The 50,293-nt window shown below is 48.7% G+C and carries 47 protein-coding genes; 23 read left to right on the forward strand and 24 right to left on the reverse strand.

The annotated features are described in order from the left end of the window. Positions 1–33 precede the first annotated feature (33 nt). The 7 genes from AB2U10_RS11910 to AB2U10_RS11940 all read left to right on the forward strand — a co-directional run bounded on the left by AB2U10_RS11910 (position 34) and on the right by AB2U10_RS11940 (position 9,734). Positions 34–1,305, forward strand: a complete 1,272-nt coding sequence (locus AB2U10_RS11910) for an endonuclease Q family protein (protein WP_367914763.1) — start codon at positions 34–36, stop codon at positions 1,303–1,305. Between the two features lie 164 nt (positions 1,306–1,469). Beyond that, positions 1,470–2,882 carry an ABC transporter permease gene (locus tag AB2U10_RS11915; RefSeq protein WP_367914762.1) on the forward strand — a complete coding sequence of 471 codons (1,413 nt, stop codon included), beginning with the start codon at positions 1,470–1,472 and terminating at the stop codon, positions 2,880–2,882. Next, positions 2,879–4,270 carry an ABC transporter permease gene (locus AB2U10_RS11920; protein ID WP_367914761.1) on the forward strand — a complete coding sequence of 464 codons (1,392 nt, stop codon included), beginning with the start codon at positions 2,879–2,881 and terminating at the stop codon, positions 4,268–4,270. The genes AB2U10_RS11915 and AB2U10_RS11920 overlap by 4 nt, the downstream gene beginning before the upstream one ends. Positions 4,271–4,292: 22 nt before the next feature. Then, entirely contained in the window at positions 4,293–4,991 is a 699-nt protein-coding gene (locus AB2U10_RS11925; RefSeq protein ID WP_367914760.1) for an ABC transporter ATP-binding protein, read from the forward strand. Then, positions 4,988–7,198: a carbohydrate binding family 9 domain-containing protein gene (locus AB2U10_RS11930; RefSeq protein ID WP_367914759.1), complete on the forward strand. Its 2,211-nt coding sequence runs from the start codon at positions 4,988–4,990 to the stop codon at positions 7,196–7,198. The genes AB2U10_RS11925 and AB2U10_RS11930 overlap by 4 nt, the downstream gene beginning before the upstream one ends. Positions 7,199–7,389: 191 nt before the next feature. After that, positions 7,390–8,232: a hypothetical protein gene (locus AB2U10_RS11935; RefSeq protein WP_367914758.1), complete on the forward strand. Its 843-nt coding sequence runs from the start codon at positions 7,390–7,392 to the stop codon at positions 8,230–8,232. 95 nt (positions 8,233–8,327) lie between these two features. Next, entirely contained in the window at positions 8,328–9,734 is a 1,407-nt protein-coding gene (locus tag AB2U10_RS11940; protein ID WP_367914757.1) for an alkaline phosphatase, read from the forward strand. Positions 9,735–9,752: 18 nt separating this feature from the next. Here the strand turns inward: AB2U10_RS11940 and AB2U10_RS11945 are convergent, their stop codons facing one another. After that, entirely contained in the window at positions 9,753–10,100 is a 348-nt protein-coding gene (locus AB2U10_RS11945; RefSeq protein ID WP_367914756.1) for a winged helix-turn-helix transcriptional regulator, read from the reverse strand. A gap of 85 nt (positions 10,101–10,185) precedes the next feature. On the opposite strand from AB2U10_RS11945, the gene AB2U10_RS11950 reads away from it, so the two are divergent. The 3 genes from AB2U10_RS11950 to AB2U10_RS11960 all read left to right on the forward strand — a co-directional run bounded on the left by AB2U10_RS11950 (position 10,186) and on the right by AB2U10_RS11960 (position 12,663). Then, on the forward strand, positions 10,186–10,554 hold the full coding sequence (locus AB2U10_RS11950; RefSeq protein ID WP_367914755.1) for a DoxX family protein: 369 nt from the start codon (positions 10,186–10,188) through the stop codon (positions 10,552–10,554). A gap of 254 nt (positions 10,555–10,808) precedes the next feature. Further along, complete coding sequence (locus tag AB2U10_RS11955; RefSeq protein ID WP_367914754.1) at positions 10,809–11,366, forward strand: cupin domain-containing protein; 558 nt, start codon at positions 10,809–10,811, stop codon at positions 11,364–11,366. A 184-nt stretch (positions 11,367–11,550) separates the two neighbouring features. Then, a complete protein-coding gene (locus AB2U10_RS11960) occupies positions 11,551–12,663 on the forward strand; it encodes an aldo/keto reductase (RefSeq protein WP_367914753.1) in 1,113 nt (370 codons plus the stop codon). Between the two features lie 43 nt (positions 12,664–12,706). Here the strand turns inward: AB2U10_RS11960 and AB2U10_RS11965 are convergent, their stop codons facing one another. Then, a complete protein-coding gene (locus AB2U10_RS11965; RefSeq protein WP_367914752.1) occupies positions 12,707–14,050 on the reverse strand; it encodes a dienelactone hydrolase family protein in 1,344 nt (447 codons plus the stop codon). Between the two features lie 391 nt (positions 14,051–14,441). Here AB2U10_RS11965 and AB2U10_RS11970 point away from each other — a divergent pair, with 391 nt between their 5' ends. Continuing rightward, a complete protein-coding gene (locus AB2U10_RS11970) occupies positions 14,442–14,975 on the forward strand; it encodes a hypothetical protein (RefSeq protein WP_367914751.1) in 534 nt (177 codons plus the stop codon). Between the two features lie 115 nt (positions 14,976–15,090). Here AB2U10_RS11970 and AB2U10_RS11975 read toward each other — a convergent pair whose 3' ends face one another. Together AB2U10_RS11975 and AB2U10_RS11980 are read right to left on the reverse strand one after the other, a co-directional pair. Further along, positions 15,091–16,284: a dioxygenase family protein gene (locus AB2U10_RS11975; RefSeq protein WP_367914750.1), complete on the reverse strand. Its 1,194-nt coding sequence runs from the start codon at positions 16,282–16,284 to the stop codon at positions 15,091–15,093. Between the two features lie 67 nt (positions 16,285–16,351). Then, positions 16,352–17,221 (reverse strand): LytTR family DNA-binding domain-containing protein, encoded by an 870-nt coding sequence (locus AB2U10_RS11980; RefSeq protein WP_367914749.1) that lies wholly within the window; start codon positions 17,219–17,221, stop codon positions 16,352–16,354. A gap of 170 nt (positions 17,222–17,391) precedes the next feature. Here AB2U10_RS11980 and AB2U10_RS11985 point away from each other — a divergent pair, with 170 nt between their 5' ends. The 4 genes from AB2U10_RS11985 (at position 17,392) to pafA (ending at position 23,823) form a co-directional block, all read left to right on the forward strand. Beyond that, positions 17,392–17,967 carry an RNA polymerase sigma factor gene (locus AB2U10_RS11985; RefSeq protein WP_367914748.1) on the forward strand — a complete coding sequence of 192 codons (576 nt, stop codon included), beginning with the start codon at positions 17,392–17,394 and terminating at the stop codon, positions 17,965–17,967. Between the two features lie 77 nt (positions 17,968–18,044). Continuing rightward, positions 18,045–19,094 carry a FecR family protein gene (locus tag AB2U10_RS11990; RefSeq protein ID WP_367914747.1) on the forward strand — a complete coding sequence of 350 codons (1,050 nt, stop codon included), beginning with the start codon at positions 18,045–18,047 and terminating at the stop codon, positions 19,092–19,094. A gap of 188 nt (positions 19,095–19,282) precedes the next feature. Further along, positions 19,283–22,129, forward strand: a complete 2,847-nt coding sequence (locus AB2U10_RS11995) for a TonB-dependent receptor (RefSeq protein ID WP_367914746.1) — start codon at positions 19,283–19,285, stop codon at positions 22,127–22,129. Positions 22,130–22,212: 83 nt separating this feature from the next. Beyond that, positions 22,213–23,823, forward strand: a complete 1,611-nt coding sequence (gene pafA / locus AB2U10_RS12000; RefSeq protein ID WP_367914745.1) for an alkaline phosphatase PafA — start codon at positions 22,213–22,215, stop codon at positions 23,821–23,823. Between the two features lie 100 nt (positions 23,824–23,923). On the opposite strand, the gene AB2U10_RS12005 is transcribed toward pafA, so the two are convergent. Beyond that, positions 23,924–25,072, reverse strand: a complete 1,149-nt coding sequence (locus AB2U10_RS12005) for a peroxiredoxin family protein (RefSeq protein ID WP_367914744.1) — start codon at positions 25,070–25,072, stop codon at positions 23,924–23,926. Positions 25,073–25,180: 108 nt separating this feature from the next. Between AB2U10_RS12005 and AB2U10_RS12010 the strand changes: the two genes are divergently transcribed. Further along, a complete protein-coding gene (locus AB2U10_RS12010) occupies positions 25,181–25,621 on the forward strand; it encodes a hypothetical protein (protein ID WP_367914743.1) in 441 nt (146 codons plus the stop codon). 127 nt (positions 25,622–25,748) lie between these two features. On the opposite strand, the gene AB2U10_RS12015 is transcribed toward AB2U10_RS12010, so the two are convergent. The 6 genes from AB2U10_RS12015 to AB2U10_RS12040 form a co-directional block, all read right to left on the reverse strand. Beyond that, positions 25,749–27,854 carry a catalase gene (locus AB2U10_RS12015; RefSeq protein WP_367914742.1) on the reverse strand — a complete coding sequence of 702 codons (2,106 nt, stop codon included), beginning with the start codon at positions 27,852–27,854 and terminating at the stop codon, positions 25,749–25,751. 131 nt (positions 27,855–27,985) lie between these two features. Then, entirely contained in the window at positions 27,986–28,492 is a 507-nt protein-coding gene (locus tag AB2U10_RS12020) for a pyridoxamine 5'-phosphate oxidase family protein (protein ID WP_367914741.1), read from the reverse strand. A 142-nt stretch (positions 28,493–28,634) separates the two neighbouring features. Continuing rightward, complete coding sequence (locus AB2U10_RS12025) at positions 28,635–29,309, reverse strand: response regulator transcription factor (protein WP_367914740.1); 675 nt, start codon at positions 29,307–29,309, stop codon at positions 28,635–28,637. Beyond that, the gene (locus tag AB2U10_RS12030; RefSeq protein ID WP_367914739.1) at positions 29,278–30,048 is read right to left on the reverse strand and encodes a sensor histidine kinase; all 771 of its coding nucleotides are present in this window, start codon (positions 30,046–30,048) and stop codon (positions 29,278–29,280) included. Before AB2U10_RS12030 ends, AB2U10_RS12025 begins: the two co-directional genes overlap by 32 nt. After that, a complete protein-coding gene (locus tag AB2U10_RS12035) occupies positions 30,038–30,676 on the reverse strand; it encodes a hypothetical protein (RefSeq protein ID WP_367914738.1) in 639 nt (212 codons plus the stop codon). The genes AB2U10_RS12030 and AB2U10_RS12035 overlap by 11 nt, the downstream gene beginning before the upstream one ends. Before the next feature lie 12 nt (positions 30,677–30,688). Further along, positions 30,689–31,168 carry a hypothetical protein gene (locus AB2U10_RS12040; RefSeq protein ID WP_367914737.1) on the reverse strand — a complete coding sequence of 160 codons (480 nt, stop codon included), beginning with the start codon at positions 31,166–31,168 and terminating at the stop codon, positions 30,689–30,691. 312 nt (positions 31,169–31,480) lie between these two features. Here AB2U10_RS12040 and AB2U10_RS12045 point away from each other — a divergent pair, with 312 nt between their 5' ends. Next, the gene (locus AB2U10_RS12045) at positions 31,481–31,927 is read left to right on the forward strand and encodes a hypothetical protein (protein ID WP_367914736.1); all 447 of its coding nucleotides are present in this window, start codon (positions 31,481–31,483) and stop codon (positions 31,925–31,927) included. A 35-nt stretch (positions 31,928–31,962) separates the two neighbouring features. Here the strand turns inward: AB2U10_RS12045 and AB2U10_RS12050 are convergent, their stop codons facing one another. Continuing rightward, positions 31,963–32,379: an EamA family transporter gene (locus AB2U10_RS12050; protein ID WP_367914735.1), complete on the reverse strand. Its 417-nt coding sequence runs from the start codon at positions 32,377–32,379 to the stop codon at positions 31,963–31,965. A 142-nt stretch (positions 32,380–32,521) separates the two neighbouring features. Further along, positions 32,522–33,391, reverse strand: a complete 870-nt coding sequence (locus AB2U10_RS12055; protein ID WP_367914734.1) for a TonB-dependent receptor — start codon at positions 33,389–33,391, stop codon at positions 32,522–32,524. Between the two features lie 89 nt (positions 33,392–33,480). Between AB2U10_RS12055 and AB2U10_RS12060 the strand changes: the two genes are divergently transcribed. Both AB2U10_RS12060 and AB2U10_RS12065 read left to right on the forward strand, forming a co-directional pair. Further along, complete coding sequence (locus AB2U10_RS12060) at positions 33,481–33,639, forward strand: hypothetical protein (RefSeq protein ID WP_367914733.1); 159 nt, start codon at positions 33,481–33,483, stop codon at positions 33,637–33,639. Beyond that, complete coding sequence (locus AB2U10_RS12065) at positions 33,636–33,944, forward strand: hypothetical protein (RefSeq protein ID WP_367914732.1); 309 nt, start codon at positions 33,636–33,638, stop codon at positions 33,942–33,944. Before AB2U10_RS12060 ends, AB2U10_RS12065 begins: the two co-directional genes overlap by 4 nt. 138 nt (positions 33,945–34,082) lie before the next feature. On the opposite strand, the gene AB2U10_RS12070 is transcribed toward AB2U10_RS12065, so the two are convergent. The 4 genes from AB2U10_RS12070 to AB2U10_RS12085 form a co-directional block, all read right to left on the reverse strand. Further along, on the reverse strand, positions 34,083–35,042 hold the full coding sequence (locus tag AB2U10_RS12070) for an FAD:protein FMN transferase (protein WP_367914731.1): 960 nt from the start codon (positions 35,040–35,042) through the stop codon (positions 34,083–34,085). A 103-nt stretch (positions 35,043–35,145) separates the two neighbouring features. Continuing rightward, on the reverse strand, positions 35,146–37,341 hold the full coding sequence (locus AB2U10_RS12075) for a PepSY domain-containing protein (protein ID WP_367914730.1): 2,196 nt from the start codon (positions 37,339–37,341) through the stop codon (positions 35,146–35,148). Beyond that, positions 37,338–37,808, reverse strand: coding sequence for a DUF2271 domain-containing protein (locus tag AB2U10_RS12080; protein WP_367914729.1), 471 nt, complete (start codon positions 37,806–37,808; stop codon positions 37,338–37,340). Before AB2U10_RS12080 ends, AB2U10_RS12075 begins: the two co-directional genes overlap by 4 nt. A gap of 86 nt (positions 37,809–37,894) precedes the next feature. Further along, positions 37,895–39,379, reverse strand: a complete 1,485-nt coding sequence (locus tag AB2U10_RS12085) for an ankyrin repeat domain-containing protein (RefSeq protein ID WP_367914728.1) — start codon at positions 39,377–39,379, stop codon at positions 37,895–37,897. Positions 39,380–39,630: 251 nt separating this feature from the next. Between AB2U10_RS12085 and AB2U10_RS12090 the strand changes: the two genes are divergently transcribed. The 4 genes from AB2U10_RS12090 to AB2U10_RS12105 all read left to right on the forward strand — a co-directional run bounded on the left by AB2U10_RS12090 (position 39,631) and on the right by AB2U10_RS12105 (position 45,621). After that, positions 39,631–40,341 carry a siderophore-interacting protein gene (locus tag AB2U10_RS12090; RefSeq protein ID WP_367914727.1) on the forward strand — a complete coding sequence of 237 codons (711 nt, stop codon included), beginning with the start codon at positions 39,631–39,633 and terminating at the stop codon, positions 40,339–40,341. 123 nt (positions 40,342–40,464) lie between these two features. Then, a complete protein-coding gene (locus tag AB2U10_RS12095) occupies positions 40,465–41,430 on the forward strand; it encodes a sugar phosphate isomerase/epimerase family protein (protein WP_367914726.1) in 966 nt (321 codons plus the stop codon). Positions 41,431–41,433: 3 nt separating this feature from the next. Further along, the gene (locus AB2U10_RS12100; RefSeq protein ID WP_367914725.1) at positions 41,434–43,704 is read left to right on the forward strand and encodes a glycoside hydrolase family 3 protein; all 2,271 of its coding nucleotides are present in this window, start codon (positions 41,434–41,436) and stop codon (positions 43,702–43,704) included. A gap of 30 nt (positions 43,705–43,734) precedes the next feature. Then, complete coding sequence (locus AB2U10_RS12105) at positions 43,735–45,621, forward strand: Nramp family divalent metal transporter (protein ID WP_367914724.1); 1,887 nt, start codon at positions 43,735–43,737, stop codon at positions 45,619–45,621. Positions 45,622–45,753: 132 nt separating this feature from the next. On the opposite strand, the gene AB2U10_RS12110 is transcribed toward AB2U10_RS12105, so the two are convergent. The 7 genes from AB2U10_RS12110 to AB2U10_RS12140 form a co-directional block, all read right to left on the reverse strand. Further along, entirely contained in the window at positions 45,754–46,296 is a 543-nt protein-coding gene (locus AB2U10_RS12110) for a hypothetical protein (protein WP_367914723.1), read from the reverse strand. Continuing rightward, on the reverse strand, positions 46,250–46,615 hold the full coding sequence (locus AB2U10_RS12115) for a hypothetical protein (protein WP_367914722.1): 366 nt from the start codon (positions 46,613–46,615) through the stop codon (positions 46,250–46,252). Before AB2U10_RS12115 ends, AB2U10_RS12110 begins: the two co-directional genes overlap by 47 nt. 183 nt (positions 46,616–46,798) lie before the next feature. Further along, positions 46,799–47,269 (reverse strand): hypothetical protein, encoded by a 471-nt coding sequence (locus tag AB2U10_RS12120; protein WP_367914721.1) that lies wholly within the window; start codon positions 47,267–47,269, stop codon positions 46,799–46,801. After that, positions 47,269–47,601 carry a hypothetical protein gene (locus AB2U10_RS12125; RefSeq protein ID WP_367914720.1) on the reverse strand — a complete coding sequence of 111 codons (333 nt, stop codon included), beginning with the start codon at positions 47,599–47,601 and terminating at the stop codon, positions 47,269–47,271. Before AB2U10_RS12125 ends, AB2U10_RS12120 begins: the two co-directional genes overlap by 1 nt. A 210-nt stretch (positions 47,602–47,811) precedes the next feature. Then, positions 47,812–48,018 (reverse strand): hypothetical protein, encoded by a 207-nt coding sequence (locus AB2U10_RS12130; protein ID WP_367914719.1) that lies wholly within the window; start codon positions 48,016–48,018, stop codon positions 47,812–47,814. 87 nt (positions 48,019–48,105) lie between these two features. Beyond that, a complete protein-coding gene (locus tag AB2U10_RS12135) occupies positions 48,106–48,957 on the reverse strand; it encodes a hypothetical protein (protein ID WP_367914718.1) in 852 nt (283 codons plus the stop codon). Positions 48,958–49,087: 130 nt separating this feature from the next. Further along, positions 49,088–49,486, reverse strand: a complete 399-nt coding sequence (locus AB2U10_RS12140) for a hypothetical protein (protein WP_367914717.1) — start codon at positions 49,484–49,486, stop codon at positions 49,088–49,090. Positions 49,487–50,293 lie beyond the last annotated feature (807 nt).

Consider the following 50,293-nt stretch of genomic DNA (forward strand, 5'->3'; position numbering starts at 1 on the left):
AGATTACATTTATCCCCAAACTGCCTCAGCACCATGTTTTACATTGCCGATCTCCATCTTCACTCGCATTATGCACGCGCTACCAGCAAAGATCTGAACCTGGAATCGCTGTACAGATGGGCGCGTATTAAGGGTATTAATGTGATCGGTACGGGTGATTTTACTCATCCGCTATGGTTTAAAGAATTGAAGGAGAAACTGGAACCGGATGGCGCCGGTTTTTTCCGGTTGAAGAATCCGCCTGAGGACGTACCCGGGTTTAAGTGCGCCGATATTGATGTGCGATTTTGCCTGACATCTGAGATAAGTTGCGAATATATGTACAATGGTAAGATGCGTAAAAGCCATAACTGCGTTTATGCTCCTGATTTTGAAACCGTGGCCCGGATCAATGCGAAGCTGGGGCGGATCGGGAACCTGGAAGCTGACGGGCGACCAACTTTAAGCCTATCTTCCCGTGATCTTCTGGAAATCGTGCTGGAAACATCGGATCATGCGCATTTAATCCCTGCTCATATCTGGACGCCCTGGTTTTCCATGTTTGGGTCAAGGTCAGGTTATGATAGTGTAAAGGAATGCTTCCGCGACCTGGCCGACCATATTTTTGCCTTGGAAACAGGACTTTCTTCTGACCCGGAAATGAACTGGCGGCTGAGCATGCTGGATAAATATACGCTGGTCTCCAACTCCGATGCGCACTCTCCGCAGAAGCTGGGAAGGGAGGCCAACCTGTTCGATACGGAACGAAGCTACTATGCCCTGTTTGAGGCCCTAAAGACTCAAAAAGGATTTTTGGGAACGTACGAGTTCTTCCCGGAAGAAGGCAAGTACCACATGGACGGGCACCGGAAATGTGACGTATGTTTTGAACCGGAAGAAAGCATCCGGCGAAAAAATATCTGCCCTAAATGCGGACAGCCGCTGACCATCGGTGTGCTACACCGGGTGACGGAACTGTCGGATCGGAAACAGCCCCAACGGCCCGAGGGTGCAGCTGGTTTTCATTATATCATTCCTTTGCCGGAAATACTTTCAGAAATCAAAAATATGTCACCTTCCAGCAAAGCGGTGGATCAGTGGTTTAAACAGACCATTTCTTTGTTTGGGAATGAATTTACCCTGCTCCGGGAAACTCCTATAGAGGATATCGAAAGGAAATCAGGTTTTGTTTTAGCCGAAGCCATCCGGCGGATGCGTGCCGGGGAAGTCAGCCCTCAGGGCGGCTATGACGGCAAATACGGGGTGGTCAAAATCTTCAAAGAGGGAGAACCGGCACAACTGACGGGGCAAATTAGCCTTTTCTGAGTGGCAATTCGTATTTTTTCAAACCTGATTCTGCCTGCTGTTTACTGTTTGAACCAACCGGCGGGTCATTTATTATACATTCGGTATAAAATTTATTGCAACATCGTTGCATAAAACATTTTCACTTCATTAATTTGCAACAGTGTTGCAAATTAATGAAGCCTATGACTCAGATTATTAAAAACGAATGGACTAACCTGGTCCGTAACCGGACTGCCCTGTGGCTGCTGGGCATCCTGGTGGTGCTGTCAGGTTTTACGATCGGACAGGCCGCCGGCCGGTTTAAGAAAACCCTGGAGCACCGCAACGAGGCTACAGAATTGATGCGGAGCCGTTTTACCGGCCAGGGAGAGGTAAACCCGCATTCTGCTGCCCACTACGGGCATTTTGTGTATAAGCCGCTGACCTTTCTGAGTGTTCTGGATGAAGGAGTGAATCCTTTTTCCGGGGTATCGCTGTACCTGGAGGGGCACAGGCAGAATGAAGCCCTGTTCTCCCCATCGCAGCAGAGCAGCTCGTCTGTCCGTTTCGGGCTGCTGCGGCTGAACCTGATCCTGCAGATGTTGCTTCCACTCTTTATCCTCTTTGTTTGTCATAACGCCATCAGTCGTGAACGGGAAGAACAAACCCTGAGCATGAACCTGGCGCAGGGCATCACCCTGCGTGATCTGGTCTGGGCCAAGATTATGGCTTATTCGCTGGTGTGGTGGGTGCTGCTGGCATTGATTCTGGGCGGGGTATGGCTGATCACCCCGGCAGAGAATGCTGCCGTTACCGGTGCGCGCATTGCCGGGCTGTTCCTGACTTACGGCATTTATTATTTTGTGATCACGGGGGTAGCGGTGTACCTGTCGGCCCGGAGCAAAAGCTCTGGAAATGCGCTGCTGACCTTGCTGGCCCTGTGGGTGCTCACCACGGTGATTCTGCCTAAAGCCACGGCCAATATCGGGGATAACAGCCACTCGCTCATCTCCCGCCTAGAGCTGGAAGAAAGGATCAGTGAGGATAATAAAAACGGCCTTGACGGGCACGATCCGCGGAATGAGCGTACCGTGAGGTTCCGCGACAGCCTGATGACCCATTACGGGGTGGATACGGTGAGTAAGTTGCCCGTGAACATCGACGGCCTCACCATGCAGGCCGATGAAGAATACCACAATATTGTCTACGACAAGCATTTTGAGGGCGTACGTCAGACCGTTCGCCAACAAAACAGCGTGACGGCCTGGAGCAGCTGGATCAATCCCTTCGCTGCCCTGCGTAACCTCAGCATGAGCCTGGCCGGCACAGACGTTTACCATCATTTTGATTTTGTGACGCAGGCGGAAGATTATCGCCGGGTGATTATTAAGAAAATGAATGATGAACAGGCGTATGGTGGCAGTAAAACCGGGGAGTGGGACTGGACGGTGAAGGCGGATTTCTGGGAAAAGATAGCCGACTTTACGTATGTGCCCCTGTCGTTTGGCCAGGCCCTGAAAAATAACCTGCCGGAAGCCGGTGGATTGCTGTTCTGGCTTTTGCTGGTGTGTGCTCTCATTCATTTTACTGTCAACAAAATCAAAACTGCCGGATGATGAAAAATATACTCTCTTTTGAATGGAAGCTCTTTGTAAGGAGCAAAACGGAAGTACTGGTGTGGCTGTTTATGCTGGCATCGGGACTGTATGCCGTTTTTTACGGGGCGTCGTTTCAGCAGCGGCAGCAGGAAGTGGTGAGCCGGCTGGATAGCAGCTATACCGCCCGCATACAGAAGCAACTGGACGGGTTTTCCGCCGATACTACTACGAAGGAGGGAAAGACCGCCTACCGCTACTCCACAGATCCTTTTCTGAACGAAAACCGGGTAGGAACTACCGTATGGAAAACGCCGGAGCCCCTGCAGGCGCTGAGCATCGGGCAGAGTGATAACCAGCCGTTTTACTACAACCTCTGGGTTTACCGGAATGTGTACCTGTCCGGCCACGGCGAATTGCGGAACCCCGATAAGCTGCTGGCCGGAAATTTTGACCTGGCCTTTGTTTTCCTGTACCTCTTTCCGTTGCTGATCATTGTTTACACCTATTCGGCGGTGAGTAAGGACAAAGAAGCAGGGATTGCGCCGTTGCTGCTGGCGCAGGGACTGTCGTTCCGCAGGTTCCTGGCGGGACGCCTCCTGTTTCGTTTCCTGGTGGTATTTGCACTGGTGATCCTGCTGTCGCTGGCCGGGTATAGCATTAACCGGGTACCTTTTGATACGTTTTTGCCCTGGCTGCTTATCGTGATCGTGTACCTGCTGTTCTGGTTTGCAGTGGTGTATCTCGTGCTTTCTTTCCGGAAGAGCAGCGCGGTTTCGGCCCTCATCCTGGTCAGCATCTGGGTGCTTTTCCTCTTTTTTATCCCGTCGGCGCTAAATAATCAGTACGATCCCGAAGATCCGGAAAACGTGCACCTCAGTGATCTAAGCCGGGAGTACAGCGGCAGTCTCTGGGAAATGGACAAAGTCCGGCTCATAGACACCCTTTTCCGTATAAAGCCGGAATGGGCCAGGTACCCTGTAAAAGATACGAATGTAGTTAGAAGCGTGGCTTATTCTTACCTCAATATGCTGAAGCTGAACGAAGAAGGTAGCAGGGTAGACAGCGCTTTGATGGCGGAGCAGAAAAGGCTCCGGAAGCTGGATATCATCAATCCTGCTTTTTCGGTGCAGCGTGCCCTGAATAACCTGGCTGGTACGGAAACCGATTTTTATGCTTCTTTCCGGAAAGAAGCCAGCGATTACCAGGAAGAACGGCTGGCCATCATCAATGATTACCGATTATCCGGCAGGAAGTTTACGAAGGAAGATTTCACAGGTTTGCCGGAGTTCCGGGAGAAGAAAGGCTGCCGGGGACTAAATGCACTTTTACCCGTGCTTGTGCTCACGGCAGTGCTGGGAATCCTGGGGATGATCCGATGGAAAAGAGTAAATCCTACCGCTTTGTAACCCTTAAATTTAAAACAAACCCATGGCAATAGCATTACAAACGGTGAATCTCACCAAAAAATACGACAATCAGGTAGCCTTAAATGCCTTAAACCTTTCCGTGGAAAAGGGCGAAATATTTTGCCTGCTGGGCCAGAACGGGGCCGGGAAAACCACCACCCTCCACCTGGTGCTGGGTTTCACAGCACCTGACTCGGGCAGTATCTTCATTAACGGTTCAGAGGCTAATACCACTACGCGGAAGCAACTGGCCTACATTCCGGAGGTGGTGCAGCTGTATCCCCACCTGGATGCGTTGGAAAACCTGGCCTTTTTCAGCCGGCTGGCCGGCTATAAATATTCCAAAGAAGCGCTGGCCGGTTTCCTGGACAAAGCCGGCCTGGAGAAAGCAGCCCATAACCAGCGGCTTTCCGGCTACTCCAAAGGCATGCGCCAGAAAGTGGGCATCGCTATAGCGCTGGCTAAAAACGCCGACCTGATCCTGATGGATGAACCCACCAGCGGACTGGATCCCCGTTCTACTGCTGAATTTGCTGAAATATGCAAAGAGCTGGCCAGCCAGGGAAAGACCCTGGTCATGGCCACGCACGATATTTTCAGCGCGGTAAACACCGGCTCCCGGATCGGGATTATGAAGCGGGGCAGCATGGTGCATACTGTTGCGGCAGGAAGCATCACGGCAGATGAGCTGCAGAAACTCTACCTGGAAATCCTGGAATGAACCGGATAGCGCTCATATTTTTATTTCTCCCTGCTCTGGCCTTCGCGCAGAAAGACAGCACCGGTAATTTTCCGCCGCCGGCCCTGGCGCCTGTCATTTCCGCCGTAGAAGCCACGGAGCCCATTACCGTAGATGGCCGGTTAAATGAGACCTCCTGGCAGCAGGCACCGGTGATCAAAGATTTTTTCAGGATAGAGCCCAGGCAGGGCGGACATTACCGGTATGAAACTTTTGTGCGGGTCATTTACGACAAGAAGAACCTGTACTTTGGTGTTTTCTGCAAAGACAGCCTGGGCCGGAAAGGCGTACGGGTACAGGACCTGCGGCGGGATTTTTTATTCGGACAAAATGATGTGTTTTTCGTCCAGCTGGATCCGCAAAACCTTAAACGGTACTGTGTTTCTTTTCAGACCACACCTTACGGTAACCAGCGCGACGCCCAGATTTTTGATGACACCTTCACCGATAACGACTGGGATGCCCCCTGGAAAGTACGTACCACCCTCGCTGCTGACGGTTACTATGCCGAGTTTGCCATCCCTTTTTCTTCTTTGAGGTATGAACGCCCGCAGGAAGACGAGCCGGTTTCGTGGGGCGTAACTTTCTCCCGCCTGGCCCGGCGAGATTATGAGCAAACCGTTTTTCCGGCCGTGCCGCAGGCATTTTCACCCTACAGGATGAGCTATGCAGCGCAGTTAAAGGGCTTGAATCTTCCGCCTCCGTCTATCAATCTCCGCGTGCAGCCGTATGCCCTGTACCAGTATAGCCGGTCGGTGAATGCCCGGGAGGAGGCCAGCGTTAAGTCGGTGTTTAAGGCCGGCGGAGAAGTCAAATGGGCGGTGAACCCCAGAAGCGTGCTGGATTTTACGTTCAATACCGACTTCGCCCAGGCCGATGCCGACCAGGCCGTGAATAATCTTTCGCGGTTCAATGTGCTTTTCCCGGAAAGAAGACAGTTTTTCCTGGAAAATAACGGGGTGTATGCAGGCGCTTCGCTCTCCGGGGTGAAGCCTTTTTTCAGTCGCACCATCGGCCTCTCGGATACCCAGTATAACGCCGATCCCGTACCCATCGACGCCGGCATACGCTATACCGACCGCGACCAGAAACGTACCCTGGCCGGCCTGTACGTGCATCAGCGCGGCACGGGGTTGCAGCCGGCGGCCAATTTCGGGGTATTGCGCTACCTGAAAAATTACGGGCAGCAGAATAATGTGGGGCTCATGCTTACCCAGCGAACCGACGAAGCCGACGCCGCCAAAGGCTTTGTTCAGAAAAACAATACCACCCTGACTACCGACGGTTTCCTGCGGATAGCTCACAATTTTAGCGTGAACTACCTGGTATCGGCTTCCCGCAATAATACCAATGACAGTATTGGGCTGGCCGGAAACCTGTCGGCCCGGCTCAGCCTGCAGAACTGGTATGCCTTTTACGATATGAAATTTACCGACAGGAAATACACCCCGGGCATGGGCTTTATTTTCGGAAGCAATACCCTGCATCATAACCCCGGCGGGTTTTATATCTGGCGCCCTAAAAAAGGAGTGCTGAGCCGGTGGATAAGGCGCTGGGACCCGGGCGTATTTGCAGATGTATTTCAGAATACGCATAACCTGAACGTACAGGAGGTGAGCTTATACCTTTTCCCGGTGTATATCATCACCCGGTCTAACGGCACCCTGGAATATGCCTTGTACCCTTACTGGCAAAACTTTGACAGCCCGTTCCCCATTTTGGGCAGGGTCATCCCGGCGGCCCGCTATCGGACCTTCCGGCAGATGGCCCGTTGGGAAACGGACGCTTCGCGGAAAATCTCCGGTGCGGCAAAACACGAGTGGGGTGGTTATTATAACGGCAGCCTGGTCACCACTGTTCTTTCCCTGCGTATGGCGCCATCGCCTTACTTTGGAGCTACGGCCAGTTACCAGCATAACGGCTTTAAAAATATAGGTGCTGACGGGGATCAGCTTGAAACGCACCTTTACACGGCCGGCGTGCGGTGTGCCTACAATCCGCGGATCCAGTTGTCGGCCTTTTACCAGTACAATTCCTTCGATAAGCAGGGCCGGTGGAACGTGCGGGGCAGTTGGGAATTTGCGCCTCTGAGCTTTTTATACATCGTTTTTAATGAAAACAGCTTCCAGGATTCGCCGGTAAGCAACCAGTCGCTTATTTCAAAACTCACTTATCTTAAACAGTTTTAGCTATGAGCATTGAGCTGTCAGCTATCAGCTTTCAAGAGCGACGCCATCATACGAGGCATTACGGCCACTCGCGTTTTAGCTTATCTGGTTACTTCGTAAGGATCGGCTCCCTGTCGGTGTATAAAGTGAATGTCGTCTGGCGAAGCGTCACGCGGCTGACTGCTGATAGCTGAAAGCTAAAATTAATACAAATGAAAACATCACATAAGACATTTTCCCGGCTGGGGCTGTTCCTGCTGATCAGTCTGCTACCGGCCTGCCGGTCCCCGAAAAGTACGGTCAGCAAAGCGTATAAAAAAATGAGTGCCGTGCAAAAACAGACTGCTGATTCCCTCCTGGCTTACGGCCTGGATCACGAGGCATTGTATACGTTGCTGGACACGCTAAAACCTGTAAGCAGCCTGAAACTGTACCGGCTGCCGCTGTTTAGTTCGCAGCCCGCCCAGAGAGATTCAGCCTTAAACGCCCTTCAAAACGTACAAAAGGTAGCTTCCGGGCTAAGCCGGGGCGACTTTGAGTTCCTGTTAACGCCCTTTGAAAGACGGGACAGCATTTATAAGAATATCCAACTGTATGCAGTACGGAAAAGCCGCCTGAAAAGCATGATCCGCAGCCACCGCGACTTTTACGCCCGATTGGGCATTGCAGAAGACACTCCGCCCGCCACGGTACTGGCCGTTACGGAATATGAAAATCCCTATGACCGCTGGCGAAGCTACGGTTACCTGTTCGGCTACCCGGACTATGCAGTGGATTTCTTTGTGGAAGCCGGCAAAACCCAGGACAGTACTTCGCAATTCGTGAAACGTGATTTCTTCCAGATACCGGTATTTGCCGCAGAGAAGGGCTACTTCACGTACGCCATGCCCCAGGGACATACCCCCGGAATCACCGATTCGCTTATCCATCAAAAAGCCGGCAGGGTATTGCAGGATTATAAAACAAGACGGCCAAAATACCGGGACGGCTCCGGCTTAAAGGCCACTAAACTCTGGTACAAAAAACTAAACAAATCATCCAGCTATGAGCAGTGAGCTAAGAGCCAGGAGAAATTGACGACCCATGAATAAAGCAAGGCGTCGCCCGGTGGCTCATAGCTCACTACTCAAAGCCCAAACCTAAATTGTATATGAAAAGAAGAGATTTTTTCCGTAACGGTTCTTTTGCCTTTCTGGGCACCTCCTTGTTGAACGGTTCCTCTGCCTGGGCGGCAGGGCCTGTTTCCAAGACGCCGGCCCGTACCGCAAAGAACATTATTTTTATGGTCAGCGACGGCATGAGCACGGGAACGCTCAATATGGCCAGTCTTCTGTTAAGGCGGAAAGAGGGGCGCCAAAGCCACTGGCTGAGCCTCTACGAGGAGCAGAAAGTGAGCCGGGCGCTGATGGATACGGCTTCGGCCAGCTCGCTGGTGACCGACTCGGCCGCTGCCAGCTCCTCCTGGGGCGGTGGGGTGAGGGTGAATAACGGCTCGCTTAACGTGGGGCCTGACGGTACGTTCCATAAGCCCATCCTGCAGAAATTCAAGGCGGCAGGCAAGGCCGTGGGCTGCGTGACCACCGTGCCCATCACCCATGCCACCCCGGCCGGTTTCAGTGTAAACAGTGCCAAACGGAACGATATGGACGAGATAGCCACGCTCTACCTGCCGCTTCGGTTCGATGTGATGATGGGCGGTGGCCGCGAACATTTTATAGCGGAAAGCCGGAAGGATAAACAGGACGTGGTGGCCGCATTCCGTAAAAATAATTACCTGGTGATCACCGGGCGCCCGGAGCTGATGAGCAGTTCACCGGAGGAAGATAAGCCTCTGCTGGGAATCTTCAACGAGGGCGGCCTGCCGTATGCGCTGGACCATGCCCAGGATAAAACGGCCCGGGAAAATATCCCCACGCTGGTTGAGATGACCCAAAAAGCGATTGAGCGCTTAAGCCGGAACAAAAACGGTTTCGTGATGCAGGTGGAAGGCGGGAAGGTGGATTGGGCCGCTCATGCCAATGACGCCGCCGCACTGCTTTACGATCAGATCGCGTTTGACGAAGCCGCTAAAGTAGCCCTTGATTTTGCAGCAAAAGACAAAGAGACCCTGGTGGTGCTGACCACCGACCATGGCAATGCGAATCCGGGCCTATTTTACGGCAGTGATGCCAATAAGAACTTTGATACGCTTCAGCATTACCGGCATACGAACGACTGGCTGCTGAACGGCATCAACCGGAATTTTACACCCAAACAGGTAATAGAAAGGATAGAGTATGCCCAGGGGTGGGTAGCCAAAGAGGAAGAAGCCACCGAGCTGCTGAGGCACTATAACCAGCTGGATGAAAGCGGTCTTTATAATCCGCGAAAGCTGCCCTTCCGTTACCTGGCCCAGATTCAGGAACGGCGCACCTCGGTGGGCTGGGGGGCTATGGATCATTCGGCCGACTTCGTGGAGCTCGCCATGTACGGCCCGGGGAGTGAGCTGCTAAAGCCTTTTGTGAAAAACACCGACCTGCATAATTTTATGCTGACGGTGACGGGTGTGGCAGGCTAAACCAAACGCCCCGCCCGCTCACGAATGCCCCAAACCCTTTTTCCGGTGATTAATACCCCAGTCCCGGAGTTCGGCCATCACCTTTTTCAGTGTTTGGGAATATTCAGTGGCGGTATATTCGGTGCGTACCGGGAAACCGTTAATGACGGTTCGCGTGATGAGGTGGTTTTCTTCCATTAGCTTCAACTCATTGGCCAGAACTTTGGTGGTGAGCCGGGGGATGCTGCGCTCTATTTCCCGGAAATGCTTATTTCCTTCCCAGATGGAAATCAGGATCAGGAGCTTCCATTTTCCGCTGACCACGTCCAGGGCATCCTTTACCGGAAGCAGGGCCGACATGCAATTTTTGTGTTCACTTTTTTTCATATTCTGAAGCATTGATTACCTAAAGGTAACTGATTACAATAAGAAACCAAATGTAAATAATTTTGCAGCATCAAATTTAAAAAAGATGAAAAAAGACAAAATTATTTATTGGTCCATTACAGGCGTTTTCTCCCTGTTTATGCTGTTTAGCGCTTACAATTACCTTACAGCCCCTGAAATGCGCCTGGCCTTTGAACACTTAGGATTTCCGGATTATTTCAGAATAGAACTGGCCGTGGCCAAGATCCTGGGGGTATTGATCCTGCTGATCCCTTTTGTGTCGCGTGACTTTAAGCTGATCGCTTATGCGGGCTTTGCCCTGAATTTAATTTCAGCAACTATTGCCCATGGGGCGTCTGCTGATCCTACGCAGGCCGTGGTTATGCCCCTGGTGTTTTTAGCTGTACTGGCTACTTCTTACCTGTATTACCGGAGAACATATAAGGTAGCTTAAAACCGTCCCGGCATTTTATCCGGAATACGTTTCCTGTGTAAATCCGCGCGATTCTAAATGGAGGTTCATTTCCGGGCAGATAAGTTTGCCCGGAAATTTAACCCGGGACTGAACATTAAACGTTAATCGGGCCCCAAGCCTGAGTAAAAAGCTAAATCTCACCGACCAGTATCTCTTATCTACAGGAAATTTTGTTACTTTTGTTTACATCCCACACGCAATAGAATCATTTTCAAACCCTAAGTAAAAATAAAATGCCAACCCAAGGACAGATCATCACGAACCCTGCCACCGGAGACTCCTATGAATTTCTCGAAACTGCCCAGGACACCGGGGGAGTATCGGTAAGCATGAAAGCTACCCTGAAAAGCAAAGGCCCGGTAGTGCCGAATCATTTTCACGCTTTCCAGGACGAAACCTTCGAAGTAATCTCAGGGGAGCTAACGTTGTTACAAAATGGGAAGACTTCCCTCCTGACTGCCGGAGAAAAAGTAACCCTGCCTAAGAATGTCCCTCATAATCATTACAATAATGGCAATACAGAGGTGGTTTATATACACTCCGTAGAGCCGGCTTTAGACTTCGAGTACCTGATTGAAAACCTGGTTGGACTTCTTGCCGATGGGAAAGGGAAAAACGGGAAGACCGGCCTGGTCCAGGAGCTGGTATTCATGAAATACCTGGATAGTAAATCTTACCTGGCCGATATCCCTCTCGGCATACAGAAACTTTTGATGCATATAGTTGCCCCCGTAGGGCGGCTTTTCGGTTACCGGGCGATTTACAGGAAATACTCGGGCATAGAAAAATAGCAATTGCAGCTCCTTAAGCTACAGTTAAGGTGTTGACAAATGTCAGAGTGGAGCCTTTTCGACTGAATTAAAAGGGCACCATGGAAATATCCCATCAGTAATATTGGTAGTAAAAGCAGTAATCTGTATACGGGTATCCTGGTTTCTGCTCCCGAAATTTGTGCATGGAATCAACAGAATACCCATGAAGAATCGCAGAAATTTTGTAAAAGCAGGAGCCATGCTGGGAACAACCTTGTTTACTACGTCCGTATGGGGAGCAACCACCAAAGAACAGGATAGAGAAAACGGAACCCCGCAAAAGCTGAAAACCCGCCGGCTGGGTTCAGGAAACCACAGCATAGAGGTATCTCCCCTGGGCCTGGGCTGTATGGGCATGAGCTATCATCGGAGCTTTATCCCGGACCGGAAAACCATGATCGCCTTCCTGCGCAAAGCCCCTGAGCTGGGCGTAAATCTCTTTGATACAGCAGAAGCCTACGGGCCACTGGTGAACGAGGAGCTGGTAGGGGAGGCCCTGGCTCCGATCCGGAAAGAAGTGATGATCGCTACCAAATTCGGGTTTAAGGAGGGAAAGCCTGCGCTGGGACTCGACAGTCGCCCTGAAAGAATAAAGCAGGTGGTGGATCACTCCTTAAAAAGCCTGAGAACCGACTATATCGACCTGCTCTATCAGCATCGGGTAGATCCGAACGTGCCCATGGAGGATGTGGCCGGAACGGTAAAGGATCTGATAAAAGCCGGTAAAGTGAAGCACTTCGGGCTGAGCGAAGCCGGGGTAGAGAATATCCGGAAAGCGTACGCCGTACAGCCGGTAACCGCTCTGCAAAGCGAATATTCCCTGATGACCCGCCAGCCGGAAAATGATGTCATCAAGGTCTGTGAAGAGCTGGGGATAGGTTTTGTGCCCTACAGTCCGCTCAGCAGGGGCCTGATCACCGGGTATATCAATGAACGTACCCAATACATCGCTTCCAACGATAACCGGGCATCGCTTCCCCGCTATCAGCCGGAAGCGCTTATTGCCAACTGGCCGCTGATCGATATCCTGAAAGAGTTCGGCGACCACAGAGGCCTGACCGTGGCGCAGGTGGCGCTGGCCTGGCTGCTGGCTCAGAAGCCTTTTATCGTGCCTGTTCCCGGAACCACAAAGCTGGCTCACCTGCAGGAGAATATGGGTGCGGCGGAGTATGAATTTACAGGGGATGAGCTCAGCAAACTGACCGCCGATCTGAATAAAGTGAAGATCGTGGGCGAACGGTATACGGGGCAGTCGGCAGAGCAGACCCGGAAGTAAGAATGAGCCTGTAGGATATATGAGCGATTTAATGCCTTCATTTTTAATCCGGTGTCGATACGGTGATCTGATTAACAAAGATCATGTCCCGGTCAAAATTCTGCAGGAAATGTGCAGCCATAAAAGATTTGGAAGCTAAAACTTTTTCTTCAAACCGGGTTTTCCCGTTTATAATCACCTTGACGGGGCGATCCAGGTCTACCATAAGCGGTGAAATGTAAAGCGTAACCGAATCTGTCTGGGAGGTGATAAGGGTAAATGTGTTATCAAAGAAGGCAGCTCTGACCTGGCCGGTTTTTTCTCCGTAGTAGCGGACAGATTCCTCACCATCTGCGGAATAGGTTCTGACGGTATCGCTGAAATGATAGGGAGTAGTAGGCTTTTGGGTGTTAACGGAGATTTGTAGCCAGTCCACTCCTTTAAAATCATCGTCGTTGAATGACCGGTCGTACGTAACCCTGAGCGGCAGAGGATCCCGGTTAGTCACCTTTATGTGCTCAAACAGCAGGGGCAGCACTTCCTTTTCATACGGTTTATAGAAATGGGCTTTCCCCGGCATAAACCGGAAATTCCACTTCCCGCCGATTCTGTTCACATATTCAGCTTTGGTTTTGATGCTTCTCCAGTCCGTGATAGCATCCTTCTCGGCCGTAAAAGAAAAAACCGGGCGGTTGATGAGGTTCGGGTAAGCAGGCGATGAAGGAGGGAAACTATTGATCGGGTAAAAACAGGCAAACGGTGTCTGTACAAAAGAAGCGGCGTTGTAAACGCTTTTTCCGCCATCTGAAAATCCGGCAAGAAATACCTTGTTATCGTCTGTATTGAATATTTTCTTGGTTTCCGCTACCATTTTTTGCAAATGGGCGTAACCGTATTTTCCGTATATGGCCAGGTCATTTTTCAGGGCCGGAAATATTTCTATAACGTTATAGCCGTCAAGATAAGAAAAAGTGGGGTTGTCTGTAATGATCTCCTGCTCATACCTGGCCGGGTACTGGCTCCGGTTGAGCCAGCCGCCTTTGTAATAAACCAGTAAGGCGGTTTTATGCCGCGGATTATAGCCTTCCGGAATATAAACGAAGTAAGGAACGCGGTATTCGTCAGAAAGCTGCACCCAATACCTGCAGATAATTCCTGTTTTCTCCGGTTTCGGGTAAGCATTCCAGTGGCTTAATAAATAAAACAGGCTGTCAGCACTGATACGACTGTTATCTGCCCATTCCTTTATCCTTGATAAATAAGGATTGGATCCTACCCCTGACTTTTCAGGGATTAACAACCCGCTGAAGGCTGCACTGTCTGATTTCTGGACCAAAGCTTCCCACTTTTCCGATTGTGCATAGCTCTTGCTTACGAAAAGCGCGAGCAAAATAATCCAACGTACCATATACTTTTTTGCAAGGTTTCAAGAATATTCTCCATCTTAATACACTATAAACCGTGCTCCGGACAAAAGGTTACAACCAAACGGGCTGACTTGTTATTTTTTCAGCTTCTGCATCACCATTTCCGGCCAGGTAAGCCTTTGCACTTAGTTCTCTTTCTCCGTTACAAAAGGGAGGGTTATTGATCAAGCCAAACAAGGAACCCTGGCAAATAAATTCCCAGAATTAAATTTCTATATTTGCGCCAATAAACCATTGGAACCATTATTTGTGCAATGTTTTTTATTTCCTGCGGCAGCATGCCCTGTTAGTATCTGGTCAATGATCCACATTCCGGCCGTTGTTATTCAGTTAGTTTTATCAAATCTCAAGTCAAATAAAAGAACCCAAAAAATGAAAAAAATTCTTGTGCTCTTAACCGGTTTAGCTATTTGCTATCCTTTGTATTATTTTGTTGCCCATAACAATGGAATTCTATCGAAAATCCCCTTTGCAATAGTGGCGTTAGTCACCTGGTATCTTTTTATTACGGGCATAATGAGTTTTCTTAGAGAAAAATCCTATTATAGTGCACTAACCAAATTATTCTTGGCCTTAACAATTGCCTTAAGTATAATTACTTATGGGATTTTTGACCGAATTACTTTTGGAAGTATTGAAGAACAAGAGCAAAAACTTGAGGTATCGGGGAGTTTTGCTAATGCCAGAATTGTAGAAATCGACCATTTTGATCCTGTTACAATTAAAAGAAAAGAGTTTCCGGAACATTGGGAGGTCAAATATGAATTTGAAGATTCCCTCAGAAAAAGTTATTCTGGCACATTCAATCTCTTAGCTTTACCTGCTTTTAGTATTGGAGACATTGTTTTGGTCAAATATGTAAAAGATGCTCCTGAAATTAACAAAAGAGTAGCTATCGGGGATTAAACGGAAATGTCTCAGAAGCAGGAACAAGTCAGAGTGCTGGGAAGCCCAGACGTGTTCCCGCTTTCAAATAGGCCCTATTCTACTTGTAGAACTTTTTCTATTTTAGACACTTTCCTCACCGGTGCTCCGGCTCCGGCAAACCGAAATAATCTCCCCGGGTCCTGTCGAGGCTTTGGGAGATCAGCCTGAAATTCTCCGCTGTAGCTTTCAGGTTCACGTATTTATCTACGATGCCCCGGTGCTTGTAGATGATGAATGTATTATCCGCTTCCGGGTTTACCCGGTTCAGATGGGCTTCGGTGACCGTGTCAGCGAAAGAAGGTACAAAGGTTAGGGCGGTGTTTTGAATGCGGAGTTCTCTGCCCAGTTGCTCCAGCTCGCTTTCACGGGCTTTCCGGCTGTAAGACCGTTCGTTGCCATAAACAAAATAGACTTTCAGGTACTTTTCCCGTTTCCGGCTTTCCTGCTCCAGGTAGGAGAGCCATTTCTTTATCTCCGGCCAGTCAGGATGATTCCCTACGAAATAGATAATTCCGTGGAAACGGCCGTATTGGCAGACGGGGCAGGTCTGGGTTCCCTTATCCGGGCCATAAGCGTGAAAGGGAATAAACGAGGGCTGGTCTTCCCCGATGTTCAGGCCGGACGATACGATGGCTTTTTCGGGGTAGTTCGGAATATTCAGACCCAGGATGATATCGTGCTCGGCAATCTGCAGGCTGTCCTGCAGCAAGACCCGCACCACACCGCTTCCGCCCCGGTTCTCCTGCGGGTACCTCTTAAAATGCGGGATCAGCAATTTATCGTCGTCGAAGTTGATCTCATCTGTATAGTATTCGTTGGGTAGCTGAGGCTCTTTTACCGAAAGGTGAATATGGGCCGGCAGGGCCTCACCCGGGTAAGGGGCGGGACGAATGGTCCGGAGGGTGTATTGTCCGCGCGTATCCGTCTTTACCCAGCCGCGGATATGACCGTGACGTTTTACACGTTCGTCCATTCCTTCCCGGGGACTGTAATAACCGTCATTATCGGTCTGCCAGTAGTAAATGATGACACCGGGTGCCGGCGTTTTACCGTCTAAGCGGTATACTGTGCCCGTGACCACCAGCTTCTGCCCCTGCTCGTACCATCCTGCGCTGGTATCGGTAGCACGGATCACATCCGGCATACCGATATACATTAATTCACAACCGTCACAGCCGCCACCAATGATTTTTTGGGAATGTTTTTCATGTGAGGTAGTTTGCTGTGTCTGACCATGGCATCCTGTGGCCAGATACACCGTCAGGAAGGCAATAAATAGATTTTTCATTTGCTTTTTTGCAGCAAATATCTATCTCTCAATGCCTGACTATCAAACGGAATAAGGTAAGAGGTGGTTAATCTGGTGTATAACGATGAAACCGGGCCCTGAAGCCGGCCGTATAATTCCGGCTCAGGCGGAGCGGGGTGCCGTCAGACAGCTCCAGGTCATAGTCGCCGTTTAAACGGGAGCGGCACGAAACCACTTTTTCCACGTTGACGATGCAGGACTTGTGAATACGCACAAACTGGTTCGTCGATAGCCTGGTTTCCAAAGATCTTAACGTTTCGGTAAGCAGGTATTTTTTTACGGGGTGATAAACGTTGATATAAGGGGAATTGGCCGTAAAGTACAGGATATCTGTGGTTTGGATAAGGGTTTTCGTGTTATTTGTGTCAGGAACAAGCAGGGAACGGGGAAAACAGGTGCGCTCCGCCGGTTCTTCCCGGGGTACCGGCAATGTTTTATGCCCGGAAGTCCCGGCCGGCAGATCATCACTTTTTAACGCCAGCGACGATGCCCGTATGAGGGCAATAACAGGTACCGACAGGCCGTAAATAAGAAAAGTTTTAATGAAATAAGTGGTAAGGCCGTACTCAAAGGTCTGCCGGTAAGCAAATGTATGCCCGTAAAAGCATCCGGATATCAGCCACACCAGGGCGGGGTAAGAAAGCAGGTGAATGGCCGTGGCCAGAGCGGCATATAAAAATCCCTTCAAAGGCCTCCTGGCCGCCATCTTCCATTGAATATTCAGCAGGGGTAAAAAAAGCAGCCAGTAAGAACTGAACAGGAGCGACTCTGAAAGATAAAAGGAGGTACTCTGGACTTCGGAGAAGAAATAATCTATCCAGACGGTTATAAAAACCAACAAAACAAGCGCCTTCAACAGGAAAGCGTTACGCTTCTGCTGGCTTTGGCTGAAAATAATAACCTGCTGTAATGTCATGCTGAACCGTTGAATATCACCGGCTAAATTAGCAAAAAAAGCGCAGCTGAGGTGTAGCGCGTCGTGCAAATTCATGCAACAAGAATCTGCAGAATATTAGTTATGTAATATATAATGGTTATTTTTAGCCCGGTAATCGCTTTGGCACCCCGTTGGCAAAGCTCAGGGCTATGGATAAAGAGTTATTTAAAGAGGATCAGGCTTTATGGGAAGCCTTTAAAGCCGGAAGTGAGCCGGCTTTCGGGCAGATATACCGGCGTGAGATCCAGGCCCTGATCCACTACGGGAAGAAGCTGACCTCCGATACCGTGCTTATCCAGGATGCCGTACAGGACCTTTTCCTGGAAGTCTGGAACAGCCGTTTGCGCCTGGCCGATACCGATAATATACGCTTTTACCTGCTAAGAGCCCTTAGGAACAAGCTGAGCAAAAATATACCGGGTACCGTTACTACAGAGCCGAAGGAAGAGGATATTTCAGAACCTTCCATCGAATTTGTCCTGTTAGAAAATGAAGATCGGGATTCCCGCCTGGCCCGGCTGGAAAAAGCGCTGCAAAAACTCTCCAAACGCCAGCAGGAGGCCATTAACCTGCGGTATTACCACGATCTTTCCAATGAAGAAGTAGCCCGGATCATGGGTGTGAACTACCAGTCGGCCTGTAAATTCATCTATTCCGGCCTGAAGATCCTGAAAGATTGTATCATTTTCCTGTTTTGTAACTTGTTTATAAACAGCATTTTGTGAATTCATTGTAAAATTTCTCTAAAAAAATGGATTAAAAGGAGAGTATTTCTCCATTTACTAATAAACCGTTGTAAAGAATGGATCCCTCGAAATATCACCTGTCTGACTTCCTGGAAGACGACTCTTTCCGAAAATGGGCCCTGGAGGTGCCTTCGGCAGAGTATGATCAGTGGCAAAAGCATTTTGCCGCATCTCCGGGTATGCAAAAGAATATGCTGGAGGCCCGGCAGCTTATCCGGGACCTGAAGGATGCGCAGGCGATACCGGCAGATAAAGAGCTGGAAGAAAAAATATGGCGGTCTGTTCAGCCGCGGAAAGCCCGGATCAGTATCCTGACCGTCTTTAAAGTGGCGGCATCTGTGACGATATTGGCAGGTTTGTTTGGGTATTATTGGTATACAAAATCGCCTTTTGGCCCGAACGTTTCGCTGCTTGCCGTTGAAATTGTGCAAAGCAATGATTCTCAGCAAACCCGGACGGTGGCGTTAGAAGACGGTACACAGGTGCAATTGTCGCCGGGAAGCAGTATTCATTACGGGGAGACCTTTAACCGGTCAGACCGCAGGGTCGTCCTGGAGGGAGAGGCCTTTTTTGATGTGGCCAGAAACCCGGAGAAGCCCTTCCTGGTGATTGCTAACGGACTGGTCACCCGGGTGCTCGGTACCAGCTTTACCGTATCTTCCAATGAGCGGGAAGTGAGCGTTTCCGTAAAAACGGGCAGGGTAGAGGTGATATCCCAGGAAAATTATGAACGCCTGAAAGATGCCGATAAGCGGCAGTCGGCCACCATGGTGCTTAAGCCGAACCAGATGGCTGTATTTTCAAAAAAAGAGGCCAGTCTCACCCGGGCGCTGGTAGCAGAACCGCTGATTGTGAACCCGTCTGCCCGGCCGGCTACGCTGAGCTTTGACAATACCCCTGCCACTGAGGTTTTTGACCGGCTGGCTGACGCGTACAACATCGAGATCATTTATGACCCCGATACGTTCAGCCAGTGCCGGCTGACCGTAAGCCTCGAAGACGATCAGCTGTTTGAAAAGCTGGATGTGATCTGCAGGACATTTAATGCAGAATACCGGCTTTCTGACGCCAAAATACTTATTGAAGGAAAAGGATGTAAATTTTAATTATTTGCCTATGATCAGAACCGTCAATTAAAAAGCCGGATATGCTGCAACATAACCGGCTTAAGAAGTGCCCTTGATCCTGTCTCTGCAAAGAAGGCAAGGGCGAGCATGTCAACCCTAATTTTTAACAAAACTCAGTCAAAACTATGGAAAAAAATCGACAATTCGTCAAAGTCGCCCTGACTATTATGAAAATTACTTTCCCTCCTTTATTTATTCTTTTGGTGTCATTTGGTTTGACCATGGCCGGTGAAAGCAAAGGACAGGAAATGCTGGAAAAACGCCTTACGGTTGAGGCGGCCAATATTGAGCTTAAGCAACTGCTGCACAAGATTGAAAAACAGGCTGATGTGAGATTCAGCTTCATGTCTCACCAGGTGCCGGCAGATGAAAAAATAACGTTTCATGCTGAAAATGAAACGCTGGGAAGCATCCTGAGCGAGGTTTTGTTTCCCCTGAATTTACGTTACGAGGTGGCCGGAAAGTACATTGTGCTGAAAAGAGATCTCAATACCATAGATATCCGGCAGACCAGGGTGGCGCTTCAGCAATATACGGTGAGCGGTAAGGTGACCGATAACCGGGGTGAAGCGCTGGTAGGAACTACCGTTACCCTTAGCTATATGAAGAAGAGCCTGATGGTGGGTAACGACGGCAGCTTCAGCTTCCCTAACGTACCCAACGGTAATTATACCTTAACTTTTACAAGTGTAGGATACAAAGAAATCAAAAGAGAAGTAGCTGTTAACGGTAGCGATGTTTCGGTGAATGTTTCCCTGCAGGAAGATAACCTGCAGCTTGATCAGCTGATTGTTACTTCCAGCGGTTCAGCCAAGAAGAAGATCGAGTCGAGCGTAGCCATTACTACGGTGAGCTCCAAGCAGCTGGAGCAAAGACCCCCGCTGAACAGCACCGATATGCTGAAAGCTGTGCCCGGCCTTTCAGTAGAAAGTAGTGGTGGTGACGGCCCGGGAAGTGTACGGGTGAGAGGGCTTGCCAGTGGTGGAGGTTATGTTTTCCTGGGTGTAATGGAAGACGGCCTGCCTGTTCTGCCTACGGGCTACAGCACCAACCCCTCAGCAGACCAGTATTACAAAGTAGATCTGACGGTGAAGACCGTAGAAGCGGTTCGGGGTGGAAACGCCGCCATCATTATGGCCAATACGCCCGGAGCCCTGATCAATATCCTGTCGCAGACCGGCGGAGATAAATTCTCGGGCAAAGCCAAGTATACAAGAGGATTAACGCAGAATGCCAACCGTTTTGACCTGAACCTGGGTGGTCCGCTGAGTGAAAAGCTGAGATACAATATAGGCGGCTTTTACCGGGTAGATGACGGTGCCCGGCCCCCTTCGTTCAGGGCCAATGAAGGCGGTCAGCTCAAAGCTAACCTGACATACTTATACAAGAACAAGTCGCACATTCGGTTGTACGGTAAATACCTGAACGATAAGACAACCTGGCTGGTTCCTTCGTATTATGCCTACGACGGCAGCGGACAAGGCCTTGCCTTACCTGATTTTGACCTGCTGAAAGAAATACTGGTTCCCAGGGATACGAAATTTACCCTTACCAGCCCCGATGGCAGTGTCAGGAACTATGATTTTGCTGACGGAGTCAGAATGAACCTGTTTTCTGCAGGAGCAGAGATAAAACATACGACAGACGGAGAGTGGAATATTAAAAACAGCATACGGTACCAGAAAGCAAAAGGAGGGTTTACAGGATCAGTGGTTACGGCAGCTACGGCGTATAACCCTGCAGTAAGCTATTATTATCTTGACGGGCAGCAACTGGTAAACCCCTCGGGTTTTTATACAGGACAGTCACTCATAGGTTCAGATACCAAAGACTGGCAACTGGCGGATAATTTTGACGTGACAAAACAATTGGGAAAACACTTTATCTCGTTTGGCCTGGGTTTGCACCTCTATAATTCGCATGCTTATACGCTGGCAGGGACTTTCTATACCGAAATTAAGAACCAGCCCCGTATTTTACGGATTGCCAATAATGCAGGCAACGGCTTCTCAGGGGTAAATATTTCCAATTATGTGGACGGGCTCACCGCTATCAAATCAGCCAGTTTGGCCGATGAGATCAACTTCGGTAACCTGACGCTGGACCTGGGCGTAAGGGTGGATAATTTCAGAGTAAAAGGAGACCGCCTGAAGAACACGGCCCCCTTCACCAATACTACCGCCTACGATGAAAAGAATACATATATGAGCGCTTCAGCCGGTGTGAACTATAAGATCAACCGGGAGAATGCTCTTTTTGCCCGGGCTACCCGTACCTATAGTGCCATCAATATTGCCAATTATTCGGCCTTTAATTTTGATCCGTCAAGCTTTAAAGACCGGCATATATTTATGGCGGAAGCCGGTTATAAAGCCAACCTGGAGAAATTCTCTCTGTTCAGCTCCCTGATTTATGCCAGTCTGAACAATATCTCGTACTCCATGTCTATTCCGAATAAGACGGGTAGCTTCCTCAGCGTTCCTACTTTTGCTTCCAGCCGGAATATCAGCGCAGAGATCGAAGCCATTTACAGCCCGGTTAAAAACCTGGATTTCCGGCTTACTACTACCATCCAGGATAGCAAGTTTACCGATTATGGGGTGATTGCTCCGGATAACGCCCGCGATGACCTGGCCGGTAAGCCGTATATCTGGACCGGTAACCGGGCAGAGCGGATTCCGAACTATATGGCAGAACTCTCTATGGCCTATACGTATAAGATATTTGACCTTTTTGTAGGCTACCGCCAGATTGGTAAACGGTGGACGTCTCCCAGTAACGTATACCGCCTGAACGGGTATAATGAAATTTCAGCCGGGTTAGACATCCATATTCTTAAGAACCTGGGATTACGCGTATGGGGAGATAACCTGGGCAACAGCCGGGGTCTGACAGAAGGGAACATTCGTGGAGATCAGTTCCTGGCCAACGGCAATTTTGAAAAAGGCTCCCTGCAGATCGGGCGGATCATTCTTCCCCGAAGCTTCTGGAGCTCACTTACTTTCTCCTTCTGATATATAAAAACCTGTCGGTCGGCATTGCCGGGTTGCGGAGCCCGTGCAGGCCGGCCTGACGGTTTTTCTTAAACCTTATTTTTATGATGAGAGCCATTTTATGGGCCCTTTTGCTGGCTGTGGGTACAGCACAGGCACAGGAGCGCCCCAAGCTTGTGGTAGGAGTAATTGTTGACCAGATGCGGGCCGATTATTTTTACCGGTACTACGATCAATATTCAGAGGGCGGATTCAAACGCCTGCTCCGGGAAGGGTACAACTGCCGGAACCATCATTACCACTATGCGCTTACCGTAACGGCGGCCGGGCATGCATCGGTCTATACCGGCTCGTCGCCGTCCATCCACGGAATTATCGGAAACGACTGGTACGACCCCCGCGCTAACCGCCGGGTATATTGCGTGGGCGACAGCACCGTGGAAACCGTAGGAAGCACGAATCCTGTTGTCGGGAAAATGTCGCCCCGGAATCTCCAGGTGAGCACCATCACCGACCAGCTGAGGGTCACCACCCAGTTCCGGTCAAAAGTGATCGGCATTGCGCTCAAAGACCGGGGCGCCATCCTGCCGGCGGGGCACGCGGCCAATGCAGCTTACTGGTTCGACACCAAAACGGGCAACTGGGTAAGCAGTACTTACTACCAGCAGGAGCTACCCTCTTGGGTACAGGCCTACAATAACCGGAAAAGGCCCTCGGAGCTGCTGCTGAAAAAATGGGAAACCCTGCTGCCGGCAGACCGGTATACGGCCAGCACGGCCGATGACCAACCCTATGAAATGAAGTTTACCCACGAGAAGAAGTCGGCGTTTCCTTACGACCTGGCCGGTACTCCCGGAGACGCTTTCAGCCAGCTGGCCTTTACGCCCCACGGCAATACCCTGACCAAAGAGATGGCCCTGGAAGCCCTGAAGCACGAAAACCTGGGAAAAGGACCGGCTACCGATTTCCTGGCCATCAGCTTTTCTTCGCCCGATTATGCCGGTCATGGCTTCGGGCCTAATTCGGTAGAAGTGCAGGACGTTTACCTGCGCCTCGACAAAGACATAGCGGAGATCCTGGGCCGCCTCGATGAAAGCGTGGGGAAAGGAAATTACCTCTTCTTTATTTCAGCCGATCACGGTGTTATGGATACGCCCGAGTTCTGGACCGGCCATCACCTGCCCGCCGGCCGTATCGATTACGTAAGCATGAATACGCAGCTGAAAAGTATGCTGAAGGAGCGTTTCGGTGACGAAAACCTGCTCAAAGCTTCAGAAAACTTCCAGCTGTACCTGGATGCCGACCGTATAGAAAGTAAGAAGATCGATGAAGCGGAGCTGTTCAAAGCAATACGCAAAGTGCTGCTGTCGTTTGATGGAGTGAAAGAGGTAATTGACCTGAAAAACGTCAGTAAAGCACCTTTAAACGCCAGCCTGATTGACCTTTACCGGAATGTTTACCACTCCAAAAGATCGGGAGACATCCAGATCGTACCGGAGCCGGGATGGATCGCCGGGCCTATTGCGGCCAATCACGGCACCCCTTATGCCTATGACACGCACATCCCGCTTTTGTTCTTCGGCTGGAAGATCAAACCCGGTGAAACTTACCGCAAAACCAGCGTAGCAGATACGGCGCCCACTTTAGCCGCTCTCCTGAGCATTCTGGAGCCCAGTGGGAATGTGGGTGCGGTGATTGAGGAGCTGTTCCGGTAAAGCTTCCTGGAAATGCAGGTTCAGGGTGGCAGCCTATGTCACCCTGAACCCTTTGTTTGCCGGGTTCCGCACCGGTTTGTAAAGCCGGTTTGCTCCAGGCTTACTGTCTGCCGAGAAGCCCCTCCAATTGCTCAGTGAGCTGTTTTTCGATATCTGCAGAATACCCGCCGGCATAATAGGCGATCTTGCCGTTTGGATCAATAATATAAAAATTGGGGTATCCTTCAGAATGATATTTCTGAGCCAGGCTGTCGCCGTTAAGAACGGCACTGACATAATCCATCCGGAAGGTTTCGAGCATGTGCCGTACCTTATCTTCCGGGCTGGATGTATCGTCGTAGATGCTAATGATCTTCAGATTCTTATCCCTGAATTTTTCTTCGATCCGCCTCAGACCTCCCATTGAGCTGTAGGCATGAGGACATACCACCGAAGTGAAATTCAGAAGAACTACACGATTCCGGAAGTCATCGAGCCGGAGCTCTTCTCCGCTGATGGCCTTCAGCGCAAAGTCAGGTGCAGGGGTGCCCGCCTTCAGCGGAACAAGCACCGGCTTCCCGGTAACGGGCTTGGTATTCATATCCTGGTAATGCCCGGGTATCTGTATGGAGCTAAGGGCAGGAAAATCAGCAGGGTTTAAGTCATAATTCTGATAAGAATACACCGAAGTGACCCTTGAGGGAAGCTCATTGTACATCAGTTGCATATCACTGATGATCTGTGCAGGCAAAAGGCTGGCCTTATCGATGTAAATATCATGGCGGTTATAGGTGAGGTAGTCGCCGATCAGGGAGTCTTTTTTCTGGGAATAACGAAGGTGATAGCTCTCCTTTCCGTCTATCAGCGTATCCGGAAAGTTCTTGAGCCGGTCGGGATAGGAGAGGAACTTTTCAAACTGCCCTGCCCAGTATTGGGTTAATGACCGGATATATTGATTTCCTCTTGGTTTTTCGGTCTTGTATGTACTGTCTTTCGGGTACAGCACCGTCAGCTGATCTCCGGCGTACAGGGAAGTGGAAGACCGTTCTTTCATCATGAAATACGACCCGGTGAACGGGTCATTCCGTACCACCTGCTCATTATTGCGGAGCGTATCGGTCTCCTGGTTTTCAAAGATCAGGTGCCGGGTGATGACAGAATAGCTCAGGCGGTCGAGGCTACGGAGCTTGCCGGCCGACATCTGTAACGGGTTTTGAGCAATTGCCTGACCCAGGGGTAAACATAAAATGAGGAAAAAGAAGGATTTCATAGAATTTTATCACTAAGTTTTTAGTAGTTCCTTCAAATTAACGTGAATATATTTTAAAAGGTATATGAAAATATCTTTATCTTCGTACCACAACTTAAATACAGAAATATGAAAAGGAATTTATTGGCCGTTCTGATTCTGACGGCATTTTTTTCAGTGAAAGCCTGGGCTCAGCAGCCGGCACCCGTTTCCAAAGAAGAAAAGGAAATCGCCAAGCTTCAGTTGAAGCTGACCGAAGACCGGGACAAGCTTTCCAAACTGTACCAGGACAAGGACAAGCAGGAAGCTGCCCGCGACAAAAAGCAGACCGATGCCCTCTCGGCAGCGGACAAAAACGCTGAAATGGCCAAGAAGCTGAGCAATGATTCAGGTAACAAAAGCAAGGCTAAAAAAGCGAAGAAAAGTGCTAAAAAAGCGGAATCCAAAGCCAAATCGGCCCGGAAAGCAGATTCCCGCGTGAAGCAAACCGAGAAAAAGATCAGGAAGCTGGAAAAGAGCATTCCGAAAGACGAAGCTAGGCTGAAAAAGCTGCAGGCGAAAGTTGGTTAATGGAGTAACTTCACCTGGTTCCCGACTACGCTCGGTTCTCGACTACGCTCGAGGTGACAAGTAGCAGCCGCCCCCTGTCAGCTCGAGCGTAGTCGGGAACCGAGCGCGAAGTCTAGAACCAACTATCTTACGCAGGTACCTTCCTCGCCTTTTCCCTCTCCCAGATGCGGTGTTGCTTCATAGCGCCGGTAAAGTCTTTTACGAGATCATCCGCACTTTCAAAAATTACTCCCTTATCTTTTTTAATAAACGATTTTTGCGCCAGCATCTCGGCTCCTTTGGCAAATGCAAGCGCTTTGCAGTGCCGGTAGCCTTCGTTGATAAACTGCAGGTAATCGGGATTGGCCTCCAGCTTTTTCACCGAGTCACCGTCAGGCGTATAAAAAGCGTCGTAGCATACCGATGCTTCGGTGAGGTACGAATGGGCCACCTCCGTTTCTCCGCCTTCCCTGTATTTTATTTTGCCCACATGTGACGCGATCAGCACGGCCCGGGCACCCTCCTGCTCCAGCTGATTTTTCAGGAGGTCAACAGACGCTTTGCTCACGCCGTCGTCTACCAGGAAGGCCACTTTCCGGGTTTGGATCGTGCCTCCTCCCGGTTTTACCTTCATGCTCAGCGCCGCTGATTTTTCTACTTCAGGCCTGGGCGCCGGGATGGGGTAATCGGGGTGGTTATTCCGGGCAAATTTCAGCGTGAGGGCATCCAGCTCCCGGGGCGGAACCAGCCCCAGGTTATCCCCGACCTTTTGGGCCAGGCGCGGGTCTATCTGGTTCAGTATGGCCAGCTCGCGCCTGCGGATGTCAGCATTTCCTACTTTTGACAGCTCAAAACTCAGCGCGCTGATGATGTGCTCCTGCTCTTCCAGGCTTTGCGAGTTAAAGAACAGCCGGGCCTGGGTGAAATGGTCGGCAAAAGAAACGGAGCGGGCCCTTACTTTTTGCCCGTTTACAGGCTGGCGGTGCGACTGGAAGCCCGTTTCACCGTTCAGCATGGCATGGTAAGGGCACCCGCCGGCTTTGCTGTTCGGAAAATAGCTGACGCCGCCTTTCGGGATATCCGTACGCGCAAAACCGTCTTTCTGGTTGTTGTGCTTGCCGTTTACCGGGCGGTTAATGGGCAGCTCGTGGAAATTAGGACCGCCCAGCCGGTAATTCTGCGTGTCCATGTAAGAGAAAATCCGGCCCTGCAGCAGCGGGTCGTCTGATAAATCAATGCCGGGCACCACCCTGCCCGGGTCAAAGGCGGCCTGCTCGGTTTCGGCAAAGAAGTTATCCGGGTTACGGTTCAGCGTCATGGTTCCGATGATTTGTACCGGCACCAGCTCTTCGGGCACGATCTTGGTGGCGTCGAGGATATCGAACGAAAATTTCATTTCGTCTTCTTCCGGTATAAGCTGCACGCCCAGGTCCCACTGGGGGAAATCACCGCTTTCAATGGCTTCCCACAGATCTTTGCGGTGAAAATCGGAGTCAAAGCCGGAGATCTTCTGTGCTTCGTTCCAGGCTACCGAATGCACTCCCAGGCGCGGTTTCCAGTGGAATTTCACAAAAGTGCCTTTCCCTTTCCCATTGACCAATTTAAAGGTATGTACACCGAAACCTTCCATCATTCTCAGGCTCCTCGGAATGGCCCGGTCAGACATCACCCACATGGTCATGTGCGCGGCTTCGGGCATCAATGAAATAAAATCCCAGAAAGTATCGTGTGCCGATGCCGCCTGGGGCATTTCCCTATCGGGCTCGGGTTTTACGGCGTGTACGAGGTCAGGGAAATTCATAGCATCCTGGATGAAAAACACCGGGATGTTGTTGCCCACCAGGTCATAATTGCCTTCTTCAGTATAAAATTTCACCGAAAAGCCGCGAACATCCCGGGCCAGGTCGGTAGAGCCTTTAAAGCCCGCTACGGTAGAAAACCGGGTGAATACCGGTGTAACGGTGCCTTTTTTCAGGAAGGCCGCCGTAGTGTATGCCGACAGGTCAGCCGTGGCTTCGAATATGCCGTGCGCGCCGGAGCCCCGGGCATGTACCACTCTTTCCGGGATACGCTCCCGGTCAAAATGCATCAGCTTGTCAAAGAAAATATGGTCCTGCTGAAGCGAAGGCCCGCGTTCGCCGGCTTTCAGTGTATTGTTGTTGTCGTACACCGGTACGCCGTCATTGGTGGTCATTACCCGGCCGTTGTTGTCTACCCGGTTTTGGTTGAAGTGATCTTCTTTCTGATTTTTCATAACTGTTTTTGCTTTTAAAGGGGAAATACTGCCAATAGAATATTCATCACAGGCTTGCAGCGATGTGTAGAGGCCTGCATACAAACAGGTTGTATAACGAACCCGGGGCGGTTCGTTCGAGGTGGGTCGTACTACAGGTTCAGCCTGCCTTCCCTGCCAATGTCCAGCTGCTGCCCGGAAATGGCGCTGGCCGCTACTTTCAGCAAGGTAACCAGCTTATTCGACTTGTTGTCCCAGTAATGCGCTTCATCGGGTGTTACTTTGAGTATACGGATACGCGGATCTTCTTTCCCTTTCTCAAACCAGGCTTCGATCATCTTATTCCAGTACTTGTCTACCCGGGCGGGGTCGCGCGAGATTTCTGCCGTTCCGTTGATGCTTAAAAAAGTATAGTCGCCCGTGTGCGCATAAAGAAGGCTTACTTTGTTGTTGGTGCTGAGGTTCCGGTGGGTTTCGCTCTCTGAAGAAAAAAGGAACCAGATATTGCCTTCTTCGTCTGCTTCCTGCCGGCTCATAGGCACGGCATGGGGGTAGTCGCTGTCTTTGGGGAAAGTGCACATCATTCCAATGTCAATCTTATCCACCATTTCTTTCAGCTTGTCTGCTGCTTCCTGTCTGTGCAAATTTTCTGTACTCATCGTGCTTGTGTTTTAGTGTTGAAATTGAATCTGGTAACCAAATATAGGATTTTTCTTTTGAAAAACATAATCATGCGGGTATTATTATCGGTACTATACCGGATAACGTTACGCAGAAAGAACGCAAGGCCGGAACGGCAGATCAGCGGGGCAGGGGGTAGATGTCGTTGACCACGGCGTAAATGACCAGCCCGGCAATGTTCCGGACTCCCGTTTTTTCCAGGATCCTCTGCCGGTGGCTTTCCACGGTGCGGTGACTCAGACTCAGCTTTTCCCCGATCTCCTGGTTGGAGTATTGTTCGCATATCAGCCTTACAATTTCTTTCTCCCGGTCAGAAAGCTCGTCGTGCAGGTTAAAGAGGGTTTTCTTGCGCGGCGGGTTGTTCATATAAGACATCAGCATCTGCTGGTCAGTGGTATTAAAGAAAATGCCGTGGCTGTGCACTTTATGAATGGCCTCAATGAAGCTGTTGCGGTCGGAGTTTTTCGGCAGGAAAGCCGATATCCCCAGCTTGATCATATAGCCGAATACGCTGCTTTTGTAGTGAGAGGAAAGGATCATGATCTTCAGGTCCGGGAAATCTTTCCGGAGGATTTCCACGAGCTCAAAGCCGTTCATAGGCTGCATCTGCACATCAATCAGGGCAATGTGCGGAAAGTCTTCCGGACCCAGGCTGCCGAGCGTTGAAAGGAAGGCCGGGCCGTCGCAGGAGGTAAAGCTGACCCGGATGCTTTCATCCGCCGATAAAAGCAGCCGGATGCCTTCGGTGATCAGCTGCTCGTCGTCAATTATGGCTATTCGGATAGGTAGGTTCATGCTCCATCGGTATTTTAATGATCAGCCGGCTGCCCTGTCCCACTACATTTTTCCATTTATAGAGTGCGTTCATTGACTCTATCCGGGCTTCAATATTTTTCAGGCCCATCCCTCTCCGGGTGGTGGCATAATCAAAACTGTGACCGTTATCCGAGAGTACCATCAACAGGTTTTTCGGGTTATCACTGATCCATATATGGATTTCCGTGGCGTCTGAATGCTTAACCACATTGGTGGTGAACTCCTGAATGATCCGGTACAGCTGTACTTCTTTAAAAACACTTTTTCGGGTATAATGGTTTGCCAGGTGAAGTGAAACCGTGATTTTTTGCGATAAAAGAGCGATCAGCTCATCAATATACAGGATCAGCCCGAGGTTCTCCAGGTTAACCGGGTACAACGAATGCGAGATGCTCCTGACCGTTCCGATCATTTCTGATACGTACCCGGAAACATCCGGGGTGCCGGCAGTGCCTGAGTTGTTGAGCAGGAGGGAAAGAATATTCAGGCGGTTGCCCATGTCGTCGTGCAGGGCCACCGCAATTCGCTTCCGTTCTTCTTCCTGGGCTTCCACCACCGAATGCAGGAGCTTTTTCTGGTATTCGGTTTCGGCCACCTTCAGCTGGTATTGCTGCTGCATGATGTTTTTCCGGTATTTCATGTAAAACAGCAGGATGGCCGAACAGAACAGGAAAGACGTGCCCATACCGGCAACGATATACCAATAATCAACGTCCATTTTGCAGGTTTTTAAGTGAATAAAAAGCAATGGCAAAAAAGATGTACATCAGCAGGTTCAGCGAGGCATGAATGTTCCAGAAGAGGTCGGCCACGCTTTTCGGTACCTTGATCAGCATATCAGATAAGCCGAAAAGGGCGGAAGAAGTGCTGTAATAGAACAGCAGCCCGGCCAGGGTTAAAAACTGGAAACGCGACAAATTGGAAACCGTGGAACCCAGGTCTTTCATCAGGTAATAAAGGCAGATCACCGAAATGATCAGGCTGTCGAGAAAGCGGGGTATTTTGTTGAACACAAATAAGCTTTCCTTAATAAAGGCATACCACAGCGATAAAGCAAAAAAGCCGGCAATGAGGGCATTGAACAGTAACCTGTGCCGGCGATCTTTACTGAAGCTCTTCAGGAAAAGGCACACAATGGTGAACTCCAGCACGGTATACAAGTGGAGATAAGGAAGGTTATTGCTGCCGGCCGTGAGCTTGGCTATGATATTGAAAGTGAAAGAGAGGCCCAGGTATAAAAAGAGTATCCGGGCCTGCTCATTCCAGTATTTCAGCCTGATCAAACTCACAATGATGGGCAGAAGACCCATAGCCGGAACAATAACTGTATGGTACATTCTGCTCATACTGCGGGCATTTTATACGTTTTGAGAAGAATAAAGTACACTGTCTGTATCACATTGGGTAGGACAGGGGGTGGTAAAATCAAAGATCACCGAACGGTGGGCTTCCGCGGTACCGTCTTTTATCTGCAGCAGGTCGTTCCCGTATTGAACGTCGCCCCGGGTAGGAGACGGGTCGATTTCTTTCCCGCCCACCACCGGTACCAGGATAATATGGATATCACTCAGCTGTTTGGGATCCTGAGAGTCTTTGACCAGGTAGGCCCGTACCGAATTGATCTTTTCCGAATGGTCTGCATTGAAGCTTTTGGCTACTTCCAGCAGCTGTTCCAGGTCTTCAATGGGGATCCGGAAACCGCGGAAGACTTCCTGTCCGTCGGGATCAATTTTTTTGTTGATTTTCACAGAATCATTGTAAATGTCTGCGTAAAATAAACGCCAGTTGGTAGTGAGCTGAATGGCCAGTTCAACGGGGATGGTGGGTAACTTTTCCATGTCAGATGATTTAAGGTGACAAGATTTACGATATCCCTGCAAAACTGGAAAATTTTTGTTATTAAATAAAGCCTTACAGAACGAATATTCACGGGGGCTTTTCAGGTGCGGAGAAACGTAGAAATACGTAATGTAAAATCACGTATTTCTACGCTATCATCGCACCGGTGTATTGCTTTATTTTGCATTGCTGACGCTTAATACAAAATACGCATGGTTTGCATTCAGGGTTTTAACCAATTATCTTACATAAAAGAGGAAACATCGGTTTGGCAGGATGCGATTTGCAACGGCTGTTTATCGGCTGTGCCTGTGTCTTTTGCGGGGGCCTACCTGCATTATGCCGACTTCCGGGTATTTTTCAGGATGATGAGCGAGTCCGGCCAGATGGGCCGGGGTACAGCTACAGGGCTTGAGCCGGGCCTGAAGGGTTTCAGCACTATCCTGCCCCGTTACGGGCTTGAATGGGACGGTGAAGAATACGGCCCGCTGACTTTCCTGCGCACCTTTCACCGCCAGGCTTTTGTACTCTGCGGGTTTTACCTGAAAAACAGTAACAGCGGCCAGGCCATCGCCTTTTTTGCCGATCCCCAACCCGCTTCTGAATCCACGTATCTCTTTGACCCTGACCATGGCCTGTTCCGGGGCGATTCAAGGTATTCTTTTGACGAGCAGCTCGAAAATTACCTGCTTAACCAATACCCTGATATCGACTCCGGGCGGGTTTCTTTCCGGAACGTGCGTTGCACACTTGCGTAGGTTCCGGAAAGAAACCCGCCGGCCTTCTGTAACCTTCAGGACCGGATCAGGATAAATGTGCCGGCAATGATCAGAAGAGCGCCTATGGCCGTCCGCAGGCTCAGGGTTTCGTTCAGGAATACGACGGCCAGGACAATGGTCAGCGCCACACTCAGCTTATCTACGGCCGCTACCTGCGAAACATTTCCCACCTGCAGGGCCTTGAAATAAAACAGCCACGAGAGGCCCGTTGCCAGGCCGGAAATGACCAGGAAGAAAACGGCGTTTTTAGGAAGGGCAGACAGCTCCTTCTGTTCCCCCTTAAACCATACGATGCCCCAGACCAGCACCAGGATAACCAGGGTTCTTATGCCCGTGGCCAGGTTAGAGCTGATACCCGCCACGCCCAAACGGGCAAATATGGCCGTGAGCGAAGCGAAAAAGGCCGATAACAGGGCGTAGAACCACCACATGGATTTTTGAGTTTAGTGAAAATGGACAAGAATACGACGCAATTCTGGAGGAATTTTGTATTTCAGACAAAGATAAATAAATGCCGGTACTTCCCGGAACAGGCATCGGAAGCTTTGTATCTTTCGCCTATGAAAATACTGATCATCGAAGATGAGAAAGACCTGCTCGACAGCATGTCGGCCTATCTTTCGGCCGAAGGCTACCGGTGTGAGCATGCCCCTGATTTTCATTCCGCTCCCGGTCTGCCGGGAAGATGTTGGGCTCAGGGTAGAGGTTTTGCACTGTAAATGCATTGATCTGGTTGCGGTAAATGTTGGTGCTGAGGGTATACGCATAGAGGCCTGATACCTTTTGGTTCCAGAGGGCGTCGAGGCCGGTATTGTAGCTTTTTCCGGCATTCTGGAAGACGGCATACACAAGGCGGCGTCCCGGAACAACCGCCGAGATACGGGTAATGGTGCCGTCAGCCTGGCGGTGGTATACGGCAGAATACAGGTAGCCGCTGTTCCAGCTGTACCGGTGCCCGAGCTCTGCTGAATTGGTGAACTGGGGCCTCAGGGCGGGGTTGCCCACTTTGATGATTTCAGCGTCATCGTATTTGGGGAATATCCGGATGTCTACTTTATAGCTGACCTCTTCTGCGCTGCCCGTGATCACCATGGCCGCCAGAGCAGTGGTGCTTTCTTCCATTTCCAGGGCGGGAATATCGAGGAATGCCGAAAGGCTCCCAACAAACAGGTGCTGTGACCGGGTCTCGTACCCGGTAAAAGAAGCCTGCAGGCTGTAGTTTCCCGGTGAAATATTGGCCAGGGTGAATCTCCCCTCATCGTTGGTTACCGTGCCTGCCACAAATACGCTGTCTTTGGCGGTTTTGAGCACGATATTGGCATAGGGTACCACCGATTTGTCAGCATGGGCCCTGACGGTCCCGGATACGATAACCGACTTCACCTGGCCGGATAAAGAAAGAGAAGAAAGCACCCGGAATATAAAGCAATAAGCCGGTTTCATGAATATATTTTTTGGGCGAAATACGGAGGCAATTCTGAAGGAATTCTGAAAAAACGGTATATTTAAGGTAAAATCAAACTAATCCATATATGAAAAGAGAACTTGTATCGAGACTACACAGCGACTTCGAATTGGCCGTAAATACGCTGGAAGAGACAGAATTTTGGTTTGCCCGCGACCTGCAGGTATTGTTGGGCTATACCCAATGGCGGAATTTTTTATTGGTGGTGAAACCACCCTGGGAATGAAAACCAAATTAGGCGTTCCTGATAACCGGCCGCTTGCTGATTTTCTTCCTACCATAACGATTAAGGCAAAAGACTTTGCAAACGAACTGACAAATGTTAATATTCGTAAGAATGAGCTGAAAACGGAGTCGGGTATTACCCGCGAACATGTCAAGAATAACAAAGATGTGAGAGGCCTTTTGCTGAAAAGTGGTATTAAACCGGAAAACCTTCCGGCAGAGGAAGACATTAAAAAGGTAGAACGGAAGGTAAAAGCAGAAGATAAAAAACTGCTTAAAGATGCTAAGAAACTCAATACAAAGTAAAGGGAAAAGGAGCCTGTTTTTAAAAGAAAGGGTCTCCTGGGACCTTTCTGATCATTTTGCTGACGTCAGCAAAATGATCAATCCGGGCTCAGAAGTGATTCCTGACCATTTTGCTGACGTCAGCAAAATGGTTCATCTTTACTTTTTAATGACTTTTCCGGCATCTGTAATTAAAATGTACCGGTATTCGGGAAATTGTTTCAGAAGCTTAATGCCCTCTTTTTTGCCCATAACCATGACCGACGTACTCATGGCGTTGGCAAATTCGGCTGTGGGGCCGGTAACGGTTACGCTGGTGAGCCCGGTAGAGGGGTAGCCGGTTTTGGGGTTAATAATGTGCGAGCATCGTTTCCCGTTGATCTCGGCATATTTTTCGTAATTGCCCGAGGTGGCCACAGAAGCCTCTTTTATCCTGAATACTTTCTGGATCTTCCGGGGCTTAAAAGGATTCCACACGCCTATTTTCCATGCCTTGCTGCCGGGCGGAGTACCCCAGGCAGAGAGATCGCCGGAAGCATTAACAATACCCCCCTGCACGCCCAGAGATTGCATCAGCTCCCGCCCCTTATCGGCGGCATAGCCTTTCCCGATAGAGCCGAAGCCGATTTTCATGCCTTCCTGTTCCAGGTAAATGGTGGAGGCGGCACTGTCGAGCCGGATATGCCCGTAGCCTACTTTTTCAACCGATTTGCGGATGACTTCTTCTTCCGGCATTTCGGTGAGGGTGCCGTCAAAACGCCATATCCGGTCCATAGCGGCAATGCTGATATCAAATGCACCCCCGGAAAGCTCCGAATACCGGATGGCCCGGCGGGTCAGCTCATATACTTCGCGGTCTACTTTTACAGGTTTTATTCCTGCATTCCGGTTGACCTCCGACACCTGTGTCCCCGGCCTCCATTCAGAGATCAGGTTTTCAATGCGGTCGATTTCCGCAATTACCTGTTGAAAGCGGTGTTGCGCAAGCATGGAGTCTTTTTCTACCACCGTCAGGTCAAAAACAGAACCCATCAGCACTGTTTGCTTTTTGAATACCTGTTGTGAAAACCCGCAGCTTAGTCCCGAGAGAAAGAAAAAGACGCTTAGATAAACGCGCATAAAGCTTACTATTTGAGGGTATCGTTTCATGAGCCAAAATTAACCTTTAGGAATCCTGCATAATAACTTTACACGCTTTTATGAAGAATACGGGAAACACTATTCAATAGCAATCGCTCAAAACCTGGCCCTGTTCTTTGTAGAAGTGTAACCCGCGGCCGTTTTTCTCCATGCAGAGGGTATTCAGCACGGCTTCCACATCTTTCTGCATGGCCAGTGAGCCGCAGATCATGATGGTACCTTTGTTTTTCAGCAGGCCGGCAAAGAAAGCCGCATCCCGGCAGATCAGGTCCATGACATAGCAGGCATTCTCTTCCCGTGAAAAGGCAGTTTCAAACCGCTGCAGTCTTCCGGCTGCAATTTCTTCATCTGCAAAAGAGCGGTACTGATGCGAAAGCGCGTTGTTGTGCCGGAATCCCGCGTACAGGCTCAGCAGTACCCGTTTCCTGTTTTCGGAGATCATGCCGAGAAAAGGCGCTATGCCGGTTCCGTTGGCAATCATCACTACCGCAGGCGCCTTTACCGGGAAATGAAAGCTTTTGTTGACTGCTATACGAGCAGCAACGCGGTTTCCTTCTTCAAGGGCATACAGGAATTCAGAACCCAGCCCGCCGGGGTGCAGCTTAACCATCAGCTGAATGTTCCCGTCTCTTTTCCCGATAGAATAGAGCCGCTCGCGGCCGTCATTGGCCGGGTACACAGCCAGCAGGTCTCCTGAACGGAACGGGTTGCGCCGCTCCGGCTGAAGCACGACCCGGAAGGTGGCATTGTCTTCTGTAACCTGTGTTTTTTCTATTACCTTAAATTTCTTTAAGCCGGTGACCCGCGTGGTGTACAGTGCCGGGGCAGTGGCCAGCGCACATTGGCTTTTTTCGCTCCAGGCTTTCACCCAGGCGGTCAGCTCTTCTGCCGAGCGGTCATTTACCGTATGCAGATCGAGATAACGCGAAGCCCAGGGCTGCCCGGCCAGCTCTTTGTCGATGTGCCGTGCATAAGCACAGAAATCAGGATATGCTTTCGAGCCGAAGCCCACCACCGAATAATTTACCTTTTGGCTGTGCGGAAATTTAGCGATCAGCTTTTCAAAATTACCGGCATTGGCCGGTGCAGTGCCCAGCCCGTAAGTAGAGCTGAAGATCAGGAAATGCCGGGCTTCCGGGAAATGGGTGAACCGGTTCATCTCGGTTAAAAACGATGTATACCCCAACGCCAGCAACTGCTGATGAACCTGGTGGGCAAAGGCCAGTGTGCTACCGTTTTCAGACCCGGCGAGCACCACATATTCTACCGTGTCAGCCGTATGCCTGTTCCGGATCTTCGTTTTGCTTCTCCGGAAGGTCATATCGAAGCCGGTATAAATAAAAAGCAGGATATTCAGCGAAGCAAAGGCCAGGATGATCGCCCAAACGCTGCTGTTTCTTCCTGTATGAAGATTGAGGCTGAGCTTTTCCAGCACCAGGCTGTAAGGATACCGGGTTTCCTGCACCACTTCGCCGGTGATCTGGTTAACCGCCAGCTCACGGTCTTTGAGTTTGACGATGTAAAATTCTTCGGGGTCATCCGGCATAAAGGGGAATTCTATCTTTTCCACTTCGGTTAAACGGGTGTTCCGGAAAACAGGAAAATCAGCTGGGGCTTTTGGGGCGGCTCCGGCCGTGGCGGTATGGCTGACGGGCCGGCTGTCTGCTTCGGTCAACCCCAGCCTGACCATGAAAAGATAAGTACCTGTGAGGGCCAGCATCAGCACGGGCACCAGGAACAACCGCCCGCTCACCACGTGAAAGTACTGGGAAAAGAAGTCTTTGTTGATGCGGGCAAAGAAATGGCGCAGCCCCTGCTGCCGTTTGGCGATCAGGACAATACCGGTAAGGGTGATCAAAAGAAGCAGGAACGAGATGAGGCCAATGATGATCCGGCCTGTTTCTTTCAGGAACAGCGAGCGGTGCAGGGCAATGTTCCACTGGATAAAATCACTCTGTGGCTTTACATCGCCTAAAATGGCCCCGTTTACCGGGTTAATGTAAGCGTTTACCGGGTTACCGTCCCGGTCTGTACCTTCAATAGATACAAACCGGTTGTGGTCTACGGTAAGGGTGGTGATCTCGGGGAAAATCCCGCTCAGCACCGGGAGGCTCTGAGCGAGGGTAACCGATCCGAGGTTATCTGCCCGGTAGGGCTGGGCTTTTTCATTGACGGCCCCCACGGCCAGGATAACCCCGGTAACGGAGAGGATCAGTAAAAACAGGGAGGAAACCACGGCAAGCGCCAGGTGGGCGTACCTCCATACGGATAAGGTCATTGAACTTTACTTAATTTCACAAAACGGATATACCCGGTGCCTTCGGCACGCTCAGCCAGGGCTTCGGGAGCTACGTCAATTTCCACATCCTTTACGTAATATTTTTGCTCTTCTACGGCCGACTCAAAACGCAGCTTATACCCTTTGTTCAGTTTCGAATCATCGATCTCCAGGGTACGCATGGCCCGGTCACCCCCGTTTACCGAGGCCCCGGTGATGGCATTCAGCTGGGTTTTGGCTTTGGTTTCAAATTTATGCCACTCTTTCAGGGTGTTGTGCCATTTTTTATCCGGCCCCAGCACAGAAAGGGTCTTTTCGTATCCTCCCTGCGGGTTAATCAGGGAGATCACCACGTAGGCGGGTTCGCCTTTGTAGCTGTTCATCTGGATCATGCATTTGTATCTGGCGGTCTGGGCCGATGCGCTCAGGGTGCCTATAAACAGGGCGAAAGCGAGTATTTTTTTCATAGGTATTTATTGGCTTTTAGCCATCAGCTGTTATAATTCCCATTGGGGGGCTGATAGCTGACAACTGATAGCTGATTGCGATTTAATTACTTCAAAAAATCAATAGATATATTACCGGTTTTCAGGAAATCATTTTCTTTGGCCAGGTCATAGGCCGTTTCGTCAAATTCCGTTTTCAGGTCTTTCCGGGCCCCCAGCTCAAGCAGGGCCTTCAGGATTTGGTCGTCTTTGGCAATCAGGGCTGCTTTGTGCAGGGCGGTCATTCCCTCTTTGTCCTGGGCGTTTACATTCACCCCCAGTTCAGCGGCCTTTTTGATTTGCGACAGGCTTTCCCTGGCTACTGCCTGGTGCAAAAGCGTGCTGCCGTTCGCCTGAGGGGCAGCTACATCCATGCCGTTATTTTTCAGCAGGGCCAGTTTTTCTTCGAAATCGTTGTTCGGCGGAGTGTTCGGCCGGGGCTCACGGTACGAGTTGAACCAGTAATACGCCAGGTTCTGACCGTCTTTGTTCAACACTTTTACATCGGCGCCGTTTTTAATGAGGTAGGCTGCAATTTCCGGTGAGCCGTTTCTGATGGCCCGGGTCAGGGCTGATTCCCCTGATTTATTGACAGCATTGATATTGTTCATTTTTGAAAGCAGGGTTTTCACCAGCTCCGTATCGGTTCCGCCTGCAGCCAGGATCAGGAGCGTATTGCCGTCGTTATCGGCCTTTTTCAGGTCGGTACCTTTCTCCATAAAGTAATGGATGATGGCTGTATTGGGGCGGCGAACCAGCAGGTGCAATACGGTGGCTCCGTCTTTGTTAACGGCTTTGGGGTTTAATTTGAAGGTATCTGCCAGGTATTGAAAAAAGTCAGGCCCGGTAGAAGGCGTTCTCGGGCTCATGGTAGCGAAGAAAAGAGCATTATCAGTGGGTTTGACGCCTCGCTGAACCAGCTTTTCGATAAGCGCCCTGTTGCCCGACCGGGCGGCATAATCGGTAACCGTAGCACCGTTATCGTCTTTATCTTTCAGGGAAAGCCCTTTGGATATAAAATACCCGGTAAGGGTAAGATCGGGATCGCCGGCTACAGCCAGCATCAACAGGGTAGCCCCGTTTTCATACCTTTGCTGCGGATCTACGCCGGCTTTAAAAAGGGCATCGTACACGGCCGTGTTCTTGTTGCCTGCCGAAGCTGCATAGGCTGCTATGGGCGTACCGTAGCTGTCGGCATAATGCACATCAGCCCCTTTTTCAATGAGGTAATTCACCAGGTCGGCCTTACCGGATGACGCCGCCCAATGCAGGTAAGAACGGCTGTGGTGCGTTTTTTTCGTAACGCTGTTGCCTTCCTGCTCCACCAGGTAACGGAGAATATCCATCGGCGCATTATTGAAAATGGCGGTGGTCACGGCATCCCATGAGCCCGCATTCTGTTGAGAAGGGCTGTTTCCCTTTGCCACCTCTGCCTTTACGGCATCCAGGCCGGGTTTGGTTTTCCAGAAATCAGCATTCATCAGTGTATTGACCTGCTGGGCATGGGTATAAAATGCTGAGAATAAGAGTGCTGTTAAGAATATTTTTTTCATAGGGCAAAAAGCTATCTGTTGTTTTTATTTATATCAATTCTAAACAATTCGCGAAAGTAGGAAAAAATCTGTCCGGATAAAAAAAATGCGGACAAGTTGTTGGTATAAAATTTTAAGGCACATGCCGCCCGCTGCAAGCAATAGTTTTTCGCTTAAAAAATAAATTATTTAGAATTATTATAAATAAATTACTGTTTATGCTCAAAAGAACAAAACCAGCCCCCTTACAGGGACACTAAACCGTAAATACAATGCCGAAAGTACCTAAATGGATGGCCAATGCCATGGAGTCGCTGTTTACAGGAAGTTACCACCCCGTTACTGTTACGAAGGTTGATGACCTGGCTGACGGACTGAGACAAGTGAGATGGGAAGGAGATTTCTCCAAAATCAGCAAACCTTTTATAGCCGGTAATGTCATTGAATTCAGGGTGAGTGATACCGAATTCAGGCATTATACCCCGTCTTTTCTGGATGCCGGAAACGGGGTCTGCGACGTCTTATTTTATTTGCACGACAAAGGGCCCGGTAGCCGCTGGGCCGGTCAGCTGAAAGTGGGCGACCGGACTAAGTTGCTGGGTCCGGGAGGCAGGCTGCGTTTTGATGAACAGGCAGACAGGCATCTGTGTTTTGGAGATGAGACCTCCCTGGGCCTGTTCAAATGCATGGCGGCTGAAGCTGCCAAAAGAAATTGCCGGTGCCAATGCTCCGCAGAGCTGGATGCCGCTCACCGCGAATGGCCGGCGTTGCTGGGCCTGAATGGTGTTTCTGTTCATACAGGGACCGGCGGGGTTATCCAAAGCATAGAAGAAAATGCGCACGAATTACCGGGAACGGCCTTTTATCTTACCGGGAATGCCAGATCGATCCAGGCGATCAAAAAGTGTCTTTCGCTTAAAGGCGTTCCGAACAGCAGAATACATACAGAGCCGTATTGGGCAGAAGGGAAGGCCGGGCTTTAATTTTACCGGCCGGGGTTTTACGGAACAAAACTTTCTTGCAGGAATCCGTGAAATTTTTATACATTAGCGCGAAATAAAGCCAGATGGCAAAATTTAAAAATATTCTAAAAGACCTATTGATAAATGGAAAACAGAAGAGATTTTATTAAAAGAACGGCGGCTTTGGGTACAGCATTGGGCTTAACGTCTGTTTCTGAGCTTTTTGCCGGTTTAAAAAAGGAGGGAAAGCTCGGTATTCAGCTATTCTCTATCCCGAAAATGCTTTCGGAAGATTTTGACGGAGCACTGAAAATGCTGCAGCAGTTTGGCTACAAAGAGCTGGAATTGTACGGTCCGTTTCCGTTTAGTGCCGATTCGGCTAAAAAAGGATGGGAGGGCGCCGGGAAAATGCTGGGCTTTTCAGGCAGCGGTTATTTCGGCAAAACACCCCAGGAAATAAAGAAAATATTCAAGTCGTACGGACTTACCACACCGGCTACCCATACCGACCTGGATACCCTGGAGCAACAGATGGGCCCGCTGGCAGAGGCGGCCAATATCCTGGGACAGAAATACGTGGTTCTGCCGGCCATTCCTGACGAAAGGCGTAAAACCCTTGACGACTACAAGCGTATAGCCGATGATTTTAATAAGATAGGAGAGAATGCCAAAAAGCACGGCGTTAAATTCGGATACCACAACCACGGCTATGGCTTAAAGCCGGTTAACGGAACCCGTCCGCTTGAAATTATTCTCAACAACACCGATCCCGGTCTCGTATTTTTTGAGATGGATATCTTCTGGACCACCTGTGGCGGGGCCGATCCCCTGGACCTGCTTTCACGATACAAGGGCAGGTATAAAATGCTGCACCTGAAAGATATGAAAGAGAAAAAGCAATTTGCCGGCGACGGCAACAGCGCACAGGAGTGGTTCCCGATGTTTCCGCTGATGACGGCGGCCGGCGACGGCGTTCTGAACGTACAGGACATTGTAGCCAAGGCGCAGGAAACCGGGGTGGAGCACTATTTCGTAGAGCAGGATATGGTGGCCGACCCGCAGACTGCGTTGAAAAAGAGTGCTGATTTTCTCCTTACAAAACTGGGATAACCTATGAAACTATTGAATTTACTTACAGGCGGATGCCTCCTGCTGGCTGCGCATGCCTCAGGGCAAAACACGGGCCCGGACTTTGAAGTGATCCGGAACAAAGGCGGGAAAGATATCGGCTATTCAAAGAATTCAGGGGTAAAATTACTGACGGTGAACGACCTGTCATTTAAAGACCTGAACCGGAACGGCAAGCTGGATAAATACGAAGACTGGCGCTTAACGTATGAGGAAAGGGCCGCAGACCTGGCTACACGGCTTACGGTAGAGCAGATTGCCGGCCTGATGCTTTACTCTTCGCACCAGAGCATCCCGGCCCGTGCAGACGGGTATTTTGCGGGAACGTACAACGGTAAGCCCTATAAAGAAGGGGAGACAGACCCCAGGGAGCTGACCGACCAGCAGAAAAAGTTTCTCAAAGAAGATAACCTGCGCCATGTGCTGGTCACGTCGGTGAAATCACCGGAGGTAGCTGCCGGGTGGAACAACCGTATGCAGGCCTACTGCGAGGGGGTAGGGCTGGGTATCCCGGCCAACAACTCGTCTGACCCCAGGCACAGCACCATTGCCACGGCAGAATACAATGCCGCTGCCGGTGGCGCCATTTCCATGTGGCCCAGCTCACTGGGTATGGCAGCCACGTTTGATCCTGAGCTGGTGCGGAAATTCGGTACCGTAGCTGCAGCCGAATACCGGGCGCTGGGAATTACCACGGCGCTGTCTCCGCAGGTAGACATAGCCACAGAACCCCGCTGGGGCCGGTTTAACGGCACGTTTGGAGAAAGCCCTGTGCTTGCTGCCGCTATGGCAGAGGCTTATTGCGACGGCTTCCAGTCGGAAAGCTGGGGCGCCAAAAGTGTCAATGCCATGGTGAAGCACTGGCCCGGCGGTGGGGCAGGGGAGGCCGGCAGAGACGGCCATTACGGGAACGGCCAGTTTGCCGTATATCCCGGGAACAACTTTAATACCCACCTGATACCGTTTATAAATGGGGCGTTTAAGCTGAAAAGAGGCACAAAAACCGCCTCGGCCGTTATGCCGTATTACACCATTTCCTGGAACCAAACGCCTGAAAACGTAGCCAACAACTACAATAAATACATTGTTAATGATTTATTGAGGGAAAAATACGGCTATACCGGTGTGATCTGTACCGACTGGGGCGTAACGGGTGACCGCAAAGTGCTGGATTCTTTCCTGGACGGTAAATCGTTCGGCGTAGAGCACCTCTCAATGGCCGAAAGGCACTACAAGATACTGATGGCCGGGGCCGATCAGTTCGGAGGAAATAACGACGCCCTGCCCATCCTGGAGGCGTACCAGATAGGCATAAAAGAGCACGGGGAGAAGTGGATGAGAAACCGGATGGAAGAATCGGCCCAAAGGCTGCTTCTCAATATATTCCGGGTAGGATTGTTTGAAAACCCTTACCTGGATCCGTCTGAAACGCAGAAGGTGGTGGGTAAGCCTGAATTTATGAAGGCCGGGTACGAGGCTCAGCTGAAGTCGGTTGTTTTGCTCAAAAACCAGCAGAATGTTTTGCCGGTAACCGCTAAAAAGACCGTCTACATTCCCAAGAGGTTTATCCCGGCGAGTCGTAATTTCCTCGGTATGGAAACGCCGGCTTCTTTAGAATATCCTTTGAATATCAGCATTGTCAAAAAATACTTTGACGTAACGGATGACCCGGCCAAAGCCGACCTCGCCATTGTGTATATCGAGAACCCCAAAGCTTCTACCGGTTACGATAAGGCCGATCTCGAAAACAAAGGAAACGGGTATATACCTATCAGCCTGCAATACGGCGACTATACGGCTACGGATGCCCGGGAGGTCAGCATTGCCGGCGGAGATCCGCTGGAAAACTTTACCAACCGGTCTTACAAGGGTAAAACCGTCAAAACACCGAATATCACCGATGCCCAGCTGGTAAAAAGTACACGGGAGGCAATGAAAGACAAACCCCTGGTGCTGCTGGTTAACACGACCAACCCGCTGGTATTTTCTGAAATTGAACCGTATGCCAGCTCTGTTCTTTTGAGCTTCGGCGTGCAGGACCAGGCCCTTATTGAAACCATAGCCGGGAAATCGGAGCCGGGCGCGCTGCTGCCCATGCAGATGCCGGCCAACATGAGTACGGTGGAAAAACAGGCGGAAGATGTGCCCTTTGACCTGGAATGCTACAAAGATGCCGCAGGAAACGTTTACGATTTCGGCTTCGGCATGAACTGGAAAGGCGTTATCCGGGATAAGCGGAAAAGCATGTATAAGTAGTAATTCCGTAAGGAATACGTTCAGAACAATATGGCTAAAAACAGATCTGAAGCTTCCCTGAGCGAAGTGCACAATTCTGTAGATACCACTTTGCCGGGCAGGTCGAGGTGGAGGAGGGCGCTGGCATTTTTCGGGCCGGCCTACCTGGTGAGTGTAGGGTATATGGATCCCGGTAACTGGGCCACAGACCTGGCAGGCGGCAGCCGCTTCGGCTACTCTTTGCTGTGGGTGCTGGTGATGAGTAACATCATGGCCTTATTGCTTCAGAGCCTGTCGGCGAGGCTGGGTATTGTCAGGAACCGCGACCTGGCCCAGGCCAACCGGGAGACCTATCCCCGGAGGGTCAACTTTGTTTTGTATATCCTGGCTGAAATTGCCATTGCGGCCACCGACCTCGCCGAAATACTGGGTATGGCCATCGGTCTTGAGCTGCTGACAGGAATACCCCTGATCTGGGGTGTTCTTGTCACGGCATTAGACACATTTCTCCTGATGGTTCTCCAGAAATGGGGGATGCGTAAACTGGAGGCCTTCATTATCGGGTTGATTTTTATTATCGGCATGTCGTTCCTGGTGCAGATCCTGGTAGCGAAACCCGATGCCGGCGATGTGCTTACCGGCCTGATACCCCACATTGAAAACGACACGGCGCTCTACATTGCCATCGGTATCATCGGGGCAACGGTTATGCCCCATAACCTTTACCTGCACTCTGCGCTGGTGCAGACCCGGAAATTCGAGCGCGACGAGGCCGGTATCCGGAAGGCCCTCCGGCTGAACTTCTGGGACAGCGCCGTGGCGCTGAACATGGCCTTACTGGTCAATGCCGCCATACTCATTCTCGCCGCTACAGTATTCTTTAAAACGGGACGCTCTGATGTGGCCGAGATCAGGCAGGCCTATGAGCTGCTGCCCCAGCACCTGGGCAGCGGGTTTGCTGCCAAGCTCTTTGCCGTAGCCCTTATTGCGGCAGGCCAAAGCAGCACCGTTACGGGTACGCTTGCCGGGCAGATCGTGATGGAAGGCTACCTGCGGTTCAGGATGAACCCGCTGGTAAGAAGGCTCATCACCCGCTTGCTTGCCATTGTACCTGCGGCATTGATTATCCTGATTAAAGGTGAGGATGACGTAGACAGTCTCCTGATCTTCAGCCAGGTGATCCTCAGCATGCAGCTGGGCTTTGCGGTGATCCCGCTCATTCATTTTGTGAGCGACAAAAAGACCATGGGCGTATTTGTGATCCGGCCCTGGGTAAAAATATCGGCCTGGATAGTAACGGTGGTTCTGGTTTATCTCAATACCCGTTTAATTGTGGAAGAGGCTGCCGGCTTTTTTCGTACCTCCGACAATATGTACTGGAAAGCGCTGATCATTGCAGGCGGAGCGGGGTTTGTGGTACTTCTTACGTACACCACGTTCTATCCGCTGTTCAGCAGGCGGGCCTTCCGGGATGTAACGCCGCACAACACGCCCGGACCTTTGCAGCTGGAATCGTTTGAGCCCTACCGGAAAATCGCTGTTACCGTTGATTTCGGGCAGCTGGATCACAAAGTGATTAACCGCGCCATCAGCCAGGGGGGCAAAGATTGCCTGTATACGCTTATCCATATTGTGGAAAGTGTGGCCGCCAGCTCCAACTTTCACGACAGCGCAGATGAAGAAACCGTAAAAGACCGCGAATTCCTGGAAGAATACACCCGGCAGCTGCAGGCGAACGGGTACAGGGCGGAAGCCAGGCTCGGGTTTGGAAAAGCTGCAGACAGCATTGCCGGAATCGTCCGTGAATCAGGCGCCGACCTGGTGGTCATGGGTGCCCACGGCCACAAAGGACTGAAAGACCTGCTTTACGGCGCCACCATTAATCAGGTGAGGCATCTGGTGAAAGTTCCGGTACTGGTTATCCCGGCGGAACGATAAGATGTATTTCTGATTTTTGCTGTAATCGTTATATAACAATTCGTTTCCAAAGGGCAGTTTCAATATAGAATCATTTTCAATTGCCCATTTCGATCTTTCATAATAAATTAAGATTTATACCGGGCTTCATTATTATTCATTATCATCAATTCCAAATTCATGATTGACTTTAATTTGTGTATTTTTATCAATAAATAAACTATGATCCTGGTTATTCATTCCCATTATCAGGATTAGCTTAAAATCTTTACTTAAAAATGCATGGGTTAGGTCCGTATTAAGGAGATCCTTGTCGCTCATGTCAATAAAAAAATTGTGAGGTAAAATCCAGATTACACCGGCATCATCATTAAAATAGTATGGTGAATATATGTACTTATTTTTCCAGAAAGCTTTTATTCCAACTAAGGGATTTAATGAACTATCTTCTTTTTTATTTCTTCTGATAAACACTGTATCCACGGATAGATAACCATTATTTAGATCGTTTTTGGTAAGTACTAATCGCTCTATTTGAGTAGTATCCGGCGATTTTTCAAGGTTATTACAAGAAAACGTAACGAAAAATATCGCCACTAATGATTTTGAATACCATAAGCAAATTTTGCTAGTTTTACCTCGGTTACTTTTACCAAATATCATATCCAACTTTTTTAAATTTATTTTTCCATTCATTAACAAGTGTATTCCAATGGGTTGGCGAATATTCCTTAATTCTTGCAAGTAAAACTCGAATATTGTGGTTTGTCAAACTTTTGTTATCCCAAGATGATATTGGATAAAACTGAGAAGAAAATTTTACAAGATAGATCCCAAGATACTTCTCAACTCCTGGTAAATCTATATCATTATTTGTATAAATTTTCTCTCTTAAATGCAATCCCTCATGTAACAAGGTTACTTTTACATCGGCAGGGTTATTTAATGGAGTTTTTATACGGTTGCTTATTGTAGGGGCATATATCACCTTTAAATCAATTTGAAGCGTTATCAACACATTTGATACACCTGGGTGCCATTATGCTATTCTGTCTCTTGTAAAGCGCCAAAAATAAAGAAAGCAATCTTCAGATTGCTTTAGTTTTTTTGTATTTTTCTAATGGAATCGATCTTGGAGGACTCTCTGGACATTGCAACACACTTGACACATTACCCCTATTCTTTTAACTCAAAGAGATTATTTATAAGGCTCCCAATCGTATGGCATATTTATCCAAGCATTACCGCTAAGAACCGCTTTTATATTGTCATTTCCATTATTAGTTAGATACTGAAAAATTTTTTTCATATTAAATTCTAATTGCTTTTCAGTATTCGATTTAAAAACTAACACATGTTTTGTTTTGTTTAACTTTAGGAAACTAATATAATATTGCTCAATATCTATTTTTTCTGTTTCTAAATCTCCGATATTTCTTATCCAAACAATTATTTTCTGATAGCTAAAATAGTCTAAGAGTTTAATATCAATTTCTCTCTCGGCTTCTTTTGAAAAAAAGAAAAAAGAATATTCATTGATTTTTGTAGGATAACTAAGTTTTCGAACAATGCTTTCTTTAAAGGTATAATTTTGCAAGATAATATCTGACTTTAAAATATTTATTAAAATCACTTCCATTTGTTCAATATTTATTTTATTTAGGCTCATTATTTAAAAATTGTAGCTTTTTCCATTGAATAAAATACACTAAACCCTAGGTTATTAAAATCACCCATATCCAGAATTGTATATCCTTCATTTTTTATATGCTCAGCCCATTCTTTATTCAATTTATACATTTTAAGCTTCATAACTTCTGAATTAGATAATCTAATATCTCCATGATTAGTTAGAGCATTAAACTCTACTAATGCATCATCAAATTTTGTCTTCCATACACCTGACAATGCGGGGGAATCAAATATTTCAACATCTAATTTATTTTTCGATAATAATTCAGAATAAACTTTTTTTACTCCTGGATTTTTATCATTACCCATTGAACGTCCAATAATAGCATATTTATTATTTGTTTAAAGAGCCTAAGAAAATCTTTGTAGACAGCAAAATTTCCATTTTTGCCAAGGCCCCTACACGTAGTATGATTTATCCTTCTGGTAGCGTCTAATCTGGAATCTGTTAACGAAGGCATGCCATAAGGAGGCCTATTGCGGAAAGGGCAACGTAAACGCTTCTCGAACCATCCTTTTTCAATAATAACGGGTGTTAAAATAACGGATGATAGGATTGCTGCTTTTCTGATGCTTATCGTATCCTAAATGAGCATCTAACCCTCCTTCCAACATCGATTCAAGTGCTTTGCTGTGCAAGGCCTTAAATAAATCACTCAGGCCCATATAGGTTTTGACATTATCCGAAAGACCACTCTCCAGAAATTTCTTGGGTAGATTATCCATAGTAAATCTTAAAGTTATCAAAAAATTAGTCGGGGCATACTCCCGACTAATTTTCTAACTTACACAGTTTAATGAATGGTGCCAACATTACCAAATTCTCACATTTCTGATTTCTAGCTCCGATTGATCCAATGCTTCCAATATGTATCTGACACCGTCATATCCTGTTCCCAGATTAATATTAACCTTAATATATTGGCCTTCTAGAGTGGCATCAGACATATAGTGAATAAGGCCATGCTTCTTCATCTCTGCCTCTTCATTATATTGATTAATAGCATCTCCAATAATGACAGGAACTTTTTCGAAATCTTCACGCAAATATACAGGCTCAACTAGTAGCTGGATATCCAAACCATGACCATCAGAAGGCATATACCAGTTAAATTTATATTTCTTTTCCTGTCGCTTCAAATTCAGTCCTTTGAGCTCTTTTCTGATTCTTTCTAATGTACCCTCTTCTTGTGGTTCAATAACAAATCGATCTAAAGGCAGGTTTAACTCAGGAAGTTTAGAGAAATGTAATTCTTCACCATTTTCACCTAGCCAGGCCATGACAAATTTATAGGCATGACTATGAGGTCTAAGTTGATAAATAACATTTTTAAGAATAGACACACTGGATGATTCATCATATTCGTAAACAATATCTTCACTATTCCCAAAAGATCTTGCGTAACTCAACCTGTATTTTTTCTTAATTAAAAGTGGCACAATCTTCTCAATAAAACAGCCGAAGTGTATTAAACTCAGATGCTTATTATTATGATAATATTCCTTCAAAAAGGATTTAGGCGCCGGGAATTTTGTATGATATTCAATTAGATCTTTAATGTAATTTTTATCTTCTTCCCACCACAATACCCCCTTTTCGTCTATTTGTTTTTGAATATAATCAGGGTCAAAAATTCTCGGATATTTTTTTTTCTCTTCTTCCATTAACAGTTTGATGTTAGAATTATTTGTAAAGATATAGCTTCTATCGCAACAAGAGCTAAATATATTTCTGCTTGGGCAGCAATTGTCGACCCCCCTGATTGCCAGCTCACATATGCATTGCCAACAAGTCCTATTGCGCCGGCTGCCATTGCCATTTGGGCAAATGCTTTACGTTCTGCACAATTAGGTAAGGAGCTGACCCCCTCCCTTCTGCTAAACGTCCGGCTAAATAGCGGACAAGCCCTAAATCAATATCTCCATTTCGTTTAATTAATACCGGGCAATATCGGCCCTCAATTTCTACAAAACCTCTTTTGGCCTTTATTTTGTATTTACTCTTTTTATACTCATCAAAAGTTATCAGGTACAGCAATAACTCAGATTCTATTTTACAAATTATCTCTTTTATTTTGACTTTATCTAGATCCCCTAAAGTATCGGGGAATGGGCTTTCTAATCGATTTTCCATTATGGCGTTCTCTAATGAAGCGACAGATGCATTCCAGTTGTACAATATTGCTACATCCATTCCTACTGCTTCAGCGATACGCTCTCTATAGCCGGTCTAGTTATAAAAATCTAATCCTAAATGGTTAAATTTACTTAAACTTTCCAATTCATTTTTGGCATCCCATCTTTTAGGTGATTTATATGTATTTTCCATAAAATATTTAAGTACAATATTATCTGCTTCAATTTGCATCAACACATTTGATACATTTGTTTATATCGCTGTTTTCTTCCCCTCGTAAAACCATATTTGATTAGTTTTAAATCACAAACGGAACAATAGTGACTTCCACCAACTCCTTTGATACACATGGAATCTATACGTAGTTTTGTTTCATTTTAAGACCCCAAAAATAAAGAAAGCAACCCGAAGGTTGCTTTAGTTTTTTAGATTTTCAATCCGGAATCGGTCTTGTAGGCCTCTCTGAAGCATTAACAACACAATTGAAACACTACCCACTCTCAAGCATTCGTTTGAATTCTTCAAAGATATTATCAAAAACCAGTAATAATATATGTGTTACCTTTTTAACATCATCTTCAGTTACTGCACAATATCGGTATGTTTCTATTTCCTTGTAGTAAAAATTTTTCAAAAGCGAATCTAACTGACCACCAAATAAATAATTTTCAAAATCCCAACTATATATATACCAAAATGTCCACCAAGAGAAGTTTCGTGAATTTCAATATGGCAATCAATGCCATTTAGTTAAGCTATAGATTTTTGTAAACCATTGAGAATTTGGCTCTTGGTTTTTTCTTTCTTATGTATTTACGGCTTGGTCTTACCTTATTGACTGCTTTTGCTACGATTTTGTCAAAC

Origin of the sequence: Leadbetterella sp. DM7 (assembly GCF_040829825.2) — a bacterium.
GTDB lineage: Bacteria > Bacteroidota > Bacteroidia > Cytophagales > Spirosomataceae > Leadbetterella.

Excerpts from the sequence above, each read along its gene's own strand:
- AB2U10_RS11910 (WP_367914763.1), top strand. The coding sequence starts at position 34 with ATGTTTTACATTGCCGATCTCCATCTTCACTCGCATTATGCACGCGCT.
- AB2U10_RS11915 (WP_367914762.1), top strand. The coding sequence starts at position 1,470 with ATGACTCAGATTATTAAAAACGAATGGACTAACCTGGTCCGTAACCGG.
- AB2U10_RS11920 (WP_367914761.1), top strand. The coding sequence starts at position 2,879 with ATGATGAAAAATATACTCTCTTTTGAATGGAAGCTCTTTGTAAGGAGC.
- AB2U10_RS11925 (WP_367914760.1), top strand. The coding sequence starts at position 4,293 with ATGGCAATAGCATTACAAACGGTGAATCTCACCAAAAAATACGACAAT.
- AB2U10_RS11930 (WP_367914759.1), top strand. The coding sequence starts at position 4,988 with ATGAACCGGATAGCGCTCATATTTTTATTTCTCCCTGCTCTGGCCTTC.
- AB2U10_RS11935 (WP_367914758.1), top strand. The coding sequence starts at position 7,390 with ATGAAAACATCACATAAGACATTTTCCCGGCTGGGGCTGTTCCTGCTG.
- AB2U10_RS11940 (WP_367914757.1), top strand. The coding sequence starts at position 8,328 with ATGAAAAGAAGAGATTTTTTCCGTAACGGTTCTTTTGCCTTTCTGGGC.
- AB2U10_RS11945 (WP_367914756.1), bottom strand. The coding sequence starts at position 10,100 with ATGAAAAAAAGTGAACACAAAAATTGCATGTCGGCCCTGCTTCCGGTA.
- AB2U10_RS11950 (WP_367914755.1), top strand. The coding sequence starts at position 10,186 with ATGAAAAAAGACAAAATTATTTATTGGTCCATTACAGGCGTTTTCTCC.
- AB2U10_RS11955 (WP_367914754.1), top strand. The coding sequence starts at position 10,809 with ATGCCAACCCAAGGACAGATCATCACGAACCCTGCCACCGGAGACTCC.
- AB2U10_RS11960 (WP_367914753.1), top strand. The coding sequence starts at position 11,551 with ATGAAGAATCGCAGAAATTTTGTAAAAGCAGGAGCCATGCTGGGAACA.
- AB2U10_RS11965 (WP_367914752.1), bottom strand. The coding sequence starts at position 14,050 with ATGGTACGTTGGATTATTTTGCTCGCGCTTTTCGTAAGCAAGAGCTAT.
- AB2U10_RS11970 (WP_367914751.1), top strand. The coding sequence starts at position 14,442 with ATGAAAAAAATTCTTGTGCTCTTAACCGGTTTAGCTATTTGCTATCCT.
- AB2U10_RS11975 (WP_367914750.1), bottom strand. The coding sequence starts at position 16,284 with ATGAAAAATCTATTTATTGCCTTCCTGACGGTGTATCTGGCCACAGGA.
- AB2U10_RS11980 (WP_367914749.1), bottom strand. The coding sequence starts at position 17,221 with ATGACATTACAGCAGGTTATTATTTTCAGCCAAAGCCAGCAGAAGCGT.
- AB2U10_RS11985 (WP_367914748.1), top strand. The coding sequence starts at position 17,392 with ATGGATAAAGAGTTATTTAAAGAGGATCAGGCTTTATGGGAAGCCTTT.
- AB2U10_RS11990 (WP_367914747.1), top strand. The coding sequence starts at position 18,045 with ATGGATCCCTCGAAATATCACCTGTCTGACTTCCTGGAAGACGACTCT.
- AB2U10_RS11995 (WP_367914746.1), top strand. The coding sequence starts at position 19,283 with ATGAAAATTACTTTCCCTCCTTTATTTATTCTTTTGGTGTCATTTGGT.
- pafA (WP_367914745.1), top strand. The coding sequence starts at position 22,213 with ATGATGAGAGCCATTTTATGGGCCCTTTTGCTGGCTGTGGGTACAGCA.
- AB2U10_RS12005 (WP_367914744.1), bottom strand. The coding sequence starts at position 25,072 with ATGAAATCCTTCTTTTTCCTCATTTTATGTTTACCCCTGGGTCAGGCA.
- AB2U10_RS12010 (WP_367914743.1), top strand. The coding sequence starts at position 25,181 with ATGAAAAGGAATTTATTGGCCGTTCTGATTCTGACGGCATTTTTTTCA.
- AB2U10_RS12015 (WP_367914742.1), bottom strand. The coding sequence starts at position 27,854 with ATGAAAAATCAGAAAGAAGATCACTTCAACCAAAACCGGGTAGACAAC.
- AB2U10_RS12020 (WP_367914741.1), bottom strand. The coding sequence starts at position 28,492 with ATGAGTACAGAAAATTTGCACAGACAGGAAGCAGCAGACAAGCTGAAA.
- AB2U10_RS12025 (WP_367914740.1), bottom strand. The coding sequence starts at position 29,309 with ATGAACCTACCTATCCGAATAGCCATAATTGACGACGAGCAGCTGATC.
- AB2U10_RS12030 (WP_367914739.1), bottom strand. The coding sequence starts at position 30,048 with ATGGACGTTGATTATTGGTATATCGTTGCCGGTATGGGCACGTCTTTC.
- AB2U10_RS12035 (WP_367914738.1), bottom strand. The coding sequence starts at position 30,676 with ATGAGCAGAATGTACCATACAGTTATTGTTCCGGCTATGGGTCTTCTG.
- AB2U10_RS12040 (WP_367914737.1), bottom strand. The coding sequence starts at position 31,168 with ATGGAAAAGTTACCCACCATCCCCGTTGAACTGGCCATTCAGCTCACT.
- AB2U10_RS12050 (WP_367914735.1), bottom strand. The coding sequence starts at position 32,379 with ATGTGGTGGTTCTACGCCCTGTTATCGGCCTTTTTCGCTTCGCTCACG.
- AB2U10_RS12055 (WP_367914734.1), bottom strand. The coding sequence starts at position 33,391 with ATGAAACCGGCTTATTGCTTTATATTCCGGGTGCTTTCTTCTCTTTCT.
- AB2U10_RS12060 (WP_367914733.1), top strand. The coding sequence starts at position 33,481 with ATGAAAAGAGAACTTGTATCGAGACTACACAGCGACTTCGAATTGGCC.
- AB2U10_RS12065 (WP_367914732.1), top strand. The coding sequence starts at position 33,636 with ATGAAAACCAAATTAGGCGTTCCTGATAACCGGCCGCTTGCTGATTTT.
- AB2U10_RS12070 (WP_367914731.1), bottom strand. The coding sequence starts at position 35,042 with ATGCGCGTTTATCTAAGCGTCTTTTTCTTTCTCTCGGGACTAAGCTGC.
- AB2U10_RS12075 (WP_367914730.1), bottom strand. The coding sequence starts at position 37,341 with ATGACCTTATCCGTATGGAGGTACGCCCACCTGGCGCTTGCCGTGGTT.
- AB2U10_RS12080 (WP_367914729.1), bottom strand. The coding sequence starts at position 37,808 with ATGAAAAAAATACTCGCTTTCGCCCTGTTTATAGGCACCCTGAGCGCA.
- AB2U10_RS12085 (WP_367914728.1), bottom strand. The coding sequence starts at position 39,379 with ATGAAAAAAATATTCTTAACAGCACTCTTATTCTCAGCATTTTATACC.
- AB2U10_RS12090 (WP_367914727.1), top strand. The coding sequence starts at position 39,631 with ATGCCGAAAGTACCTAAATGGATGGCCAATGCCATGGAGTCGCTGTTT.
- AB2U10_RS12095 (WP_367914726.1), top strand. The coding sequence starts at position 40,465 with ATGGAAAACAGAAGAGATTTTATTAAAAGAACGGCGGCTTTGGGTACA.
- AB2U10_RS12100 (WP_367914725.1), top strand. The coding sequence starts at position 41,434 with ATGAAACTATTGAATTTACTTACAGGCGGATGCCTCCTGCTGGCTGCG.
- AB2U10_RS12105 (WP_367914724.1), top strand. The coding sequence starts at position 43,735 with ATGGCTAAAAACAGATCTGAAGCTTCCCTGAGCGAAGTGCACAATTCT.
- AB2U10_RS12110 (WP_367914723.1), bottom strand. The coding sequence starts at position 46,296 with ATGAATGGAAAAATAAATTTAAAAAAGTTGGATATGATATTTGGTAAA.
- AB2U10_RS12120 (WP_367914721.1), bottom strand. The coding sequence starts at position 47,269 with ATGAGCCTAAATAAAATAAATATTGAACAAATGGAAGTGATTTTAATA.
- AB2U10_RS12125 (WP_367914720.1), bottom strand. The coding sequence starts at position 47,601 with ATGGGTAATGATAAAAATCCAGGAGTAAAAAAAGTTTATTCTGAATTA.
- AB2U10_RS12130 (WP_367914719.1), bottom strand. The coding sequence starts at position 48,018 with ATGGATAATCTACCCAAGAAATTTCTGGAGAGTGGTCTTTCGGATAAT.
- AB2U10_RS12135 (WP_367914718.1), bottom strand. The coding sequence starts at position 48,957 with ATGGAAGAAGAGAAAAAAAAATATCCGAGAATTTTTGACCCTGATTAT.
- AB2U10_RS12140 (WP_367914717.1), bottom strand. The coding sequence starts at position 49,486 with ATGGATGTAGCAATATTGTACAACTGGAATGCATCTGTCGCTTCATTA.